Annotated in this window: 63 protein-coding genes and 1 pseudogene (1 of these 64 running past the window's edge); 44 read left to right on the top strand and 20 right to left on the bottom strand. The window is 53.3% G+C overall.

The genetic code is table 11. The features are described 5' to 3' along the window. The 20 genes and pseudogenes from rpsE to LBQ97_05395 all read right to left on the bottom strand — a co-directional run. On the bottom strand, positions 1 to 326 hold the 5' portion of the coding sequence (rpsE, locus tag LBQ97_05490) for a 30S ribosomal protein S5 (protein ID MDR1832172.1). The gene continues 169 nt to the left of window position 1, outside the view; only the first 326 of its 495 coding nucleotides appear in the window; it begins with the start codon at positions 324 to 326; the stop codon falls past the left edge of the window. A 39-nt stretch (positions 327 to 365) separates the two neighbouring features. After that, entirely contained in the window at positions 366 to 734 is a 369-nt protein-coding gene (gene rplR / locus LBQ97_05485) for a 50S ribosomal protein L18 (protein MDR1832171.1), read from the bottom strand. Between the two features lie 50 nt (positions 735 to 784). Next, on the bottom strand, positions 785 to 1,324 hold the full coding sequence (gene rplF / locus LBQ97_05480; GenBank protein ID MDR1832170.1) for a 50S ribosomal protein L6: 540 nt from the start codon (positions 1,322 to 1,324) through the stop codon (positions 785 to 787). A 21-nt stretch (positions 1,325 to 1,345) separates the two neighbouring features. Next, positions 1,346 to 1,741: a 30S ribosomal protein S8 gene (gene rpsH, locus LBQ97_05475; protein ID MDR1832169.1), complete on the bottom strand. Its 396-nt coding sequence runs from the start codon at positions 1,739 to 1,741 to the stop codon at positions 1,346 to 1,348. 24 nt (positions 1,742 to 1,765) lie between these two features. Then, complete coding sequence (gene rpsN / locus LBQ97_05470) at positions 1,766 to 2,053, bottom strand: 30S ribosomal protein S14 (protein ID MDR1832168.1); 288 nt, start codon at positions 2,051 to 2,053, stop codon at positions 1,766 to 1,768. 21 nt (positions 2,054 to 2,074) lie between these two features. After that, a complete protein-coding gene (rplE, locus tag LBQ97_05465; protein MDR1832167.1) occupies positions 2,075 to 2,626 on the bottom strand; it encodes a 50S ribosomal protein L5 in 552 nt (183 codons plus the stop codon). 16 nt (positions 2,627 to 2,642) lie between these two features. Then, on the bottom strand, positions 2,643 to 3,011 hold the full coding sequence (gene rplX / locus LBQ97_05460; GenBank protein ID MDR1832166.1) for a 50S ribosomal protein L24: 369 nt from the start codon (positions 3,009 to 3,011) through the stop codon (positions 2,643 to 2,645). A 13-nt stretch (positions 3,012 to 3,024) separates the two neighbouring features. Continuing rightward, positions 3,025 to 3,393 (bottom strand): 50S ribosomal protein L14, encoded by a 369-nt coding sequence (gene rplN, locus LBQ97_05455; protein ID MDR1832165.1) that lies wholly within the window; start codon positions 3,391 to 3,393, stop codon positions 3,025 to 3,027. A gap of 35 nt (positions 3,394 to 3,428) precedes the next feature. After that, complete coding sequence (gene rpsQ, locus LBQ97_05450; protein ID MDR1832164.1) at positions 3,429 to 3,680, bottom strand: 30S ribosomal protein S17; 252 nt, start codon at positions 3,678 to 3,680, stop codon at positions 3,429 to 3,431. Between the two features lie 16 nt (positions 3,681 to 3,696). Further along, positions 3,697 to 3,879, bottom strand: coding sequence for a 50S ribosomal protein L29 (gene rpmC / locus LBQ97_05445; GenBank protein MDR1832163.1), 183 nt, complete (start codon positions 3,877 to 3,879; stop codon positions 3,697 to 3,699). After that, a complete protein-coding gene (gene rplP / locus LBQ97_05440; GenBank protein ID MDR1832162.1) occupies positions 3,879 to 4,331 on the bottom strand; it encodes a 50S ribosomal protein L16 in 453 nt (150 codons plus the stop codon). Before rplP ends, rpmC begins: the two co-directional genes overlap by 1 nt. Before the next feature lies 1 nt (position 4,332). Beyond that, positions 4,333 to 5,022, bottom strand: coding sequence for a 30S ribosomal protein S3 (gene rpsC, locus LBQ97_05435; protein ID MDR1832161.1), 690 nt, complete (start codon positions 5,020 to 5,022; stop codon positions 4,333 to 4,335). A gap of 94 nt (positions 5,023 to 5,116) precedes the next feature. Beyond that, positions 5,117 to 5,464, bottom strand: a pseudogene (rplV, locus tag LBQ97_05430) (50S ribosomal protein L22). Between the two features lie 38 nt (positions 5,465 to 5,502). Further along, positions 5,503 to 5,805, bottom strand: coding sequence for a 30S ribosomal protein S19 (rpsS, locus tag LBQ97_05425; protein MDR1832160.1), 303 nt, complete (start codon positions 5,803 to 5,805; stop codon positions 5,503 to 5,505). Between the two features lie 21 nt (positions 5,806 to 5,826). Beyond that, positions 5,827 to 6,657: a 50S ribosomal protein L2 gene (gene rplB, locus LBQ97_05420; protein MDR1832159.1), complete on the bottom strand. Its 831-nt coding sequence runs from the start codon at positions 6,655 to 6,657 to the stop codon at positions 5,827 to 5,829. 56 nt (positions 6,658 to 6,713) lie between these two features. Further along, the gene (gene rplW / locus LBQ97_05415; GenBank protein MDR1832158.1) at positions 6,714 to 6,995 is read right to left on the bottom strand and encodes a 50S ribosomal protein L23; all 282 of its coding nucleotides are present in this window, start codon (positions 6,993 to 6,995) and stop codon (positions 6,714 to 6,716) included. 2 nt (positions 6,996 to 6,997) lie between these two features. Continuing rightward, on the bottom strand, positions 6,998 to 7,630 hold the full coding sequence (gene rplD / locus LBQ97_05410; GenBank protein MDR1832157.1) for a 50S ribosomal protein L4: 633 nt from the start codon (positions 7,628 to 7,630) through the stop codon (positions 6,998 to 7,000). 12 nt (positions 7,631 to 7,642) lie between these two features. Beyond that, complete coding sequence (gene rplC, locus LBQ97_05405) at positions 7,643 to 8,284, bottom strand: 50S ribosomal protein L3 (protein MDR1832156.1); 642 nt, start codon at positions 8,282 to 8,284, stop codon at positions 7,643 to 7,645. A 202-nt stretch (positions 8,285 to 8,486) separates the two neighbouring features. Beyond that, positions 8,487 to 8,798 carry a 30S ribosomal protein S10 gene (rpsJ, locus tag LBQ97_05400; protein MDR1832155.1) on the bottom strand — a complete coding sequence of 104 codons (312 nt, stop codon included), beginning with the start codon at positions 8,796 to 8,798 and terminating at the stop codon, positions 8,487 to 8,489. 186 nt (positions 8,799 to 8,984) lie between these two features. Continuing rightward, positions 8,985 to 11,087, bottom strand: coding sequence for a glutamine synthetase III (locus LBQ97_05395; GenBank protein MDR1832154.1), 2,103 nt, complete (start codon positions 11,085 to 11,087; stop codon positions 8,985 to 8,987). A 327-nt stretch (positions 11,088 to 11,414) separates the two neighbouring features. Between LBQ97_05395 and LBQ97_05390 the strand changes: the two genes are divergently transcribed. From LBQ97_05390 to disA, 44 genes are all read left to right on the top strand, one after another. Continuing rightward, positions 11,415 to 11,684, top strand: a complete 270-nt coding sequence (locus tag LBQ97_05390; GenBank protein ID MDR1832153.1) for an HPr family phosphocarrier protein — start codon at positions 11,415 to 11,417, stop codon at positions 11,682 to 11,684. 129 nt (positions 11,685 to 11,813) lie between these two features. Continuing rightward, positions 11,814 to 14,306, top strand: coding sequence for a 4-hydroxy-3-methylbut-2-enyl diphosphate reductase (gene ispH, locus LBQ97_05385; GenBank protein ID MDR1832152.1), 2,493 nt, complete (start codon positions 11,814 to 11,816; stop codon positions 14,304 to 14,306). A 118-nt stretch (positions 14,307 to 14,424) separates the two neighbouring features. Beyond that, positions 14,425 to 15,060 carry a DUF445 family protein gene (locus tag LBQ97_05380; GenBank protein ID MDR1832151.1) on the top strand — a complete coding sequence of 212 codons (636 nt, stop codon included), beginning with the start codon at positions 14,425 to 14,427 and terminating at the stop codon, positions 15,058 to 15,060. A gap of 64 nt (positions 15,061 to 15,124) precedes the next feature. Beyond that, positions 15,125 to 16,150 carry a Holliday junction branch migration DNA helicase RuvB gene (gene ruvB, locus LBQ97_05375; GenBank protein ID MDR1832150.1) on the top strand — a complete coding sequence of 342 codons (1,026 nt, stop codon included), beginning with the start codon at positions 15,125 to 15,127 and terminating at the stop codon, positions 16,148 to 16,150. Between the two features lie 31 nt (positions 16,151 to 16,181). Next, positions 16,182 to 16,601: an Rrf2 family transcriptional regulator gene (locus LBQ97_05370; protein MDR1832149.1), complete on the top strand. Its 420-nt coding sequence runs from the start codon at positions 16,182 to 16,184 to the stop codon at positions 16,599 to 16,601. Next, positions 16,602 to 17,342, top strand: a complete 741-nt coding sequence (locus LBQ97_05365) for a 16S rRNA (uracil(1498)-N(3))-methyltransferase (protein ID MDR1832148.1) — start codon at positions 16,602 to 16,604, stop codon at positions 17,340 to 17,342. After that, on the top strand, positions 17,329 to 18,654 hold the full coding sequence (gene mtaB / locus LBQ97_05360) for a tRNA (N(6)-L-threonylcarbamoyladenosine(37)-C(2))-methylthiotransferase MtaB (GenBank protein MDR1832147.1): 1,326 nt from the start codon (positions 17,329 to 17,331) through the stop codon (positions 18,652 to 18,654). Before LBQ97_05365 ends, mtaB begins: the two co-directional genes overlap by 14 nt. Beyond that, positions 18,647 to 19,672, top strand: coding sequence for a LytR family transcriptional regulator (locus LBQ97_05355; GenBank protein MDR1832146.1), 1,026 nt, complete (start codon positions 18,647 to 18,649; stop codon positions 19,670 to 19,672). The genes mtaB and LBQ97_05355 overlap by 8 nt, the downstream gene beginning before the upstream one ends. Before the next feature lie 39 nt (positions 19,673 to 19,711). Then, positions 19,712 to 20,116, top strand: coding sequence for a hypothetical protein (locus LBQ97_05350; GenBank protein MDR1832145.1), 405 nt, complete (start codon positions 19,712 to 19,714; stop codon positions 20,114 to 20,116). A 9-nt stretch (positions 20,117 to 20,125) separates the two neighbouring features. Beyond that, positions 20,126 to 22,021 carry a penicillin-binding protein 2 gene (gene mrdA / locus LBQ97_05345; GenBank protein ID MDR1832144.1) on the top strand — a complete coding sequence of 632 codons (1,896 nt, stop codon included), beginning with the start codon at positions 20,126 to 20,128 and terminating at the stop codon, positions 22,019 to 22,021. Between the two features lie 53 nt (positions 22,022 to 22,074). Next, a complete protein-coding gene (locus tag LBQ97_05340) occupies positions 22,075 to 23,955 on the top strand; it encodes a ribonuclease J (protein MDR1832143.1) in 1,881 nt (626 codons plus the stop codon). Positions 23,956 to 24,053: 98 nt separating this feature from the next. Further along, on the top strand, positions 24,054 to 25,943 hold the full coding sequence (gene dxs / locus LBQ97_05335) for a 1-deoxy-D-xylulose-5-phosphate synthase (protein MDR1832142.1): 1,890 nt from the start codon (positions 24,054 to 24,056) through the stop codon (positions 25,941 to 25,943). Continuing rightward, positions 25,882 to 26,784: an HD domain-containing protein gene (locus LBQ97_05330; protein ID MDR1832141.1), complete on the top strand. Its 903-nt coding sequence runs from the start codon at positions 25,882 to 25,884 to the stop codon at positions 26,782 to 26,784. The genes dxs and LBQ97_05330 overlap by 62 nt, the downstream gene beginning before the upstream one ends. A gap of 17 nt (positions 26,785 to 26,801) precedes the next feature. Beyond that, positions 26,802 to 27,611: a TlyA family RNA methyltransferase gene (locus LBQ97_05325; protein ID MDR1832140.1), complete on the top strand. Its 810-nt coding sequence runs from the start codon at positions 26,802 to 26,804 to the stop codon at positions 27,609 to 27,611. Further along, complete coding sequence (locus LBQ97_05320; protein MDR1832139.1) at positions 27,608 to 28,921, top strand: S41 family peptidase; 1,314 nt, start codon at positions 27,608 to 27,610, stop codon at positions 28,919 to 28,921. The genes LBQ97_05325 and LBQ97_05320 overlap by 4 nt, the downstream gene beginning before the upstream one ends. A 10-nt stretch (positions 28,922 to 28,931) precedes the next feature. Then, positions 28,932 to 30,260, top strand: a complete 1,329-nt coding sequence (locus tag LBQ97_05315; GenBank protein ID MDR1832138.1) for a S41 family peptidase — start codon at positions 28,932 to 28,934, stop codon at positions 30,258 to 30,260. Positions 30,261 to 30,271: 11 nt separating this feature from the next. Further along, complete coding sequence (gene rsmI, locus LBQ97_05310; GenBank protein ID MDR1832137.1) at positions 30,272 to 30,943, top strand: 16S rRNA (cytidine(1402)-2'-O)-methyltransferase; 672 nt, start codon at positions 30,272 to 30,274, stop codon at positions 30,941 to 30,943. Then, the gene (gene ylqF / locus LBQ97_05305; GenBank protein MDR1832136.1) at positions 30,934 to 31,800 is read left to right on the top strand and encodes a ribosome biogenesis GTPase YlqF; all 867 of its coding nucleotides are present in this window, start codon (positions 30,934 to 30,936) and stop codon (positions 31,798 to 31,800) included. The genes rsmI and ylqF overlap by 10 nt, the downstream gene beginning before the upstream one ends. Positions 31,801 to 31,842: 42 nt before the next feature. Continuing rightward, entirely contained in the window at positions 31,843 to 32,250 is a 408-nt protein-coding gene (locus LBQ97_05300) for a hypothetical protein (GenBank protein MDR1832135.1), read from the top strand. A 14-nt stretch (positions 32,251 to 32,264) separates the two neighbouring features. Beyond that, complete coding sequence (locus LBQ97_05295; protein ID MDR1832134.1) at positions 32,265 to 32,693, top strand: NfeD family protein; 429 nt, start codon at positions 32,265 to 32,267, stop codon at positions 32,691 to 32,693. Between the two features lie 196 nt (positions 32,694 to 32,889). Further along, on the top strand, positions 32,890 to 34,509 hold the full coding sequence (locus LBQ97_05290) for a CTP synthase (GenBank protein MDR1832133.1): 1,620 nt from the start codon (positions 32,890 to 32,892) through the stop codon (positions 34,507 to 34,509). 13 nt (positions 34,510 to 34,522) lie between these two features. Beyond that, positions 34,523 to 35,833 carry an amidohydrolase gene (locus LBQ97_05285; protein ID MDR1832132.1) on the top strand — a complete coding sequence of 437 codons (1,311 nt, stop codon included), beginning with the start codon at positions 34,523 to 34,525 and terminating at the stop codon, positions 35,831 to 35,833. A gap of 403 nt (positions 35,834 to 36,236) precedes the next feature. Next, entirely contained in the window at positions 36,237 to 37,325 is a 1,089-nt protein-coding gene (locus tag LBQ97_05280) for a toxin-antitoxin system YwqK family antitoxin (GenBank protein MDR1832131.1), read from the top strand. 130 nt (positions 37,326 to 37,455) lie between these two features. Next, complete coding sequence (locus tag LBQ97_05275) at positions 37,456 to 38,409, top strand: RluA family pseudouridine synthase (GenBank protein MDR1832130.1); 954 nt, start codon at positions 37,456 to 37,458, stop codon at positions 38,407 to 38,409. A 252-nt stretch (positions 38,410 to 38,661) separates the two neighbouring features. After that, on the top strand, positions 38,662 to 39,252 hold the full coding sequence (locus tag LBQ97_05270; protein ID MDR1832129.1) for a ribonuclease HII: 591 nt from the start codon (positions 38,662 to 38,664) through the stop codon (positions 39,250 to 39,252). A gap of 26 nt (positions 39,253 to 39,278) precedes the next feature. Further along, entirely contained in the window at positions 39,279 to 39,638 is a 360-nt protein-coding gene (locus LBQ97_05265) for a YraN family protein (protein ID MDR1832128.1), read from the top strand. Continuing rightward, positions 39,622 to 39,822: a hypothetical protein gene (locus LBQ97_05260; protein ID MDR1832127.1), complete on the top strand. Its 201-nt coding sequence runs from the start codon at positions 39,622 to 39,624 to the stop codon at positions 39,820 to 39,822. Before LBQ97_05265 ends, LBQ97_05260 begins: the two co-directional genes overlap by 17 nt. 175 nt (positions 39,823 to 39,997) lie before the next feature. Continuing rightward, positions 39,998 to 40,477, top strand: a complete 480-nt coding sequence (locus LBQ97_05255) for a ComF family protein (protein ID MDR1832126.1) — start codon at positions 39,998 to 40,000, stop codon at positions 40,475 to 40,477. 17 nt (positions 40,478 to 40,494) lie between these two features. Beyond that, a complete protein-coding gene (locus LBQ97_05250) occupies positions 40,495 to 41,109 on the top strand; it encodes a chemotaxis protein (protein ID MDR1832125.1) in 615 nt (204 codons plus the stop codon). Positions 41,110 to 41,147: 38 nt separating this feature from the next. Next, entirely contained in the window at positions 41,148 to 41,912 is a 765-nt protein-coding gene (tpiA, locus tag LBQ97_05245; protein MDR1832124.1) for a triose-phosphate isomerase, read from the top strand. 1 nt (position 41,913) lies between these two features. Beyond that, positions 41,914 to 43,431: a 2,3-bisphosphoglycerate-independent phosphoglycerate mutase gene (gpmI, locus tag LBQ97_05240; protein ID MDR1832123.1), complete on the top strand. Its 1,518-nt coding sequence runs from the start codon at positions 41,914 to 41,916 to the stop codon at positions 43,429 to 43,431. A 27-nt stretch (positions 43,432 to 43,458) separates the two neighbouring features. Then, a complete protein-coding gene (locus tag LBQ97_05235) occupies positions 43,459 to 45,057 on the top strand; it encodes a DUF853 domain-containing protein (protein ID MDR1832122.1) in 1,599 nt (532 codons plus the stop codon). Between the two features lie 18 nt (positions 45,058 to 45,075). After that, complete coding sequence (ychF, locus tag LBQ97_05230; protein MDR1832121.1) at positions 45,076 to 46,173, top strand: redox-regulated ATPase YchF; 1,098 nt, start codon at positions 45,076 to 45,078, stop codon at positions 46,171 to 46,173. 157 nt (positions 46,174 to 46,330) lie between these two features. Next, positions 46,331 to 46,513 carry a 50S ribosomal protein L32 gene (gene rpmF / locus LBQ97_05225; protein ID MDR1832120.1) on the top strand — a complete coding sequence of 61 codons (183 nt, stop codon included), beginning with the start codon at positions 46,331 to 46,333 and terminating at the stop codon, positions 46,511 to 46,513. Between the two features lie 81 nt (positions 46,514 to 46,594). Continuing rightward, a complete protein-coding gene (gene plsX / locus LBQ97_05220) occupies positions 46,595 to 47,623 on the top strand; it encodes a phosphate acyltransferase PlsX (protein ID MDR1832119.1) in 1,029 nt (342 codons plus the stop codon). Further along, positions 47,620 to 48,612: a ketoacyl-ACP synthase III gene (locus tag LBQ97_05215; protein MDR1832118.1), complete on the top strand. Its 993-nt coding sequence runs from the start codon at positions 47,620 to 47,622 to the stop codon at positions 48,610 to 48,612. Before plsX ends, LBQ97_05215 begins: the two co-directional genes overlap by 4 nt. An 11-nt stretch (positions 48,613 to 48,623) precedes the next feature. Next, positions 48,624 to 49,541, top strand: a complete 918-nt coding sequence (gene fabD / locus LBQ97_05210; protein MDR1832117.1) for an ACP S-malonyltransferase — start codon at positions 48,624 to 48,626, stop codon at positions 49,539 to 49,541. A 78-nt stretch (positions 49,542 to 49,619) separates the two neighbouring features. Next, positions 49,620 to 49,844 (top strand): acyl carrier protein, encoded by a 225-nt coding sequence (locus LBQ97_05205; GenBank protein MDR1832116.1) that lies wholly within the window; start codon positions 49,620 to 49,622, stop codon positions 49,842 to 49,844. A 110-nt stretch (positions 49,845 to 49,954) separates the two neighbouring features. After that, positions 49,955 to 51,190, top strand: coding sequence for a beta-ketoacyl-ACP synthase II (gene fabF / locus LBQ97_05200; protein MDR1832115.1), 1,236 nt, complete (start codon positions 49,955 to 49,957; stop codon positions 51,188 to 51,190). A 69-nt stretch (positions 51,191 to 51,259) separates the two neighbouring features. After that, the gene (rnc, locus tag LBQ97_05195; protein ID MDR1832114.1) at positions 51,260 to 52,015 is read left to right on the top strand and encodes a ribonuclease III; all 756 of its coding nucleotides are present in this window, start codon (positions 51,260 to 51,262) and stop codon (positions 52,013 to 52,015) included. Then, positions 52,012 to 53,043, top strand: a complete 1,032-nt coding sequence (locus tag LBQ97_05190) for a radical SAM protein (protein ID MDR1832113.1) — start codon at positions 52,012 to 52,014, stop codon at positions 53,041 to 53,043. Before rnc ends, LBQ97_05190 begins: the two co-directional genes overlap by 4 nt. Positions 53,044 to 53,054: 11 nt before the next feature. Then, a complete protein-coding gene (gene coaD, locus LBQ97_05185; GenBank protein MDR1832112.1) occupies positions 53,055 to 53,549 on the top strand; it encodes a pantetheine-phosphate adenylyltransferase in 495 nt (164 codons plus the stop codon). A 26-nt stretch (positions 53,550 to 53,575) separates the two neighbouring features. Beyond that, positions 53,576 to 54,955 (top strand): DNA repair protein RadA, encoded by a 1,380-nt coding sequence (gene radA / locus LBQ97_05180; GenBank protein MDR1832111.1) that lies wholly within the window; start codon positions 53,576 to 53,578, stop codon positions 54,953 to 54,955. Further along, on the top strand, positions 54,948 to 56,003 hold the full coding sequence (disA, locus tag LBQ97_05175; protein ID MDR1832110.1) for a DNA integrity scanning diadenylate cyclase DisA: 1,056 nt from the start codon (positions 54,948 to 54,950) through the stop codon (positions 56,001 to 56,003). Before radA ends, disA begins: the two co-directional genes overlap by 8 nt. Positions 56,004 to 56,504: the final 501 nt, after the last annotated feature.

The raw sequence follows: 56,504 nt of genomic DNA, 5'->3' as shown, positions 1-56,504 counted from the left end.
ACCGCGGAACCGGCGATAACGCCTGTTCCCTCATAGGCCGGGTGCATCCAGACCGAAGCCGCGCCCCATTTGCCAACGATTTCGTGAGGAATGGTCTTTCCTTTGAGGGAGACGTTGACGATATTCTTTTTCGCGGAAGCGAGCGCTTTCCGGATCGCGTCGGGAACGCCGTTGGCCTTGCCGAGGCCCAGGCCCACTTTCCCTTCGCCGTTTCCCACGGCCGCCAGTACGGAGAAGGAAATGGTCCGTCCGCCCTTGGTCGTCTTGGAAACTCTGGATATCTTCAACAGTTTCTCCTGATATTCTTTGTCTTCCTTATCTTTCATTGTTACTCTTGCCAAGTGAAATCCTCCTTTCCGAATGAATTAGAAGCTCAGTCCCGCTTCTCTGGCAGCCTGGGCAAGCGCCGCCACCCGTCCGGTATACTTGTACCCGGACCTGTCAAATACTACGTTTTTTATTCCTTTTTCACCGGCTCTCTCGGCGATGGCCTTTCCTACAGATTTGGCCGCGTCGATATTGTTTCCCTTGGCGATGTCCGCCTTCAACTTCTTGTCGATAGTCGAGGCGGAAGCCAGTGTCACGCCGCTGATGTCGTCTATCAGCTGGACAAATATATTGGTATTCGATCGATATACAGAAAGTCTCGGCCGTTCCGCGGTACCATAGATGGTACTTCTGATGGAAAGATGCTTTCTTTCCTTCACCGCTTTTCTGTCCGTTCTCTTAAACAACGTTCTTACCTCCTTGCGTTTTGTCGGGGAAATCCTTCCGGGCGGCTGCTTTAAGCCTTCTTCCCTTCTTTGATCCTTACGTGTTCGTTCTCATAGCGCACGCCTTTTCCTTTGTAGGGTTCGGGCGGTCTCTTGGAGCGGATATTGGCCGCCACCTGGCCCACAACGTCCTTCTCTATCCCTTCGATGTGGATCGTCGTATTCTTTTCAACGGAAAACGTGACGCCGTCTACGCCTTCGATGGCTACGGGATGGGAATAGCCCAGCGCGAGCTCCAGCCCCGTTCCTTTGACCGCGGCCCGGTAGCCGACGCCGACCAGGGTCAATGTGCGTTTGAACCCGTCGGTAACGCCTGTTACCATATTGCTCAAAAGCGCCCGGGTCGTCCCGTGCAAAGCCCGCGTATGGGGTTCGTCATTGGGACGCTCGATGGTCAAATGACCGTCTTCCAGTTTGATTTTCATGGCTTTGTTGAATGCTTTAACGAGGGTACCTTTTGCCCCTTTCACAGTCACTTGGTTGTTTGTTTCATCGATTGTGATCTGCACGTTGGAAGGTACCGTAATTGGCTTTTTTCCTATTCTTGACATGTTATGACACCTCCTGCGTGATTACCAAATGAATGCCAGTACTTCGCCGCCGATATTCTGAGACCGCGCCACTTTGTCGGTAACGATTCCCCGCGATGTGGAGATAATGGCGACGCCCAGTCCCGACAGCACTCTCGGCATTGTCTCAACCGAAGAATACACTCTGCGTCCGGGTTTGGAAATCCTTTTGATTCCCTTGATCACCCGTTCTTTTCCGTCATATTTCAAATAAATCCGGATCGTTTTTTTATTGCCCTCAGTTACAACTTTATAGCTTGCGATATAGCCCTGCTCCCGCAGGATTTCCGCGATTTTTTCCTTTAAAATTGAATGAGGGACATCCACTTTTTCATGCATAACCGCGTTTGCGTTTCTGATTCTTGTTAACATATCGGCAATTGGATCTGTTAAATACATCTGTGATATCCTCCTTCGTTCATTTTACCAAGACGATTTCTTCACGCCGGGGATGAGTCCGGCGCCGGCTAATTGCCGGAATTTCACTCTCGAAATCCCGAATTCGCGCATGAATCCTCTCGGCCTTCCATCGATCTGACATCTATTGCGCATTCTGACTGAAGATGAATCTTTCGGAAGTTTGTTCAGCTCGTCCACTGCCTTCATGTCGCCGGCGAGAATTCTTTTTTTGAGTTCCAGCCTTTTGGCAAGGTACTTGTTGACTAATTGTTCCCGTTTCAAATCTCTTTCAATCATCGACTTTTTTGCCATTAAAGATTATACCTCCTTCATTTACTTGCGAAACGGCATACCGAATGCCGTCAAGAGCGCTCTTCCCTCGTTGTCATCCTTTGCGGACGATACGACCGTGATGGACATGCCCAAAAGCTTGTCCACTTTGTCGAAATCGATCTCGGGAAATACCAGCTGGTCGCTCAGGCCCAGGGAATAGTTGCCGCGGCCGTCAAAGGCGTCTGCGGATACCCCTTCAAAGTCCCTTACCCGAGGCAGAACCACGTTGACCAGTCTGTCGAGGAAATCATACATCCGGTGCTTGCGCAAAGTCACTTTGCAACCGATGGGCATACCGGCCCGAAGCTTGAATCCCGCTTCGGATTTCCGCGCCTTTCTCAAGAGCGGCTTCTGTCCCGTGATGATCGTGAGATCGTTCATGGCGGCGTCGATGAGCTTCGCGTTCTGGGTCGCTTCCCCGACGCCCATATTCACAATGATCTTTTCGAGTTTCGGGACTTCCATGATATTCTTGATGTCCAGTTCCTTCATCAGATTGGGAACAATGGTTTCATTGTACAATTTTTGGTATCTCGGTGTGTATTTGGACACTTATGTTTCCTCCTTCCTATAAGATTTCTCCCGATTTTTTAGAGTATCTTACTCTCTTTCCCTCCACCGTTTTGTAGCCGACGCGGGTGGGTTTTCCCACGTGCTCGTCGTAGAGCATGACCTTGGAGGAAAATATAGGAGCCTCGCGTTCCACGATACCGCCCTTCTGATTTGCGGCCGTGGGCTTCATGTGCTTTTTGACCACATTGACGTTTTCCACTACGATCTTCCCTCTCTTGGGGAATACCTTCAATACTTTTCCGATTTTTCCTTTATCGCCGGGATTTTCGATCTCGTCTTTGGAGCGGCCGATGATGACCATGACGGTATCGCCCTTCTTCACATGCAGGGAATCCGGTACGAATTTTATCTTGGGCTTTGCCATGATTTTCCTCCTCTTAAATAACTTCCGGCGCGAGGGACAGGATCTTCGTAAAGTTCTTTCCTCTCAGTTCTCTCGCCACGGGCCCGAAGATTCTTGTCGCCCTCGGTTCGTTGTTGGGGTTGATGATTACCCCCGCGTTATCGTCAAATTTGATATACGATCCGTCGTCCCTTCTCAGTTCCTTCCGGGTCCGGACGATGACCGCCCTCACGATTTCTCCCTTTTTCACGTTTCCGCCGGGGATGGCTTCCTTCACGCTTGCGATGACGATGTCGCTGATCTTTCCAAAGCGCTTCTTCGATCCGCCCAGTACGCGGATGATCATCATCTTTTTTGCCCCGGAGTTGTCGGCAACATTGAGAATCGTCTGCTGTTGTACCATTTTTCCTCCTTCGTTTATCTACTCAACAATAAGATTTATTTCGCCTTTTCCAGAATCTCCACGAGCCGCCATCTTTTGTCCTTGCTCAGGGGGCGGGTTTCCATGATCCGGACCTTGTCGCCGGGTTTGGCCGTGTTGTTCTCGTCGTGGGCCTTGAATTTCGTTGTCTTTTTGACTCTTTTTTTGTAGATCGGGTGCAAAATCATGGTTTCGATGGAAACTACGATGGTCTTTTCCATTTTGTCCGAAACTACGACGCCTTCTCTGACTTTTCTATCGTTTCTCAAAATAGGGCCTCCTTGCTCATCTTTCCCCCAGAACCGTGTTGATTCTGGCGATTTCTCTGCGGATCTGTCTGATTTTCGCTGTATTTGTCAGTTGACCCAATGAAAGCTGGAACTTCAAGTTGAACAATTCCTCTTTCAATTCTTTGCTTTTTACGACCAAGTCTTCCGTTGTTTTTTCTCTGACTTCGCTGGCTCTCATCAGTTCTCACCACCATTTTCTGCGATTTGCGCCGCCTGCGGCTGCGCCTCCCGTTTGATCACTTTGCAGCTGATCGGGAGTTTCATGGAAGCTTTCCGGAACGCCTGCACGGCCACGGCCTCGCTGACGCCGGATACTTCAAACATCACTCTGCCGGGCCGTACTACGCATACCCAGCCTTCGACGTTTCCTTTTCCCTTTCCCATCCGGACCCCGGCGGGTCTCGCGGTAATGGGTTTGTCGGGGAATATCCGGATATAGACTTTTCCTTCTCTCTTGAATGTCCGGTTGATCACCACACGGCAGGCCTCGATCTGTTTGTTGGAGATCCAGGAGGGTTCCAACGCCTGCAGGCCGAATTCACCGAATGTGACCGTGTTGCCCCGCTGGGCCTTGCCGGTCATTCTGCCCCGGAACATTTTTCTGTGCTTTGTTCTTTTCGGCATCAACATGTCAATCCTTACCTCCTTCTTTCTGGGCCTTCGCGTCGTCCGCTTCATCGGAGACTTTGGCGGGAAGTACCTCGCCGTTGAACACCCAGACTTTGATCCCCAGGGCCCCGTAGGTTGTGTGGGCCGTGGTGACCGCGTAGTCAATATCGGCTCTCAAGGTATGGAGGGGCACGCTGCCTTCCACGGACCATTCCTCACGGGCGATTTCCGCGCCGTTGAGTCTTCCGCCGACCTTGACTTTGATTCCCTTGGCGCCCGCTTTCATGGCCCGCATAATGGCCTGGTTCACGGCTCTCTTGTAGGCGATGCGCTTCTCGATGGAGGCGGCGATGCCTTCGGCGACCAAAAGGGCGTCTTTACTGAAATCTTTGACTTCCTGGACCTTTACGGTCACTTTCTTTTTCGTCAGCTGTTCGAGCTTTACCCGGAGGCTGTCGATCTCCGCGCCCTTTCTGCCGATGATGATCCCGGCCTTGGCCGTGTAAATGATCACGACGACGCTCGAGGGGGATGTCCGCTCGGTCTTGATTTTGGAAATGCCCGCGTGATAATAATCTTTTTTCACGCATTCTCTGATTTTGATATCTTCATGAAAGAATTTCGCGTATTCTTTTTTATCCGCGTACCAGTTGGAGTCCCAGGTCCTTGTGATGCCCAGTCTCAGTACGCGAGGGTCTACTTTTTGTCCCACTTAGATTCTTACCTCCTTATGCCTTCACTTCGTCCGTCTTCGCTTCGGCTTTCTTTTTGTCCGCAGCTTTCACTTCGGTCCCGGGTTCCGCTTTCTTTTCCGCTTCTTTTTCGACTTCCGCCACCACTACGGTCACATGGGCCGTGGGTTTGCGCTGGATGTCCGCTCTGCCCTGGGCTCTGGGCATCAGGCGCTTCAGGACCGGACCCTGATTGATGAGGATTTCTGATACCACAAGCTTGTCCTCGTTCATTTTGAAGTTGTTTGTCGCGTTGTGCATGGCGGAGTTCAAGGTTTTCTTGATGATCTTTGCCGCCTTTTTATTGGTGAATTCCAGTATGTCCAGGGCCTTCAAAACTTCCTTGCCCCTGACCAGATCCGCGACAAGACGCGCTTTCTGGGGAGACATTCTGACATACTTGGTGATTGCTTTTGCTTCCACTCGCAAAACCTCCTTACATTCTGTCAATCATTTGCTTGTTACTGCGCCTGCTGCGGTTTCTTGTCGCTCTTGGCGTCTTTTGCCGCTCCGTGGCCTCTGTAGGTACGCGTCGGGGCGAATTCCCCCAGCTTATGTCCGACCATCTGCTCGGTCACATGCACCGGAATATGCTTCTTTCCGTTATATACCCCGAAGGTCAGCCCGATGAAATTGGGGAATATGGTCGAGCGTCTCGACCAGGTTTTGATCACTGCCTTGGTGTTCTGGGCCGCGACCGCGTCTTCCACTTTTTTCATGAGATGATGATCACAGAAGGGTCCTTTCTTTAATGATCTCGCCATTCTCTATACGTCCTCCTTGTCTTATTTCTCGTTCTTTCTTCTGACGATGAATTTGTCAGTTGTCTTCTTGCCTCTGGTCTTCACGCCATGGGCCGGTTTGCCCCAGGGGGTCAGCGGGGATTTTCTCCCGACGGGATTCTTGCCCTCGCCGCCGCCGTGCGGATGATCCACGGGATTCATGACCGCGCCTCTGACATGGGGACGTCTGCCCATATGTCTGTTCCGGCCGGCTTTTCCGATTTCCACGAGGCTGTGCTCCGAGTTTCCGACTTCGCCGATGGTGGCCATGCACTCGCCGTGAATGAGCCTGAGCTCTCCCGAAGGAAGCTCCACATGGCAGTAGGTCCCGTCTTTGGCCACAAGCCGGGCCGCGACGCCCGCCGATCTTACCAGCTGGCCGCCTTTGCCTTTCTGCAGCTCCAGATTGTGGATCTGTACGCCCACGGGCATATCTTTGATCTTGAGGGCGTTTCCGGGTTTGATTTCCGCTTTTGTGCCGGAGAGTACCGTGTCGCCCTGCTTCAGACCCTTGGGGGCCAGAATGTAGCGCTTTTCCCCGTCGGCGTAATGCAGGAGGGCGATATTCGCCGTTCTGTTGGGATCATATTCAATGGTCGCCACTTTGGCGGGGATATCGAACTTGTTTCTTTTGAAATCGATGATCCGGTATAATCTCTTGTGTCCTTTCTGTCTGTCTCTTGTGGTCCGGTGTCCGTAATTGTCTCTTCCCCAGGAAGATTTCAAGGGGACCGTCAGGGTTTTCTCAGGTCTTACGTCGTCTAATTCCCGGTTGACCAGCCTTGACATGCCTCTTGTCCCGTTGGTCATGGGTTTCATTTTTCTGATTGCCATTTTACTTTTTTACCTCCAATTTTGTCGACCTATATTCGGCCTTTGCGGGCCCCTGTCTATTTGAGCGCCTCGATGCTGTTGCCGTCGGCCAGCTTCACGATGGCCTTCTTGATCGGAGACGTCTTGTAGAGTTTCATGCCGTGCCGCTTGGTGACGGGCTTTTTCGTCGTCGTCGCCACGGATACGACTTTCACTTTGAAGATCTCCTCGACCGCTTTCTTGATCTCGATTTTGTTTGCCTTGGTGTTCACTTCAAATGTATACTTGTTGTATTCTCTTTTGAGCATGTCGCTCTTTTCCGTTACTACGGGTTTTTTGATGATATCATAAGCTGTCATGGTTATCCGAGCACCTCCTCTAACGTCGCGAGCGCCTCTTTCGTCATGATGACCTTGTCCTGTTTCAACAGCCAGTACACGCCCAGTTCGTTGGGTTGCAGCACGACGGCGTTTTCCAGGTTCCGGGCGGACATGTAGAGTTTGTAGTCCTTGTCCTCCGCCAGGTCGTCCACAACGAAAAGCTGCTTTGTGGGCGCGTCCAGTTTCTTCGTCAGATTGATGATGGTCTTGGTTTTCGGGGTCTCGACGGATCCGTCCAAAACCACGATCTGATTGTTGGCCGCCTTTTCCGACAGGGCCGAAACCAGCGCCAGGCGTCTTACTTTTTTGTTGACTTTCTTTTCATAGATCCGGCCGTTGGGTCCGAAGACAACGCCGCCGCCTACCATGTGCGGCGCCCTGATCGTTCCCTGCCGGGCGCGACCCGTGCCTTTCTGCTTGAAGGGCTTTCTGCCGCCGCCTCTAACTTCGCCTCTCGTCTTCGTAGAGGCCGTGGCGGATCTCGAGGCCGCCAGTTCCGCTACGAGCACCTCATGCAGCACCGACTTGTTGGGCGTAATCCCGAATACCGTGTCTTTCGCTTCCACCGTGCCGGTCTGTTCCCCGGCGATATTATATATCGTTAACACTGCCATTATTTTCCTCCTTTACCCCTGCTGACCGATTTTTTTCACTGCGGGTTTCAATACGATATATCCGTTTTTGGAGCCGGGTACCGCTCCCTTCAACAGGATCAGGTTGTTGTCCGCGTCGATCTTGACGATCTTGAGGTTCTGCACCGTCACCGTCGCGTTTCCGTGCCGGCCGGCCATGCGTTTTCCTTTGAGCACCTCGCTCGGCGTCGAAGACATACCGATGGATCCGCCCAGTCTGTGATTGAGGGATACGCCGTGGGACGCCCGGTTTCCGGAAAAGCCGTGGCGCTTCATGACGCCCGAGGTTCCCTTACCTTTGGAAGTCCCGACAACGTCAACATACTCGACGCCCGTAAAGACATCCGCCTTGATCTCCTGTCCCAGTTCGAAGCCGTCCACAGAATCCACCCGCATTTCTCTTACAAAGCGCTGGGGCTTGACCCCGGCCTTTTTAAAGATTCCCAGAATCGGTTTTGTCGTGTTTTTTTCCTTTTTTTCGTCAAAACCCAGCTGGATCGCCGTATAGCCGTCCGATTCCACGGTCTTTTTCTGCAGGATGTAGTTGGGTCCCGCCTCTACGACCGTAACCGGAACAAGCTTTCCGTTTTCGAATATCTGTGTCATACCGATTTTTTTCGCTAAAATTCCTGTCATATCTTTCATTTACCTCCATCAAATAATATATTGGTTGACAACGCCGCCTGGTGGTTCTCCCCACCGGCTTTAAAAAAAGCATCAACTTGTATTATTCTGTAAGAATCATCAGATCATTGTTTCCAATGATTTCTCATCGTGTCTCCAAAAATTCTCTTAAGAATTCCGTCCAAAAGATGTTTTCCTGAAAAATCAGGCAAAATCAGATTTGCTTGATTTCTATTCCAACACCGGCTGGTAAGTTAACTGCCATTAATGATGGTATTGTCTTCTGTGTGGAATTGTTGATCTCGATCATTCTTCTGTGAATACGCATTTCGAACTGCTCCCGGGAATCCTTGTTCACATGAACAGACCGCAACACCGTGTACTTTTTGATGTTTGTCGGCAAGGGCATGGGTCCCGCGATATCAGCCCCCGATTTTTTTGCCACTTCAGCAATCTTCTTTGCGGATTCGTCCAAGAGGAAATGATCGTAAGCCTTCAAGTAAATTCTTATTTTATCAGACGCCACGAACTTTCGCACCTCCTTCACTAATATATGCCATGCAAAGCAAAGCCCGCTTTGCTCAGCGAACTTTAATAGTATAGCACATTATTCATAAAAATGAAAGCATTTTTTCGATTTTTTCCACTTTTTTCAAAAAAAAGGCCGCCCCGCCGGACGGCCCCTTCTTTTCTCCCTTTTTTCCGGAATTTCTTACAGCTTGAACAACAGATCGTAGTAAGTGGGGATGGACCAGTCGCTCTTGTCCACCAGAAGCTCCAGCTGATCCACGATGCCGCGCATCTTGTCGTAAATGGGGAACAGCTCGTCCCGGTACACGAGGGCCCGTTTGTAGGTGTCCTCGGTGCCGTCGGCCTTTTCGAGTCCCTTGCTCAGGTCGCTGATCGTGTCCTTGAGCGCCGTCTTAAGCTTCAGGACTTTTTCGAGGTGCTCCTTGTCATATTTCAGGTATTTCGCGTCTCCCAGGGCCTGGGCTACCGTGACGATCATCTTGGAAATCTTCGTCACATATTTTACGACCGAGGGATAGATCTCGTTTTTCGCCATGCGGATCGCGATGGAAAGATCGATGTTGGACTGTTTGTCATAGCGTTCCACATAGACTTCGTAACGGGATTTGAGCTCAGCGCCGGTCAGGACCTTGTGCCGCTCGAAAAGCTCCACGGTGTCCTTTCTCGTGTATACGGGGAGGGCCTCCACGGTATTGGCCAGGTTGGACAGCTTGCGTTTCTTCGCTTCCTTGACCCAAGCCTCGTCGTAGCCGTTGCCGTTGAAGACGATTCTCTTGTGTTTCGCGTAATGTTCTTTGACGAGCTTGATGATGGCGGGTTTGATGGGTCCCTTTACCTTCTCGAGGATGTCGGCGTATTCTTTGAGGATGTCGGCCACGATGGTCGCGATGACAAACATCGGGGTCGATACGGCCGCGCTGGAACCGGGCATTCTGAACTCAAACTTGTTGCCGGTATAGGCGAAGGGGGACGTCCGGTTTCTGTCGGAGAAGTTCTTTTCGAATTTGGGAATCAGCGCGCCCACGGAGATCGTTTCCTCTCCGCCCTTGGCGCTTTCGAAATGCTCGACGTTTTCGAGAAGATTCGTCAGCGGATCCCCGAGGAAGATGGAAATGATGGCCGGCGGAGCTTCGTGTCCGCCCAGTCTGTGGTCGTTTCCGGGAGTGGCGGTCGTACTCCTAAGGATGTCCGCGTAGCGGTCCACGCCTTCGATGACGGCCGTGATGTACAGGAAGTACTGGAGATTGTCCTTGGTCAGCGTATCGGGATCGAGGAGGTTCACGCCTGTATCGGTGGCCAGCGACCAGTTGCAGTGCTTACCGGAGCCGTTGATCTCCTCAAAGGGTTTTTCATGCAAAAGGGCGGCCAGACCGTGTCTCGTGGCGACTTTCTTGATCGTATCCATCACGAGGTGGTTCTGGTCTACGGCGACATTTACCGTGGAAAACATCAGCGCCAGCTCAAACTGATTCGGCGCAACTTCGTTGTGTTCCGTCTTGGCGATAAGTCCGATCTTCCAGAGTTCTTGGTCCAGTTCGCCCATGAAGGTCTTGACTCTGTCCTTGATGGTCCCGTAATAGTGATCGCTCAGTTCCTGGCCCTTGGGCGGAAGGCTTCCGAATAAAGTCCGACCTGCCAGAGCGATGTCCTGCCGTCTGTCATAAAAGGCCTTGTCGATCAGGAAGTATTCCTGCTCGCAACCCAGCGTCACGTCAACCCGGCTCGTTTCCGTATCCCCAAGGAGTCTCTGCACCCGGAGCGCCTGCGTGTTCAGGGCCTGGGCGGCTCTCAACAGCGGCACTTTCTTGTCGAGGGCCTCGCCGTTGTAGCCGATAAAGGCCGTCGGGATATAAAGGGTCCTCGCGGTCCCCGCGCCCCGGATAAACATCGGGGAATTCGTATCCCAGATTGTGTTTCCTCTCGCTTCAAACGTCGCCCGCAGGCCTCCGCTCGGAAAAGAAGACGCGTCCGTTTCCCCTTTGATGATTTCTTTTCCGGAAAACTGGGACAATACGGTCCCGTCGGGATTGGCCGTCACAAAGGATTCATGCTTTTCCGCCGTCAGGTCCGTCAGCGGCTGAAACCAGTGGGTAAAATGGGTGGCGCCCCTCTCGGTGGCCCAGTTTTTTACCGCGTTGGCGATTACATCCGCTACTTCCAGGGACAATTCTTCCTTCCCGACCTGCACCGCTTTGAATTTCTTGAAAACAGGTCCGGGCACGCGGCTTTTCAGCTCCAGCTCGGAAAAATAGTCCACGCCAAACAAGTCCAACATCGTGTTCATCATATAACCCCCTTCTCATCATGATAAAATATTTTTGCGTGTATACTGCCTTATGGTTACAGGGATAAGTCCCTGAATTTTTACCTTTTGATTGTAGCACAACAAATTCTTTTATTCAATATTTTTCTTTCCCGGATTAAAAGAATTGAAAAAAAAAGGAAAATGATATATAATAAATAATATGCAAAATTTAATCGTTTCACAAACAAAGCAGTCGAAAAAGAATTTTTTCACAAAAAACGATATTTGTACAAAAAGTGTCGATTCAGAACATGTTTTTCACGAGCCCAACGCCAACGATTCTTTTTGGAGGAGTCGTGATTTCCGATGAAGACAAGAACCGTTGTGATCCAAAACAAGGCGGGTATGCACGCAAGGCCCGCGTCGCTCTTTGTCCAGCTCATCACGAACTACCAGTCGGAGATCAAGGTCCGCTGCAAGGACGAGGAAGTCAACGGCAGGAGCATCATGGGACTCATGTTGCTGGCGGCCGAGCAGGGGCGCGAGCTGGAACTCATCGCCGACGGGCCCGACGAGGAAAGCATGCTGGAGGCGTTGACCGATCTGATCGAAGTCAAAAAATTCAACGAGGAGTGAGATTCGACAAAGAGAAAAAGAAGCAAAACGCTTACTTCGTACATTTAATAAAGTAACCAAGAGAAAAAAAAGACGTACAGGGATTCGCGTAGGAATACCGTAGAAAAAAGCAAAAGACGAAGGTGATCCATGGAAATCGTAAGGTCGGAACATTTGGGGCTCTGCTTCGGGGTCGCGACGGCCATCAAAAAGTGCTATGGCGCGGTGACTCACGAGGGGAGCGGGAAAAATATCTATATCTTGGGCATGCTGGTCCATAACGAGCACGTCGTGAAAAAAATGGCGGATCTGGGCCTGAAGACCATAGAGGAAGAAGACGTCCTCTCGGGGGCCGTGACCCTCGCGCCTGACGATGTGGTCATTATCCGGGCCCACGGGACCACAAAAGAAATTTATAACATTTTGGAGCAAAACAGAGTCAAAATATATGACACTACGTGCGGTTTTGTCTCAAACGTACGCAATATCCTGATTGAGATGGAGTCACAGGGTTATGACACCCTGTTTATCGGCGACAAAAATCACCCCGAGGTATCGGGGATTGTCTCTTTCGGGGAACGGATCAACATTTTCAAGGATCTTGACGAGCTCAGAAACGCCGATCTCGATCCCGCGAAAAAATACGCGGTCCTGACCCAGACGACGCTCAACAAAAAGAATTTTCTGGAAATTGAAAAATTTTTAAAAAATCATTTCCCAAATGTCAAAATATTTGATAGAATATGTGGGGCAACACAAATAAGGCAGGTCGCAGCTGAGGAGCTCGCCGGAAAAGTCGATATTATGGTGGTTGTAGGCGGTAAAAACAGCTCAAACACGCGTAAATTGTACGATATCTGCAAGGCGATCAACCCGCGCAGCTACTTCGTGCAGGACGAAGGCGACATCCTGCCCTCCTGGTTCCGCCCGCCGGATGTGGTGGGCATTACCGCTGGAGCTTCAACACCGGAAGAAATTATTGTCAGCATAGAAAATAAAATCAAGGGGGACCTTAGAATGGCCACAAATGACAACTATGAAGAATTTGAAACATTACTGCAGGACTACTTACCGACCGACGAGACGCAAAAGATCAGGGTAACGGGAACCGTTTCACAAAAAGACAGAAACTTCGTTTACCTTGATGTTCCCGGTCAGCGCACGAGCGTCCGGATCAAAGCCGACGAGCTGGAAGGCTATGAGAAGGGCGACGAAGTGGAAGTCCTGCTGATAGGAGAAACCGAGGACGGAGATTTCCTGATCGGCTCCAGAAGAAGAATCCTGATGGAGGAGAGCAACCAGAGCATCGACAAGTCCTTTGAGACCAAAGATCCCATCGTGATAAAGATCCTCAAACGCGTAAAAGGCGGCTATATCGCCCAGCACGGCGAGATTCAGGGCTTTTTGCCCAATTCGCTCTCGGGCATCGGCAAGGACGAGGAAGCCGCGGCCGAAGGCAAAGAATTTGATGTGATCGTGAAAGACATCACGGCCCAGAAGGGGCCCAGAGGACGGAAAGTAACCTTTTCACGCAAGGATCTCCTGAACAAGGTCACCGACGAGGAATTTGCCAAACTGGCCGTCGGCGACATCGTAAGCTGTGTGATTACAAAAGTGCTTGATTTCGGCCTTTCAGTCGCGATCGGGGCGCTTCACGGCTTTATTCATATCTCGGAAGTTTCCTGGAAGAAGCTCGACAAGCTCTCGGACCGATACAAGGCGGGCGATGAGATCCAGGCGAAAATCCTTTCCCTCGATCCCGAGAAAAAGAACATCAAGCTCTCGATCCGGGAAACGGAAAAAAATCCCTGGGAGCTGTTCGCGGAGACCTACGAGGTCGGCCAGGACGTCGACGGGATCGTTACCCGCATCATGCACTACGGCGTCTTTGTGCAGGTTATTGAAGGCGTGGAGGGTCTTGTCCACATTTCGGACTTCACCTGGAACAAAAAGCGGATCAACCTTGAGGATTACGTCAAAGTCGGCGACGCGGTCAAAGTGCGGATCCTCGATTTTGACGGAACAGGCAGACGGCTGAAGCTGGGCATCAAGCAGCTCAGCGACGATCCCTGGTTGTCGGTGGAAGACAAATATAAAGTCGGAACCGTCCTCAAAGGGCGCGTGGCCGGCATTAAACCCTTCGGTCTCTTCGCGGAGATCGAGCCCGGCATAGACGTTTTCGTTCATCAGTCCGACTATCAGTGGCAGGACGAGAGCAAAAAGAAATTCGCCAAAGGAGACGAGGTGGAATTTGTCATCACGGAGCTCAACCTTGCCGACAAGAAAATCAAGGCCAGCATCAAGAACCTCACGAAGAGTCCCTGGGAAGAGGCCATGGATGTGCTGAAAGTAGGCCAGACCGTCGAGAAGGAAATCAAGACCGTCATGGACTTCGGGCTTTTCATCAACCTCGTGAAGGGCGTGGACGGCTTCATCCCCGTACAGCTCGTTTCCCGCGACTTCATCAAAGACATCCGGGAGAAATTCAAAGAAGGCCAGACCGTCAAGGCTCAGATCGTCGACATTGACAGAGAAAAGCAGCGCGTAAAACTCTCGATCAAGAAAATCGAAATCGAAGAGGAAAAAAGAGAAAATCAGGAATTGCTGGACAAATACGGAACATCAGGCGGCGAAGAAGAATAAGGCGAAAATCCCAGGAGGCGGTTTTACACCGCCTCCGCTTCATTCGCGCGGAAAAATTTGAATTTTATCGGAAAAATATTTGTGAAAAGCGAATATTTCGTGTATAATAAAATAAATCATGAAGCGTTTCGCCGGAGAAGGAAATATGTCCTGGGAAGTTTATATCAGACCCGTTTCCATCGTATTGATCGGAGCCGTCATCGGGTGGCTCACGAACTATGTGGCGGTTAAAATGCTCTTCCGCCCCCACCGACCCGTATTTTTCGGATTGATTCAGGGATTGATCCCCAAACGCCGGCGGGAACTGGCGGAAAATATCGGCGACGTCATCGCGAAAAACCTGATTTCCTCGCAGGATATCCGCGAAAAACTGGCGGACAAAGACCTCGAGCGGGAAATGGCCCGTCAGATCGACGAAATATTGGACAAGCGGATGAAGGACATCTTCGCGCGGCATTTTCGTATGCTGCAACCGCTGATGGTCCCCGAGGTCATGAAAAAAATCCGGATCAAAATCCGCGACGAGATCCTTTCGCACAAGGACAGCCTGATCGAAGCCATGCTGAGCCATGTGGACATCGCCGGCAACCTCAAGGACATTATCGCGAAAAATGTCGACAGTTTCTCTCTGGACGAGCTTGAAACCATGACCTGGACGCTGACCAGCAGGGAACTGAAATCCATAGAGCTTATCGGCGCCGTATTGGGGGCTGTGATCGGATTTTTCCAATACCTGATCAGCATATACTGGTAAGCCCCCGTATAAGGGAGTACACGTGAAAAAAGACGACAAGGACCTTCTGACGAAAGCGGCCCGGATCGAAAGTCTCGTATCCGACGAGGAGGAGGACGAAGCGCTGGAGGTCGAGATCAGATCGACGCTCAGACCCAAGACCTTCGACGAATACATCGGGCAGGAAACGCTGAAGGAAAAAATGCTGATCACCATAGAGGCCGCCAAAAAAAGAGGGAGCACGCTGGACCACATCCTGCTCTACGGCTCCCCGGGACTGGGAAAGACGACGCTCGCGGGCGTCATCGCAAACGAGATGGGCGTTCACATCAAGATCACCTCGGGACCCGTTCTCGAGCGGGCGGGCGATCTTGCCGCCATCCTGACCTCCCTTGAGGAAAACGACATTTTATTTATCGATGAAATCCACCGCCTTAACAATACCGTGGAGGAAATCCTCTACCCGGCCATGGAAGACAAGGAACTCGATATCATCATCGGCAAGGGGCCTTCCGCGCGATCAGTCCGGATTGAACTCCCCAATTTTACATTGATCGGGGCGACGACCCGGGCGGGCCTTTTGAGCTCCCCTTTGCGGGACAGATTCGGCGTCACGCACCGCATGGAATTTTACACGACGGCGGAAATCCGGACAATCCTCATGAACGGCGCCCGGATCCTGGGCGTCCACATGGAGACCGAGGGCGCCGACGTCTTGGCCAGCCGAAGCCGAGGCACGCCCCGTATCGCCAACAAACTTCTGAAGCGGGTCCGGGATTACTGCGAAACCCGGGGAAACGGCGTCATCGACAGAGACTGCGCCATGCAGGCCCTGGAGCTTTTGGGAATCGACGAAAAGGGCCTCGACGACCTCGACCGGGATATCATCATTTCCATTATCGACAACTACGGCGGCGGGCCCGTGGGGATAACGACGCTGTCGCTGCTTCTGGGCGAGGACCGCAGGACCCTCGAGGAGGTCTACGAGCCTTACCTCGTCAAGATCGGTTACCTCAAGCGGACGAACCGGGGCCGGGTCGTGACCGAAAAAGCCTACAGGCATTTCAAAAGAGGATATTACGGCAATCTGCTCGGAGATTCCGACAGTTGATCCATGAATACAGGACAGAGAGGAGAACAGCATGAGAATCAGTACGAAAGTCAGATACGGATTGCGGGCCGTCGCCTACATCGCCGAAAACTCCAAAGACGGCAGACTCGTTCGGATCAGGGAAATTTCGGAAGTTCAGGACACATCATCCCAGTATCTGGAACAGATTCTTTTCAAATTGAAAAATGACGGGATCGTGGAGGGCAAACGGGGCCCCTACGGCGGCTACAAGCTGATCAAGGACCCCGCCGCCGTGACGCTCTACGAGATTTATCAAATCCTCGACGAAGAGGGGCGGGTCATCGACTGCAACGAAGACAGCGACAAGAAGACCGCCTGCGAGGAAAATTGCAACACAAACTGCATCTGGGACAAGATGGACAAAGCCATGAAAAAGATTCTGCAGGAGACGACGTTGTACGATTTTATGCAGAACGAAGAGATCATATAGGTGAGCGCTTTGATCAGCGTCGTCATCACGGAAGAGAACATCGGGGAAAATGAAATAGCGATTACCGATAAGAGAGATATCCACCACCTGCGGGACGTGTTCCGGATCGTACCGGGCGATAAGATCCGGGCCGTGGACGGGGAAAAAGAATATTACACCGCCGTTTCCGCCGTGGCGCCGGAAAAGATTTTGCTTACCGTGGAGAAAACAGGCCCCGACGTCTATGCCCAGGGAATCCGGGTCCATATGGCCCTGGGCGTGTTGAAACACGACAAGATGGGTTTTGCGGTACAAAAGCTGGCGGAATTGGGCGTTGAGGCAGTGATTCCCCTTTTGACCAGGCGCGTCGTCGTCCGGCTCGAGGGGGAGGACGCCCGGACGAAAAAAATCTCCAAATGGCAGAAGATCGCCGACGAGACGCTGAAGCAATGCCGGGGCGTCCGCAGAGTGCGAATCACGGCCCTCGAAACGCCGGAAGCCCTTGATTACGAGGCTTATGATCTCATTTTGGTTCCTTATGAAAGCGAAGAGGACCTGAGCCTCAAAGAAGCCCTCGCGAATTTTCCGGGAACGCCCGGTTCCATTCTGGTCGTCATCGGTCCCGAGGGGGGCTTCGACCCGGGAGAGATCGCGCTTTTCAAAGAAAAGGGCGCGCGGATCGTGACGCTTGGGAAAAGGATCCTGCGGGCTGAAACCGCGGCCGTTGTGACAGGAGGAATTTTGTTTCATGTATACAGCTAAACGGGCCGCTTTCTATACGCTGGGCTGCAAAGTCAACCAGTATGAAACCGAAAGCGTCAAAAACCAGCTTCTGAGACACGGCTTTGAGATTGTGGACTTCAGCCGGGAAGCGGATTACTACATTGTCAACACCTGCACGGTCACCAGTATTGCCGACAAGAAAAGCCGCAATATGCTGCGCCGGGCAAAGAAAACCAACCAAAACAGCAAACTCATCGTGACGGGATGCTATGCCCAGACCAACGGCAAAGACCTGCTCCCCATGACGGAAATCGACTATATCGTCGGAAACAGCGGAAAGGAAAATCTCCTTTCGCTGATCCTCGCCCTCGAGGAAAATCCTGAAACCGCGACGCAACCGAGATTTCTTTCGGATCCGGTCTTTTCCGGGGGGCGGTACCGGGAATCGGAACCCGCGCTCTACCGCGAAATGTCCCGGGCTTACATCAAGATCCAGGACGGCTGCGACAATTTCTGCGCCTACTGCAAAATTCCCTTCGCCAGAGGGAGAAGCCGCTCCCGCGACCTGCGACACGTCCTTGAGGAAATCAAGACCGTCGCGGCCGAAGGCTACAAGGAAGCCATCGTGATCGGAATCAATCTCGGGGCCTACGGCCTTGATCTTCCGGAAAAACTGAATTTTACGGCAGCCATGGAAAAAATTCTCGAAGAAAACCTCATCGAGCGGATCCGGATCGGCTCCGTCTACCCCGACCAGATCGACGACGACTTTATCCGCCTGTTCCGGCACAAGACGCTTATGCCGCATTTGCACGTCTCGCTCCAGTCCTGCGACGATACGGTCTTACGCAATATGAAGCGGCATTATGACGCAAAGACCATCGAACGGGGTCTGACAGCCTTGAAATCGGCGGTTCCGCTGATGGAATTTACCGGAGACGTCATCGTGGGCTTTCCGGGAGAGACGGACCGTATGTTCCAAAACACCTGTGAGCTCATCGAAAGAATCGGTTTCGCGGGTCTTCACGTGTTTCCCTATTCCGACAGGGAACATACGGCGGCCGCCGCCCTTCCCGACAAGGCGCCGGGCGAGATCAAGCGGGAACGGGCAAGAATACTGGGCGAACGAAAAAAACGCCTGGCCGCCGCGGCCAGGGAAAAATATGTCGGCAGAACGCTTTCCGTGCTGATCGAAGCGGAAAAAGGCGGCTTTCTTTACGGCTACAGCGAAAATTATCTGAAGACAAGGATCCGGATCGGAGAGGGCTGCTCCGCTCCCGCACAGATCAACACGATCCGGCGGGTCATGATCCATTCAATTGAAAAGGAGATGTTGACGTCAAATGGCTAAAACAGGAGAAAACAAAAATACGATGGTAAGAACGAAGAGCGGCGCCAGAAGGGATTCCAAACTCTTTCAGATTTTGATTACCATGGCGATTATCGCCGTTTTGGCGTTTATTCTCTTTCGCAAACTGACAAACGCGAAGCCCGTGATCCTGGACACCACAAAAAAGCAGCTCGTGATCGGCAATCAGAACCTGATCGTGGTCTATGAAAACAAGCTGGCCCTCGTAATCCCCTTCGCGGTCAACGCCAACAAAGACGAAACTTTCGGAGAAATCGCCGAAAAGCAGAGCGACGCCCAGGTCCTGGACGCCGTCAATAAAGTCCTCCCCGAGCGGGTCGACGAAGTCAAGCGCATCAAAAAAGGCGAGGTCCGGCTCGACGTGAAAAACCAGAAAATGGCGCCGGAGGCGACCATAGACGACAAGCGCGTCATTTTGACCTCAAGCCTCGCCCACCTCTTTGAGGAGCTCTATTACGAGCACACGACCGTGGCCGCCAGCAACGAAAACATCATTGTCGATATTTTGAACGCCAACGGCAAGGTGGGCTACGCCAAAAAGACCGGGGAAAAAATCGCCGCGGACCTCAAGATGAAATATAACGCGGCCAATAACGACACGCCCTCGGACACAAGCTATGTCGTCCTGCGGGATATCTCGAAAGAAAAGGCCCAGGAAGTCGTTATGGAGCTCGCGGAAAAATACATCAAAATCAAAAACGACGTCAGCATCCCGACGCTGGCCAATATCGTCGTGATCCTGGGCAAAGAGGAAAAGATTTCCTTTGAGATCGCGGTCTACGGCAAAGGGGACGCCGCCAAAAAAGCCGCCGAAGAGCTCAAAAGCCGGGGATACAAAAATGTCCGGAATTCATCAGATGCAAAATCAGTCGATGAAAGTCTGCTGGAATACAATCCCGAGGATTATTACATCGCCTGGAAGATCGGTCAATACCTCAACATCAAGAATATGATCGAAAAAGACGATTTGAACAACCGGATCAACGTCATTACAAAATAAAACAGTTTCACGTTTCATTAAACCGGCATTGGAGAAAGAATGTTCGTCATATTGTTTTTTATCCTCGTCCTGATCGAGGCCAGTCTGCCATTGAACAACAGCCTGATGGTGATATCGCTGCCGTTCTTTTCCTATCTGGTCAATATGAAAAAGCGCTATGCCGTGGTGGGCCTGATCGCGCTGGGCATTCTGCTCTCCCTGCAAACGGACAATTTTATCCGGATTTTTATCACCCTTTCCATCGGGTTTTTTGCGTTTGACTTTATTTATGTCAATGTGGGCTACAACCGGAAAAGCATGCTGGCTGTGACCCTCGTGCAACTGGCCCTCTACTGCGCCCTCAATTACCGGGCGCTCTCCCTCCGGTGGATCGCGGGCAATCTCCTGGGCTTTCTTGTCATGAATTATCTGCTCACCAGAGGGATCATCACGAGGACCCAGTAAGGAAACGCTATGAAAAACATCAACAAAAGAAAAAGCGACGTCAAATTGAGCGAAGACGAAAGCAGGCGGGAAGAGATCTTCAAAGGCCTGATCGCCGTGGTTTTTGTGTTGCTCGCGCTGAGAATGATCCAGCTGCAGGTCTTCAACGAAGACAAATACGCGAGTCTCGCCGAGCGCAACCGGGTCAAGGAAAAGACCATCCCCGCCCCCAGAGGCAAGATCTACGACCGTTACGGACGGCTCGTCGTCACAAACGGCGCGGGTTACCGCCTCGTCTACATGAACGAGCGGGAACGGGACCCGGAAAAGATCGCGGCCATCGCCGCCGTCACCGGCTACCCCGAGGAATATATCGAAAAGCGGATCCGCTACGGGGACATTTTCCCCTTCACGCGGGAAAACGTGATTTTGGAGAATCTCGACGAAGAGAAGGCCCACAAGTTGATGGAAAAAATCATCGACTATCCCTACCTTCAGGTACAGACCTATTTCCGCAGGCGCTATCTCTACGATTCCGTCGCTTCCCACAGCATAGGCTACGTGAAAAAGATCTCCCGGGAAGAATACGAGCGGCTCAAGGACAAGGGCTATTCCCAGCGGGACACGATCGGCAAGGAAGGGCTCGAGCGCTCCTATGACGAAAAACTCAAGGGCCGCGACGGCAGGGAATACATCGAAGTCAACGCCCTGAGCAAGATCCAGAACATCAGCAATATCCGGAAGGAGCCAATTCCCGGAAACGACCTCTATATGACGCTCGACATGGAACTCCAGATCTATATGGAGGAACAGTTCAAAAAAGACGGGCTTTCGGGGGCCTTCATCGCCCTTGATCCGCAAAACGGAGAGGTTCTGACGATCGTCAGCTACCCGACCTATTCCCTCAATATGTTCAGCGCCCAGATTTCCGACGAAGACTGGGAAAAAATCATCACGGACCCGCAAAAGCCCCTGTCCAACAAATCCATCGCCGGGGAATACCCGCCGGGTTCCATTTTCAAAGTCATCTCGGCCATGACCTTTTTGAAGCAGGGCGTCAACCCCAAGGAAAAATTCCTTGACAAAAACGGCGTCTACACGATCGGCAAATGGAAATACCGGGCCTGGAAGGCAGGCGGCCACGGCTACGTGGACATGCGCAAATCGCTGATCGAATCGGCCAATCCCTATTATTACAAGCTTTCGCATCAATTGGGCTACAAACCGCTCCTGGAGACGGCCAAAGACTTCGGCCTTGACGCCCGCACCGATATCGACGTGCCCGGAGAGCGGAAGGGACTCATGCCCACGGAGGAATGGAAGAAAAAAAGGACAAAAATGATCTGGCTTCCGGGAGATACGGTCATTTCCTCAATCGGACAGGGTTACGTGACCGTGACGCCCATCCAGATGGCCATGGTCTACACGCGCCTCGCCAACAAAGGCTGGTACTATCCGCCCCATGTGGGCATGAAACTCGTCCCCTTCGGAAGCGACGCCGGACAGCTGATCCGGGGACCCGAGGAATTCGTGGACAAAACCCGCTACAAGCCCGAATATTACACGACCGTCGATGACGCCATCACCGGCGCCGTGGAGGAAAACAACGGCACCACAAAGGTTCTGCGCACGCCCCATCTCAGGATCGCCGCCAAAAGCGGATCCGCGCAAAATCCGCATTCCAAGCTGACCCATGCCTGGGTGGCGGGCTTTTTCCCCGTGGAAAAACCCGAAATCGTATTCGTCTGCATCCTCGAGGGCGCGGGCTCCGGCGGCCAGATGGCGGGCGGCATGACAAAACTCTTTATCGACAAATACCTCGACGTCAAGGACCGGCGGGAACATCCCGAGGCTTATCAGGAACTTGAACAGAGCGAGGCGGGGAATCTGCCCGAGCCGAAAAAAGAAAACAGAAAGAAGACATAAACGCAACGCGAACCATCATCACACCAACCAAAGGAGGTAGGTACAACAACATTATGAACAAAAACGCAAAACATGTGCAAAAGAAGGCGAACGGGACCAAGAACGCCAAAAAAGGCGGTCCCCAAGCCACCGGCGCCCCCGCGGACAGGAGAAAGAACCTGCAGAATATCCACGGCGGAGCCAAGTCCCTGAAGAAGACGGGACCCGCGCCGGCGCCTGAGAAAGAGGCGAAAAAGCAGCAGGACGCCGCAACCATCAACAGCAAAGAGGAAAAGATGTTTGTGATCCCCCTTGGCGGCCTCGAAGAGGTGGGGAAAAACATCACGGTGGTTCAATACCGCGATGAGATCATCATCATCGACGCGGGGGTGATCTTTCCCGATGAAAATCTTCTCGGGATCGATCTGGTGATCCCCGACTACACCTTCCTCGAAAACAACAAAGACAAGATCAAGGGACTCTTTGTCACCCACGGTCACGAGGACCATATCGGCGGCATCCCTTATCTCTACCAGAAAATCGACAGCTCCGTGCCCATCTACGGCGGCAAACTCTCGCTGGCCCTCGCCAAATCAAAATTTGAGGGACCCGGGTTCCTGAAAAATCTTCCCAAGATGAAGGAGGTCAAAGGAAGAAGCAAAATCAAGGTGGGAAAATATTTCACGGTGGAATTCATCAAGGTGACCCATTCCATCGCCGACAGCTACAGCGTCTTTGTCTCAACCCCCGCGGGGAATATGTTCCATACGGGAGATTTCAAGGTGGATCTGACGCCCATTGACAATGAGAGTCTCGATTTCGCCAGATTGTCCCAGATCGGAGAAGCGGGCGTGGACCTTATGCTGTCGGATTCCACCAACGCGGAAGTCGAAGGCTTCACCCCCTCGGAGCGGACCGTCGGGGAAGCGTTCCGACAGGAATTCGCCAAGGCCCAGGGCCGGATCATCGTGGCGGCCTTCGCCTCCCATGTGCACCGGCTCCAGCAGGTCATCACGACTGCCGAGGAATACGGACGGAAAGTCGCCATAGACGGGCGCTCTCTCGTCAAGGTCTTCGAAATCGCCTCGGATTTCGGTTATCTCAAAATGAAAAAAGACACGCTGATCAGCCTTTCGGACGTGGAGCGCTACCGCGACGACAAAGTCGTCATCATCTGCACGGGCACCCAGGGAGAGCCCATGTCGGCCCTTTCCCGGATCGCCAAGGGCATGCACAAGCAGATCAAAGTCCGCCAGGGCGATACCGTCATTATTTCGGCGACCCCCATCCCCGGCAACGAAAAGGCCGTTTCCAACAATATCAATAATCTCATGAAATTCGACGCCGACGTCGTGTTTAAAAAGATCGCGGGCATCCACGTCTCCGGACACGGCAGCAAAGAAGAGCAAAAGCTCATGCTGGACCTTATCAAGCCCCGGTATTTCATGCCGGTTCACGGCGAACAGAAAATGCTCATGGCCCACAAAAAATCGGCCATGGAAACGGGCATTCCCGCCGAAAACATCCTGATCACCCAGAACGGCTGCAAGGTCGAGGTGACCAAGCGCCAGGTCGAAGTCAAGGGCAAGGTCAACGCGGGCTTCGTCCTCGTGGACGGCCTGGGCGTGGGCGATATCGGCAACATTGTTCTCAAGGACCGGCAGCAGCTCTCCCAGGACGGGGTCGTCACCATTGTGCTGATTTTGAACAAAAACAACAACAAGATCATGGAAGGCCCGGAGATCGTGACGAGAGGCTTTATCTACGCCAAAGAGGCCGACGACATGATCAGAGAAGCCATCGATACGCTGAAGGCAAAGCTCGAAGGTTCGGACATGCTGGAAGAACGGGATTGGGGCGCGCTCAAGACCACGATCCGCGACACGGCTTCCAAGTATTTTTACAACAAAACCAAGAGAAACCCGATGATCCTGCCGGTCATCATGGAGGTATAAACAAAAAAAACTGAAAATTTGTACAAAATTTTGAAAAAATTCCGGAAATTGGTGTATAATATAGAGGACGCACAACAAAGCCGGAATGAGGAAAGAAAATGGACAAGAACTTCACTGAGGATTACAGCAAATTAAACGACGAAGCGGCCAGGATCCGCGCGCTTTTGGTGGAAACGGTCAGCAAAAACGGCGGCCACCTCGCCTCCAATCTGGGCGTCGTGGAATTGACGCTGGCCCTCCACGCGGCCTTTGATTTTTCCAGAGACCGTCTGCTTTTTGACGTCGGTCATCAGTCCTACGTACACAAGATCCTGACCGGACGGGAGGAGCGCTTTCAGACGCTCCGGCAGCGCCACGGCATAGGCCCCTTTATGGACCCCGCCGAAAGCGATTGGGATCCCTTTATTTCGGGACACGCGGGGACCGCCTTGGCGGCGGCTTCGGGGATCGCGCTGGCCTGTCCCGACCGCAAGATCGTCGTCGTCATCGGAGATGCCGCCGTCGCAAACGGCCATTCCCTAGAGGCTTTGAACAATATCGGGGGCAAATACAAAAACCTGATCGTGATTTTGAACGACAATGAAATGTCCATCGGGCAAAACGTGGGTTCCCTGTCCAAATTTTTCGGACGGATCATGGGCAGCGAACAATATCTGAGCTTACGGAAAGAAGCCCGTCTGCTGATGAAAAAGATCAAAATGGAGGGCCTTTTGCTCCCCACCCTCGACAGGCTTGAGCTCTCGGTCAAGAACTTTTTCGCGCCCCTGAGCACCCTCGAGAGCCTAGGATTTCAGTTTTTCGGGCCCGTAGACGGGCACAACATCAAGGAGATGGTCGAGACCTTCAAAAAAATCAAGCGCATGGAAGGGCCTATTTTCATCCATCTGCGTACCCAGAAAGGGAAAGGCTACGCCTTCGCCGAGGAAGACCGGGAAAAATTCCACGGCATTTCCCCCTTTGATCCCGATACGGGGGAACCGCTCTCACGGACGAAAACCTACTCGGGCGTCTTCGGAGAGGCTCTGGCCCGGATCGCCGCCCAGGACGAGACTGTCTACGCCATTTCGGCGGGCATGGTCAAAGGGACGGGCCTTGAGCGCCTTTTCCGGGAATTTCCGGAACGGGGCCTTGACGTCGGCATTTCCGAAGGCTACGCGGTGACTTTCGCGGCGGGGCTGGCCAAGGCGGGCAAAAAACCCTGGGTCTGCATTTACTCGACATTTTTGCAGCGGGGGTTCAGCCAGCTGATCCACGACGTTTCCCTGCAGAATCTGCCGGTCCGTTTTGTCGTGGACAGGGCGGGCGTCGTCGGCGAAGACGGCAAGACCCACAACGGGCTCTACGACATCGGCATGTTCCTCATGATCCCCGGCTTTACGGTGATCTCCCCGGCCTCCACCGACGAACTCCGGGAGGTCCTTGACCTGGCGGCGGCGTGGGACAGGGGGCCCGTGGTCATCCGGATTCCCCGGGAAGTGGCCTTTACCTTGGAAAACCGGAAGCCTTTTGAGCTTGGAAAATGGACTGTAATTGAACAGTTTGCCCCGAAACAGGGCGGTGAGCGGGAAAATCTCTTCCTTGCCGTAGGCAGCATGCTCCGGGAATGTCTCGCCGTCAAAGACAGTCTCCTGTCCAGGGGCATCGGCGGGACCATTGTCAACGCCTCCTCGCTAAGTCCAGTGGACGAAGCCTTTCTTTTGGAGGAAGCGCCGAAATACAAGAGGATTTTCGTCCTCGAAGAAACTTATGAACACAATGCATTCGCGTCTTACGTACTCAATTTCCTGAACGACCGCAACATCAGAAGGATTATCCATAAAATTGGGATTCCCTCGGGCAAAGTCCCCCACGGCGACCGCAAGGGGCTCCTGGCCGAGCTGGGATTAACGGGAGAAAAACTAACAGAAAGGATTGCGGACTACATTGATGCAGATCAGAAAGACCGTCAACACGACAAAAGAGCGGAAACCCAACCCGATACCGAATGAAAGGAACAGAAAGGCCGTCCGCTTTATCCGGCGTCTGCTGGATATGGACCAGGTCCGGGAGCTCGAACGCTTTACGGACCAAGGCGTCAAAGTCTCCACCCACACCTACGACGTACTGAAACTCTCCATTGACGAGCTCAAGCGGGATTTTCCGAGCTTTCCCGAAGCCAGAAAAAAAGTGGAGTTTTTCACGCTTATTGTGGGGATCATCATCCACGACCTCAGCAAAGGGACGCTCCGGAAACTGGACGAAAATCTCTCCCATTCCCAGGTCATGCTGAAAAATCCCGACTATGTGATCGCGGAGACGAAAAAAGTCCTCGCTTCCGTGGAAAACGCGCTGAAGCTGACGGTAAAACCGAAGCTCAAGGACGCCATCATCCACATCGTGCTCTCCCACCACGGCAGGTGGGGAAAAATACAGCCCAACACGCGGGAAGCCAATATCGTCCACCGGGCCGACGTCTATTCCGCCAAATACCACCGGATCAACCCCGTCGGCGCCGACCAGATCCTGAAAATGCTCCTGGCCGGACAAAAGATCAGCGAGATCGCCGCAAAACTGGGCTGTACGGAAGGCATCATCAGAAACCGGCTGCTGCGGGCCAAGGAACAGCTCAATTTTCGCAATACCCGGCAGTTGATCGCCTATTACAAAGAAAACAGCAGCATCCCCATCGGCGACCGCTTCTTTATCCAGCGGGTCAAAGAGACGGAAAAGCTGAAAAATATCGTCGACAAAAAAGGCTTTCGAAACATCGTCATGGAGATCCCTTTGATTCACTATCTGAATGACGAGGAAATCTTTGAGGACGTCTATTTGCCGGCGGATCCCCAATAGAAAGCGGAGGAATCCCCTTGAAAGAAAGACTCGACAGGCTCCTCGTGGCCGCAGGTCTTTATGAAAACGCCGCTCAGGCGCAAAAAGCGATTATGGCGGGCGAAGTCATCATCAACGATCACAGGGTCGATAAAGCGGGCGCGCTAATCGCGACGGACCCCGCGCCCCGGATCCGGATCCGGGAAAAAAAGCGCCCTTATGTGAGCAGAGGCGGGCTCAAGCTCGAAAAAGCCCTGCGGGAATTCAAGCTCGACTGCAAGGGAAAAATCGTGCTTGATATCGGCGCCAGTACCGGCGGTTTCACCGATTGCGCGCTGAAAGCGGGGGCGGCCTTTGTCTACGCCGTAGACGTCGGGACAAACCAGCTCGACTACCGGCTCCGGACGGATCCCCGCGTCAAATCCATGGAAAACACCCATATCGCGAGGCTCGATCCCACGGAACTGACCCGGGGAGCGCCCGATCTCATCACCATCGACGTTTCCTTTATTTCCCTGAGGCAGATCGTCGATCCGGTGATCGCGCTGACGAAGCCCGAAACCCGCGTCGTCGCCCTGATCAAGCCGCAATTTGAGGCGAAACCGGAGCAATTGGAAAAAGGCGGGATTCTTGCGAAAATTGATACACACAGGACAATTTTACATGATATAATAGGAATATTCCGGGAAAAGGGGCTTTACGCCGCCGGCCTCACACAATCGCCGATTTTAGGGGCGCGGGGCAACAGAGAATATCTGGCGCTTTTCACGGGAGCAAAGGAACAGGAAATAGAAGTGGAACTCGACCGGGCGCTCCGGCCGACGCCTGAATCAGGAGGAAAAAAATGATGCTCTGCTTCAAAAAAGCGAATCTCCTCAAAACCCTCGCCGCCTTTGCGCTGCTGGCCTCCGTCACACAGGCCAAAGCGCAAAATGAGAGTCAGGCGGGATTCTTATCCAATTTGCGCGAACTCAAAGAAATCTCCGACATCATGGATATCGTCAACGGCAATTACGTGGGGGAGAAGACCCCCGACCGGAAAAAAATGATGCAAGGGGCCATCCGCGGCATGATGGAAGCCCTTGACGACCCCCACTCCAACTATTTTACGGCCGAGGAACTGAAGTCCTTCCAAGAGGACATCAAGGGAAATTATATCGGCGTCGGCATGGTCGTCCAAAAGAAGAAAAACGAAGCCCTTCTGGTGGTTTCCCCCATCGAGGACGCTCCGGCCTACAAGGCGGGTATCCGGCCAAGGGATCAGATCGTCGCCATAGACGGCGAATCAACCTACAACATGACCAGTGAGGAAAGCGCCAAAAAACTCAAAGGGGCCCCCAAGACCAGCGTCAAGGTCACGGTTTTCCGCGAAGGCGCCAAGGAAACCAAGGACGTCGTCATCGAAAGAGCGGAAGTTCAGCTGAAATACGTCAAAGACCGGATCGCCGACGAAGACGGCAAAATAGGCTATCTGCGACTGACCCAGTTCGGCGACAACGTCTATCCCGACGTGAAAAAGGCCGTGGAAGACCTGCAGAAACAAGGAATGCGGGCCCTGGTCTTCGATCTCAGGAGCAATCCCGGCGGATCCTTCGAACAGGCCGTCAAGATCGCCTCGATGTTTATCAAAGACGGCAAGATCGTCAGCACCAAAACCTTGAGCGGACAAGAGGAAGTCCGGCAGCGGGAGGGAAAATTCTACGGGGATTTTCCGCTGGCAATCCTCATCAACGGCGGCAGCGCCTCGGCTTCGGAAATCGTCGCGGGCGCCGTCAAAGATCATAAACGGGGGATGCTCATCGGGGAAAAGAGCTTCGGCAAAGGCAGCGTACAGACGCTGATCCCGCTCCCCGACGGAGACGGCATCAAACTCACGATCGCGAAATATTTTACGCCCAACGGCGTATCGATCCACGGCGCCGGCATAGACCCCGACGTCGTCGTCGAGGAAAAAGACAGCTACATGCTCTTTGACGGCGTCGGCAGCGTCACCAACGTCGATGAGAACACGGCCAAAGAGAGCCGGAAGGAATTGATCAAAGAAGTCAAAGGCGAGGAAGCGGCCAAGGAATTTGAAACCCACAAAGACGTCCAGCTTGAGACGGCCGTTCAAAAATTAAAAGAGCTGCTCAAGGAAAAAGGAAATCAAGCGGCTTAGGGGGAGTGACATGAAAAAAGAAAGAATTTCACAAGCGAAAACGCTTGCAAAACGTTTGCTGTTTATCGTGGTCTGCGTGTTCGTTGCGGCGGGCGCAAAAGCCCCGGGCGCCCAGACCGGAAACGACGGTTTTTTGTCGAATTTGCGGGAGCTCAAGGAGATCTCAGACATCATGGATCTCGTCAAGGGAAACTACGTCGGGGAATTGACCCCCGAGCGCAAGCTCCTTATGCAGGGGGCCATCAGAGGTCTCGTGGAATCCCTCGACGACCCCCACTCCAGCTATTTTACGGCAGAGGAGCTGAAGTCCTTCCAGGAGGATATCCGCGGCAAATACGCCGGCGTCGGCATGGTCATCCAGAAAAAGAAAAACGAACCCTGCACGGTGGTTTCTCCCATCAGCGATACGCCCGCCGACAAGGCGGGGCTGCGTCCCAAGGACCAGATCCTCACCATAGACGGCGAATCCACCTACAACATGACGACCGAAGAATGCTCCAAACGCCTCAAGGGCGCGCCAAACACGAAAGTCAAGGTCACGGTGTACCGGGAAGCGACGAAGGAAACCCGGGAAGTGGAAATCACGCGGGCCGAAGTCACGCTCAAATACGTCAAGGAAAATATGCTCGACGAATCGAACAAGATCGGCTATCTCCGACTGACCCAGTTCGGCGACAACGTCTATCCCGACGTGCGCCGGGCGCTGGACGCCCTCCAGTCAAAAGGCATGAAGGCACTGGTTCTCGATCTCCGGAGCAATCCCGGCGGCTCACTGGAACAGGCCATCAAGATCGCTTCGATGTTCATCAAGGACGGGACCGTCGTCAGCACCCGGACCAAAAGCGGCCGGGAAGAGATCCGGCAGCGGGAAGGGAAATACTACGGGGATTTTCCCCTGGCCGTATTGATCAACGGCGGCAGCGCCTCGGCCTCGGAAATCGTCTCCGGCGCCGTCAAGGACCATAAACGCGGTATTCTGGTCGGCGAAAAGAGTTTCGGCAAAGGCAGTGTACAGACGCTGATCACGCTTCCCGACGGCGACGGCATCAAGCTCACGATCGCCAATTATTTCACGCCCAGCGGGATCTCCATCCACGGCAAGGGCATCGAGCCCGATATTGTCGTCGAGGAAAAAGAGGGCTACATGCTCTTTGACGGCCTTGGCGTCGTCACAAACGTCGACGAGGAGACGGCCCGGGAAAATCGGAAAGAGCTCATCAAGGAAGTCAAAGGCGAAGAGGCGGCCAAAGAATTCGAAAGCCATAAAGACGTGCAGCTGGATATGGCCGTCCAGAAGCTTCTGGAAATGCTCTCGGTCAAAGAAAAAGAAGTGGCCTGAGGGGAGGGCACATGCTCTATGTGGTGGCAACGCCGATCGGAAATCTTGAAGACATGACCTTCAGGGGCGTGAGGACCCTCCGGGAGTCGGAGATCATCTACGCCGAAGATACCCGGGTCACCAAAAAACTGCTGACCCACTATGACATCGCGACGCCTCTGGCCCGTTACGACGAATTTTCCAAGGCGAGACAGATCCCCGTGATCCTCGCCCGGCTGCGAGAAGGAAAACAGGTCTCCCTCGTTACGGACGCGGGTACGCCTTGCATCTCGGATCCCGGCTATGAGCTGGTGGACGCGGCCCTTAAAGAGGGGATAAAAGTCGTCCCCGTTCCCGGCCCTTCGGCGCTGACCGCGGCTGCGTCGGCCGCGGGCATATCGCTTCGGCGCTTTGCCTTTGAGGGCTTTCTCCCGAAAAAGAAAGGCCGCCAGACGCTGTTTAAGGCTCTCGCCGCGGAATCACGGCCCGTAGTACTCTACGAATCCCCCTACCGGGTGGAGCGGACGCTCGGGGATATTCTCCAATGGCTGGGAGACAGAAACGTCGTTCTCGCCAGGGAAATCACGAAAATCTATGAGGAATTTTTCCGGGGCAGCGTCAGCGAAGCCCTGGCCCATGTGGCGGCCCATCCGCCCAAAGGGGAGTTCGTGATCCTCATCGGGGAGGAAGCCCCATGTCCATGACAAAAATCAACTGGTACCCGGGGCATATGAAAAAATCCGTGGACCTGATCAAGGAAAACCTCCCTTTGGTGGATATTCTCCTTGAGGTCCTGGACGCGAGAATTCCCCTTTCGAGTAAAAATCCCGATATCGGCCGACTGACGGCCCAAAAGAAACGAATCATCGTCCTGAACAAGATCGATCTCGTCGAAAAAAAAGATCTCGTCCGCTGGACGGACTATTTTCAAAGCGAATCCCCCGGTTGCGACGTCATCGGCTTAAGCGCGACCAAGGGGGCCAATTTTCAAGAACTGTACCGGGCCATCGGAGACATCGCCCGGGTGAAACGGGCAAAAGCCGCCGAAAAAGGCCTGCGTACCGTTCCGGTCAGGCTCATGGCCGCGGGGATCCCCAATGTGGGAAAATCCCAGCTCATCAACAAAATCGCCGGCAAGGCCAGCGCCGGGGTCCGCAATATTCCGGGATTTACCCGGGGCAAGCAGTGGATCAAAATCAAAGACGGGGCGGAACTCCTCGACACGCCGGGCGTGCTCTGGCCGAGATTCGAAAGCGAGCAGACGGGCTATCATCTGGCGATTACGGGCGCCATCCGGGACGATATTCTGCCGGTGGAGGACGTGGCCGCCTGGTATCTGAACCGCCTCATTGCCTTCGGACTGTGGCCGCGCCTCTGCGAAGTCTACGGTCTCGACCCCGCCGACGAAACCTGCCATCCCGCGGAACTCATGGAAAAAATCGCCCTCCGGAATCATGTCCTCAAAAAAGGCGGGCTTCCCAATACGCCGCAGGCGGCCCTGTCGATCCTGCGGGATTACCGGAACCTCCGGCTGGGCAAAATCGTACTGGACACATTCTGAGCGTTTTCCGCGCTTACCGAAATTATCGACCAAGGGGGAACCATGAAAGAAATCGACGAACAACTGGAAGAACAACTGGAGGAAGAACTGCATGAATTCCAGAAAGAGCAGGAAAAAGTCCGCGGCATTGTGGGCCAATTGGGAGGGAGCGTCAAACGGCAGAACCGCATTGTCAGCATCATCTTCCTTCTTTTGATTTTCGGCCTTCTGGTGGTCGGCCTCGGCATGCGGAAAACCAATATCACGCTGACGCTACTGATCGTCTTGCTCTTAGCCATCTTCAAAGTCATCTGGATGATCTACGGCATGCAAAAGGCCTATCATTTTCAGTTTTGGATTCTGAGCACGCTGGAATTCCGGATCAACGAAGTCGACAAAAAAATCCGGAAGCTGGAAAAACTGATCAAGGTCAAGGATGAGGCCGGGAGCGGCAACAAATTTACCGTATAAAGGAGTTGATCCCTATGTATGTTTCCCTGTACTGGCTTCTGGCCATGGTGGTCTTTCTCGTGATCGAAGCGGCCATTCCGGGGCTCGTCTCGATCTGGTGCGCCATCGCGGCGGCGTTGACGGCCATTTTTGCCTTTTACGTCAAGGATTTCCTGTACCAGCTCTACTTTTTTCTGATCTGGTCGGTGATTCTTTTTTTCACGATCCGGAAGTTCGCCAAAAATTCGCTCTACAGGAAGAACAAAAGCGGCGTGGACCGGATCACGGGAGCCATTGTCGAAATCCGCGGCATCAATGAAAACGGCCAGTATCAGGTCTACCTCGACGGAAAGCACTGGAACGCCATCAGCGACGAGGAATTCTTTGTGGGCAACCAGGCGAAAGTCACGGGCTTTGCCGGTACAAAGCTCGTATTGAAGGGGATTTCAAGACCGGAGTCCTGAATTCGAGGGAATTTTTTCAAATGTGGGCTTGCTATTTTTTCCGTTTTATGCTATCCTATTATAAAGAAAGCTAACATTGACAATACCATACGCAAACAAAAAATCAGGTTTTTTTTTTCACCTGATTTTCTTTTTGGAAAAATCCGGTGGACGCGGGCTCTCAACAGGGCCTCAATTCTTAAATGGAGGGTGTTTTATGGAACGCAGTGTAAAGTATATCTTTGTTACCGGCGGCGTCGTTTCTTCTCTGGGTAAGGGGATTACGGCCGCGTCTTTGGGAAGGCTCCTCCGGGAGCGGGGGTATCGGGTTGTCCTGCAAAAATTCGATCCCTATATCAATATCGATCCCGGAACAATGAACCCCTATGAGCACGGGGAGGTCTTCGTGACCGAGGACGGCGCCGAGACCGACCTCGATCTGGGGCACTACGAGCGCTTTATCGACCGGAACCTCACGAAGAACAGCAACGTGACCACCGGCAAAATCTACCAGTCCGTCATCAACAAGGAACGGAAGGGGGAATATCTGGGAAAAACCATCCAGGTCATTCCCCACATCACCAACGAGATCAAGGACAGGATCCGCTTTTATTCCCGGGAAAAGGACGTCGACATCATCATTACCGAAATCGGCGGGACCGTGGGCGACATTGAGTCCACGCCCTTCCTGGAGGCCATCCGTCAGTTCCGCTACGACGTCGGCGTGGAAAACGTGCTCTATATCCACGTGACGCTGCTGCCCTATCTGCGGGCCGCCAACGAAGTCAAGACAAAGCCCTCCCAGCATTCGGTCAAGGCCCTGATGAGCCTCGGGATCCAGCCCGACATCCTGGTCTGCCGCACGGAGCACCCGATCACGCCCGGTATGCTGGAAAAACTGGCCATGTTCTGCAACATGGCCCCCGACGCCGTCATCGAAAACCCCGACTGCGACACGATCTACGAAGTGCCGCTCCTCATGGAGAAAAACGGCCTCGCCCGGGTCGCCTGCCGCAAGCTGGGCATAGAGGACAGGCCCTTTGACCTCGCCAAATGGGAAGAAGTCGTCTACAAAATCAAGCATCCCAAGTGCGAGATCAAAATCGCCGTCGTCGGCAAATACGTGGAGCTCAAGGACGCCTACATGAGCGTCAACGAAGCGATCGAAAACGCGGCCTACGCCCAGGGCTTCCGGGCGAAGATCGACTATATCCAGTCGAAGAATCTTGACGTCGAAAGGCTCAAGGACTATAACGGCATTTTGGTTCCCGGCGGCTTCGGTAACCGCGGCATAGACGGCAAGGTGGCCGCCATCCGCTTCGCAAGGGAAAACAAAATTCCCTTCCTCGGGCTCTGCCTCGGGATGCAGCTGGCCGTGATCGAGTTCGCAAGAAACGTCCTGGGCTACACCAACGCCAATTCCACGGAATTTGACGAGCATACGGACTGCCCCATTATCGATATCATGCCCGACCAGAAGCATATCGAAAACAAGGGGGGCACCATGCGACTGGGGGCCTACCCCTGCAAGCTCCTCGAAGGCTCCCTGGCCCGGACGCTCTACGGCAAAGACGAAATCGTCGAGCGACACCGCCACCGCTACGAATTCAACAACGTTTACAAAGAAGAAGTGCAGAAAGCGGGCATGAAGCTCTCGGGCATTTCCCCCACGGGAATCCTCGTGGAAATGATCGAGCTGCCGCCCTCCATGCACCCCTTCTTTATCGCGGGGCAATTCCACCCGGAATTCAAGACCCGCCCCAACAATCCCCATCCGCTCTTTATGGGCTTTGTCAAAGCCGTCTATGACAGAACGGAAAAATTGAAAATCAACTGACGAGGAGGACATCATGAGAACGAGAGAACAACTGAAAGCGGCCGCCTTCGCGGCAATCGACGCCAACCGCGACAAAATCACGGCCTTCGGCGATTCCATTTACCACGAGCCCGAGCTGGGCTACAAGGAAGTCAAAACCGCCGGGAAATTCAAGACGCTCCTTGAGGAACTGGGCTATGACTACAAGGACAAGGTCGCCCGGACCGGCGTCATCGCCAACCTCAAGGGCAAAAAAAGCAAGTACCGGGTCGCGGTCATGGCGGAACTGGACGCCATCGTCGTCCCCGGGCACAAGGACGCCTGTCAGGAAACGGGCGCGGCCCACGCCTGCGGCCACCACTGCATGATGGCATCCCTGGCCGGGGTCGCCATTGCTCTGAAAGGTACGGGCATTATGGAAGAACTGGCGGGGGATATTGTGCTGATGGCGGTACCCGCCGAAGAGGGCGTCGAAATCGAGTTCCGGAACGGCCTGCGGCAGAAAGGAGAAATCAGTTTCCTCGGGGGCAAGCAGGAATTCATCAAGCTGGGCGTCTTTGACGACGTGGATTTTATGATTATGCAGCATATCAAGAAAAAGACAAGCGACAAAGAAGCCGAAGTTTCTTCCAACTGCAACGGCTTCGTCAGCAAGCTCGTCCAATATATCGGAAAAGAAGCCCACGCCGGGGGGGCGCCCCACGAGGGCATAAACGCCCTGAACGCCGCCATCCTGGGCTTATCGGCCATTCACGCCCAGAGGGAGACCTTCCGCAGCGAGGACTACATCCGCGTGCACCCGATCATCACCAAGGGCGGGACCCTCGTCAATGTGGTCCCCGACGACGTGAGGATCGAGACCTATGTGCGGGGGGCCAACGCCCCTGCCATCCTGGACGCCGCGAAAAAAGTGGACCGGGCCCTCAAATCGGGCGGAGACGCCGTAGGGGCCGAGACAAAAATCATTGATATCCCGGGCTACATGCCGTTTAATTTCAGCGAGGAGTTGATCGACGTCGTCTACGAAAACCTCTGCGCCCTCTACGGGACCGAAAAGGTGGACAGAATGGGCCCGGGCTTCGGCGGAGGCTCCACAGACGCCGGCGACGTTTCCCAACTGATTCCCACGGTTCATATGTATATCGCGGGCGCTTCGGGCAACCTCCATACGGAGGAATTCGCGGTGGCGGACAAGGAAAGCGCCTATCTGACGGCGGCAAAGGCTCTCACGGCCACGGCCATCGATCTCCTGTATGACGAGGGCCAGACCGGCGAATTCGTCAAGAAAAACTTCAAGGCGCAACTCACAAAGGAGACCTACCTCAAGGAGTGGGGAAAACTTTGAGAAGCTAACTATTCAATCCGAACGGATTCCGGAAAAAATTCCGGGGTCCGTTCTTTTTTATTACACAACAAAACCCTCTTATTTTCAGCGTTCCAGCGATCAAAAAAATTTTTCAAAAAAAGCTTGACTTTTTTTCCAAAAAGATGTATAACGTGTACCGGATAGAAGAAAATAACAATTTAAAATGACACAAAAGAAAATTTGTACTAATTTTACGGACACTATGCGCAAATATTAAAAATACAGAATTGTTTGACACAAAAACTATTGAAAAACAAAAGTCCTGTCGGTCGGTTTCATTTTCCCAGCGCCATATCTGAAGTGGCCGGAAGCCACTAAATAAAGAGGAGCAGCGACGAATCAAATGTTAAATAAAGCCAGAAAAACAATCAAAATCGGGTTTTTGGAAGGGACGGAAGAGCCGGAGGAAGAACCGGAGCTCGGTCTCGGCGGCGTCAACACGGAACACCCCCGCTACGTGGCCAATTACGTCAACGGGAAGGAAGAAGGCGTCGTCAGCGCGTATTATGAAAGCGGAAACTTAAAATGGACAGGCCTGTATGGGAACGGACTCAAAAAGGGAATTCATAAAGGATATTACGAAGACGGGCGTCTCAAGTGGACCGCGAAGTTCGTGAAAGGACTGGCCCAGGGACCCTACCGGGAATACTATCCCGACGGCGTCCTGAAACACGAGGGTTGGTACAAACAGGGCGTCGAGGAAGGCCCCCACAGATGGTATTATGAAAACGGCGATTTGCAGTGGGTCGACACCTATGAAAAGGGCTTTGAGGAAGGCATTTCCCGGGAATACTACCGGAACGGCGTCCTGAAAGAAGAACGGCATTACGTGCACGGGATCCTCTCGGGAGAGCATACGGGCTACTACGAGACCGGGGAAATCGAATGGCGGGTATATCGAGACCAGCGGAAGAAATCGGGAACCGAGATCGAATACTACGAAAACGGCAACCGCAAGGCGGAAATCCCCTATGTCAACGATGTCAAAAGCGGAATCGAGAAGCATTACTACGAGTCGGGGGAACTCCTCCGGGAAGACACCATGGTAAACGGCCAGAAATGCGGGATTTCCAGGGAATACTACCGGAACGGCAACCTGAAACGGGAAGTCGCTTACGCGGACAGCTTCTGCCGGCAGGGGATTTACCGGGAATACTACCCCAACGGCATGACGGAACTGGAGGGAAACTGCGTCAACGACAAATTTGACGGAAACTTCAAGAGCTACTACGAAACGGGAGAGCTCAAGGAAATCGCTCCTTTCCGGGACGGAATCCTAGAAGGGGATCTGGTCCGCTACTACGCGACCGGCGGTCTCTTTGAAGAAATCACCTATCATGGGGGACTCATGGACGGCCTGTACACCAAGTACGGCGAGTACGGGGAAATCGAATACAAAGCCCTTTACCGGGAGGACATGGAAGCCGAAGTTATGGAAGACTCTGTCAGGTGGCTGAACATGCCCGTATAGAGGGAAAAAAGCGGCGTCGCAAGCGAAAGGCGGCGTCGCTTTATTTTTTGGCGCCGCCGGGAATTTCTTGTTTACTCCCAGGTCATAAAATGCTATAATGAAGAAAAAATTCTTTCGAACGGGGGGAAAAATGGACTCTGTCAAGGAAGAAACGCAGCTTACGGCCCGTGAGGGCGACAAAGGGAAACGCCTGGACCGCTTCCTGCAGGAACGGCTTGAAGGCCATACGCGCTCGGCGGCGGAAAAACTCATTGAGCGCGGCGCCGTTATGGTGGACGGAATCCCCGCCGCGAAAAACGGTCTCAAACTCAGAGGAACGGAAAGCGTCACGGTGTATCTCCCCGAGGCGACGCCCCTTTCGGCGGAGGCTGAAGACATTCCCCTCGATATCGTCTATGAAGACGGGGATCTGGCCGTCATCAACAAAAGCGCCGGCGTCGTGGTGCATCCCGCCGTGGGGAATACCGCGGGCACCCTCGTCAACGGAGTTCTCTACCACATCAAAGATCTCTCGGGCATAAACGGCGTCCTGCGTCCGGGCATCGTCCACCGGCTGGACAAGGACACCAGCGGCCTCATCATTGTGGCCAAGACCGACCGCTGCCATGTGGCCCTCGCCCGCATGTTTTCGGAAAAAAAGATCAAAAAAACCTACATTGCCATAGCGAAAGGCATTTTCAAAGAAAAAAGCGGGACCGTCACGACCTTGATCGGGCGGGACCCCAGAAACAGAAAGCGCATGGCCGTCGTGGAAAAAAACGGCAAGCCCGCCGTCACCCATTACCGGGTCCTTGACGAATCCCGGAACCGGACGCTCCTGGCTCTGGGTCTCGAGACGGGCCGCACGCATCAGATCAGGGTACATATGAAGTATCTCAATCATCCCCTTGTAGGCGATCCCCTGTACGGAAACGGGGAAGACGAAATCAAAAGGCAGATGCTCCACGCCTACGGGCTGGCCTTTAGCCACCCGGTGACGGCGCGGCCCTTGCGCTTCACGGGAGCGCCGCCGGCGGATTTTTTGGATTGCGTCGGCCGCTCGGGGCTTTCGGCCGAAAAAATTCCTGCCCCAGAGGGGATATGAGTCAAGTAAAACTGCCCCTGCGACAAACGGCAGAACCCCGTCACAAATGAAAAGACTTTTACGATTCCGTCGAGCGCCGGATAACCAAGACTTTATACGAGTTTGCCCCTCGCCGATTTTTTTATTTACTCTTGGATCATAAAATGCTATAATGATAAAAAGGAAAATCCGAAAAAATCCCTGCCCTTGGCGAAACAGGTGACTCTCTTGACGAATAAAGAAAACCCGCTCTATCTCTATGACCTTTCGAAAATGCGCCCGGTCATCGGCGTCGACGAAGCGGGCAGAGGCCCCCTGGCGGGTCCCGTGGTCGCGGCCTGCGCCCTTTTGCGGGAATACGCCGACGAGCTCGGGGCCGTGGATGACTCAAAAAAACTGACGGAAAAGAAAAGAGAATCGCTCTATGACAGCATACTCAAGCATTTTGCGGTCGGCATCGGCATGGCGACCGTCGCCGAAATCGACGCCCTCAATATCCTGAACGCCACATTTTTAGCCATGCGACGGGCCATAGCGGAACTGGGGAAAACCGTTGATCCGGCAAAAGCCCTTGTCCTGGTGGACGGCAATTTCACAATCAAGGACTGCCCTCTCCAGCAGGAAGCCCTCGTCAAGGGCGACGGCGCAAGTCTCGCCATCGCGGCGGCCTCCATTGTGGCCAAAGTCACCAGGGACAGGATCATGACGGCGGAAGAGGCCCGCTTTCCGGGCTACGGCTTCGCAAAACACAAAGGTTACGGCACAAAGGAGCACGTCCGCGCCATACACGCGCTGGGCGCCTGCGAAATACACCGGGAAACATTTCTCAAAAGCATCCTCACGGAAAATCTTCGTTTGTTTTAGTTCCGCAGAGGAAAAGGAGGGGTACCATGAACAAACGTGAAAAAGGCGGCGTATTCGAAGAAAAGGCGGCGGAATACCTGCGCGGGCAGGGGCTCGTTGTCCTTGAAAAAAACTATCAGACAAAACTTGGTGAAATTGATCTCATCTGCAAAGACGGCGACACCATCGTCTTTGTGGAAGTCAAATACCGGAAGACCAACGATTACGGCGAAGGCATGGAAGCCGTGGACGTCAAGAAAATCCGGAAAATGTATAAAACAGCCGAAATCTACATCGCGTTGAAGAGATTCAAAAACTGCAATTTTCGTTTTGACTGCGTCAGCTTTCTGGGCAGCGAAACGAAATGGCTCAAACACGTAATTTGGGGTGATGAATATGGATTTTAGGTGCTTGAGATGCGGATCGGACAAATATCAGGTGAAAACCTGCATTTTACCCGAAAAAGACCCGGGCCTCAAACTGGAGCTCGGCAAATATTATATCAAAACCTGCCTTCTTTGCGGCTATACGGAAATGTATAACGCCAAGATCCTTGACAAAAATGAAGAAGTTCACCTCGCAAACAATTAAGGATTTCTTTTTTTCGAGAAAATGCGCCGTCTGCGGGCGGATTGTCGAAGCCCGGGGGGAATACGTCTGCCCCCAATGCCTTTCTGTTTTACGGAAAAAAGCGGCGCTCAAACAAAGCGGAAACTATTTTTATTTATTTTATTATGAGAGCGATATCAAGCAAATCATTGCGGAGATGAAACTGGAAAACAGGCGATATCTTTCCGGTACCCTGGCGGATCTCTGCAAGGCGCCTTTACGGGCGCTCATCGAAGAAAAGGCGGTAGATGTGGCGATTCCTGTCCCCGTGAGCCGCAAACGCTACCGGGAACGGGGATTCAACCAGGTGGAGGAACTGCTCCGGGACATGCGGATCACCTACGCGACCATCGAAAAAATCAGGGACACGAAGCACATGTACGAGCTCCTGGACGAGGAGGACCGGCGCAAAAATATCCGGGACGCCTTCGAAAGCCGGCTCACGCTTACCGGCAAGACCGTGCTCCTCGTCGATGACATCGTGACGACCGGACACACGACGGAAGAAATCATCAAGGAACTGCAAAAGGATCAGCGGCCGAAGGCGGTCTACGTCTTTTCGGTCGCGCTTTCCAAGGTTTTTGACAAAATGCGGCAAAGGGAAAAAACGGGGGATCATGAAGCAAAATTACTTTAAAAAGGCAGGTTGATGCAATGGACGTTTATATCGACAATGTGAAAGTTGACCTGGGAAAAGAAACATTTGCCACCTTCGGCCGGACGATCTCAGCGATCACCAAAAAGCTCCACAACGAGAACAAGATTCTTGACGAAATCTTTGTCAACGGGGAAATGCTCAAGGAAAACTCCCATGTGAATCTCGAGAGTCTGATGACGCTTGAAATCACCACAAAATCCTTCCGCGAGATCATCCTTGAGTCCATGTGCAACACGAGGGAATACATCGACAACTATTTTTACCTGATCGACAGCTTTTTTGAGGGAAACGAGGAGGAAGACGTCATTGAAGTGGATGAGGACGACCTCTTTGAGCTGCTTTCTTTTCTGCACTGGTTTTACAACCTCATTGTGATCATCAACGACAACTTCGCTTTTCAATTTGCCGGGGAGCCCTTCGCAAAATTCGTGGAGGCCTTTACGGAAGGCCTTGACGTCGTCGAAGGCCTGTATCGCGAAGAGGACTGCTTCGACCTGATCGAAGCCCTTGAAAACAGCATGGGACAGATGCTCCTGTGCTTCTATGACAATTTTGACCAATGTTTCAACGAAGTGATCTTTGAAGAAGGAAAGAAAAATCTACTTATTTAGTGTACATATATATTTTGAAAAAACAAAGGTGAGTGACAATGCGTAAAAAAGTAATCGCGGGAAACTGGAAAATGAATATGACCAATACCGAGGCCGTCGCCATGCTGTCGGCGTTGAAAACCGCCGTCGCTTCCGTCCGGGACGTGATGGTCATCATCGGCGGCCCCTATACCTGCCTGGCTGAGGCCGTCAAGACCGTGGCCGGATCGCCGATCAAAATCGCGGCGGAAAACGTCTATCCCAAAGACAGCGGCGCCTTTACCGGCGAGGTTTCCTGTCCCATGCTGAAGGATATCGGCGTCTCCTACGTCATCCTCGGCCATTCGGAACGCAGGGAATATTTCAAGGAAACAAACGCCTTTATCAATGAAAAACTCAAGGCCGTCCTGGCCCACGGACTCAAGCCTATCCTCTGTATCGGGGAAAAGCTGGCCGAGCGGGAAGCCGGGAAAACGGACGAAATCAACCGGACACAGCTCCTTGAGGGGCTTGCCGGCATAACAAAACAAGAGGCCGAAAAAATCATTATCGCCTATGAGCCGGTCTGGGCCATCGGCACGGGGAAAACCGCGACCCCCGAGATCGCGGAAGAGACCCACAAGGCCATCCGCGGGGTCCTGGCGGAACTTTTCGGGGCGGATACGGCCGAAGGGATGATCATCCAGTACGGCGGCTCCATGAACGCCGAAAACGCGACCGATCTCCTGGCCCAAGCGAACATCGACGGCGGACTGATCGGCGGGGCCTCCCTCAAGGCCGATACCTTTGCCAAAATCGTCTTTGCCGGGGAAGGGGGAAAATAACTTGAACAAACCGCTTATGCTGATGATCCTCGACGGTTTCGGGATCAATCACGCAAAAGATGAAAAAAACGCCATTGAGGGCGCGAATCCCGTTAATTTCCGGGAACTCTGGAACGCTTACCCCCACGCCGAGCTCGAAGCCTCGGGCGAAGCGGTGGGCCTCCCCGAAGGACAGATGGGCAACTCCGAAGTCGGGCATCTCAATATCGGCGCGGGACGCGTCGTCTACCAGCCCCTGACCGAGATCACCAAGGACATCCGGGACGGGGCCTTTTTTGAAATCCCCGTCCTGAAAGAGGCCTTTGCCCTCGCCAAGGAAAAAAACCGCAAGCTCCATCTGGCGGGCCTGGTCTCCGACGGCGGCGTACACTCCTCTCTCGATCATCTCTACGGGCTTTTGGAAATGGCCCGGCGTTACGGCTTGAAAAACGTCTGGCTCCACGCCTTTATGGACGGCCGCGACACGCCGCCCGAATCGGGGGCGGGCTACCTGGCCGAAGTCGCCGGGAAAATGAGCGCTCTCGGCGTGGGGGCCGTCGCCACCATCTCGGGCCGCTATTACGCCATGGACCGGGACAAAAACTGGGACAGGGTCAAAATCGCCTACGACTGCCTCGTCCTGGGGCTCGGACACAAAGCCCCGAGCGCCGCCCAATGTATGGCCGAAAGCTACGCGGCCCATGTGACCGACGAATTTGTACTCCCCACGGTCATCGACCCGGCGGGTCTTGTGGAAAAGGACGACGTCTTTATCAACTTCAATTTCCGCCCCGACCGGGCCCGGGAAATCACAAGAGCGCTTAACGACAGGGATTTTGAGGGATTTCCCCGGACATACCTGGGTCTTCACTACTACTGTATGCGACAATATGACGCGACCATTGAGGCGCCGGTGATTTACCACGACCGCGAAATCAAAAATACGCTGGGGGAAGTCCTCTCCAAGGCCGGACTCCGGCAACTCCGGACCGCGGAAACCGAAAAATACGCCCATGTGACATTTTTCTTCAACGGCGGCGTCGAAGTCCCCAATCCCGGCGAAGACCGAAAGCTCGTGGCGAGCCCCAAGGTCGCGACCTATGACCTGAAGCCGGAAATGTCGGCCTATGAAGTGACCGCCGGCGTCCTGGAGGCCATCCGATCGGACGTCTATGACGTGATCATCCTCAATTTTGCCAATCCCGATATGGTGGGCCATACGGGGATATATGAGGCGGCCGTCGCGGCAATCAAAGCCGTGGACGCCTGTATCGGAAAGATTGCCGACGCCATTTTAAGTAAAGGCGCGGGGCTTCTGATCATCGCCGATCACGGCAATTCGGAAAAAATGTATGATCCCGCCGCAAAAGAACCCTGGACGGCCCATACGACCAACAAAGTCCCCTGCATCCTCGTGGCCGGCGAATACCGGGGAGCGAGCTTGAAAGACGGCAAGCTGTCCGACGTGGCGCCGACGATGCTGAAGCTGTTGGGAATCGCGATCCCGCCGGAAATGACGGGAACTGTGCTGATCAAATAAAAAATCACTTAATCTGGAGGGTATTCTATGGTATATGAGAACAAAATCTGGATGGCTTATGACAACGGCGAAAAACTCTGTCTGCTTCCTTCCATGGGAAACCGGCACGGACTCATCGCGGGCGCGACCGGTACCGGCAAGACCATAACGCTCAAAGTTATGGCCGAGGCCTTCAGCGATCTGGGTGTCCCGGTATTTCTCGCCGACGTCAAGGGGGACCTGGCGGGGATGTGTCTTCCCGGGGAAGACAACGAGGGAATGCAAAAAAGGATCGCAAAATACGAAATTGAAAACTTTAAATTTGAAAAGAAACCGACCTGCTTCTGGGATCTGTACGCCAAGAACGGACATCCGATCCGGACGACGGTCAGTGAAATGGGACCGACGCTCCTGGCCCGTATTCTGGACCTGAACGATATCCAGGAGGCCATCCTCTACATCATTTTCCGGATCGCCGACGACAACGGCTGGATGCTCCTTGACTTGAAGGACCTTCGGGCCATGCTCAATTACGTCAACGACAACAGCTCCAAATTCACGGTGGACTACGGAACCATCAACAAACAGAGCGTCGGAATCATCTCCAGAGCCCTTCTGACGCTGGAGGACAACGGCGGCACAAAATTTTTCGGAGAACCGGCCCTCAATATCAACGACTGGATGCGCGTTGACGAAAACGGCAAGGGGATGATCAACATCCTCGATTCCCAAAAGCTCGTCAACAGCCCGCGCCTCTACGCCATTTTCCTTTTGTGGATGCTGACGGAGCTCTTTGAGCGCCTGCCGGAAATGGGCGACGTCCATAAACCGAAACTCGTCTTTTTCTTTGACGAGGCCCATTTGCTTTTCAGCAACTGCCCGAAAGCCCTTTTGGACAAAATCGACCAGGTCGTAAAACTGATCCGCTCCAAGGGCGTCGGCGTATATTTTATCACGCAGAATCCCGCGGACATTCCCGACAGCGTGTTGGCCCAGCTGGGCAACAAGATCCAGCACGCGCTCCGGGCCTATACGCCCAATGAAATGAAGGCCGTCAGGGTGGCGGCGGATTCCTTCCGGCCCAACCCCGCCTTCGCCACGGACAAGGTCATCTCGGAAATGGGAATCGGCGAAGCCCTCGTCTCCTTTCTCGACGAAAAGGGCGTGCCCGGCGTTGTACGACGCGCCTTTATCCTGCCCCCCCAGAGCAAAATGGGAACCATAGACGACTTCGAGCGCAAGGAAGTCATTTTCCGCAGCCCCATGGGCTCCAAATACGACGAAATGATCGACAGGGAATCGGCCTATGAGATCCTGACAAAGCGCTACAGCGAGGCGGCCAGCGCCAAGGAAGACGAAAAACAGCGGAAAGAAGAAGAAAAAAAGCGGGTCGAAGACGAAAAAGCCGCCAAAATCGCCGAGACTGAGCGCCTGAAGCGGGAAAAAGAAGAGACAAAAGAGCGGCTCCGGCTCGAAAAAGAAGAAGAAAAGGAGCGCATCCGGCGGGAAAAGGAAGCGGCGAAGCCGGGGACCTTCGAAAAGATCCTGACCAGCGCCGGGAGAACCGCCACGTCCACGGCCACAAGGGCCGTCACGACAAAGATCCTGCGGGGTGTTCTGGGAACGCTCCTGGGCGGCAAAAAATAAAGGAGGATACGCAAGTACATGATCGGAATCGGCATTGTGGGACTTCCCAATGTGGGAAAATCCACGCTTTTCAACGCCATCACGAAGGCGGGGGCCGCGGAAGCGGCCAATTACCCCTTTTGCACCATAGAACCCAACATCGGCATGACCACGGTCCCGGACCCGCGTCTCGAAGAAATCGCGAAGCTGGTCAAGCCGCAAAAGATGATTTATTCCACGGTGGAATTTGTCGATATCGCGGGTCTCGTCAAAGGCGCCTCCAAGGGGGAGGGCCTCGGCAACAAATTTCTCTCCCACATCCGGGCGGCCTCGGCCCTTTGCCAGGTTGTGCGCTGCTTTGAGGACGAAAACGTCGTCCATGTAGCGGGATCCGTGGATCCCCTGCGGGATATCGAGACCATCAACGCGGAGCTGATTCTGGCCGATATGGAGACGCTGGAAAAGGCCAGGGACAAGCATAAAAAGCTTTTGCAGAGCAAAAATAAAGAATCCCTTGCCCTGTATCCGGTTCTGGAAAAATGCGCGGCCCACCTCGATCAAATGAAACTCCTGAAGACCCTTTCGCTGACGGAAGAAGAAGCGGACTTGATCAAGCCTTATCAGTTCCTGACGCAAAAACCCATGATCTTCGCGGCCAATGTGGGCGAGGAGGATCTGGCCGAAGGAAACGCCCTTTCCAGAAAAATCACGGCCTACGCCGCCCAACTCGGGGCGGAGGTCATTCTCGTCTCGGCCAGGGTCGAAGAGGAACTGCAGGAAATGGACGACGAGGCCGAAAAAAAAGAATATCTTGAAAGCCTCGGGGTCAAAGAAGCCGGTCTCGACCGGTTGATTCGCGCGGGCTTTCATCTTTTGGGCCTCCAGAGCTTTTTTACCGCGGGCCCCAAGGAAGCCCGGGCCTGGACGATCCGGATCGGGGATCCGGCCCCCAAAGCCGCCGGCGAGATCCATACGGATTTTGAAAAAGGCTTTATCCGGGCAAAAGTCGTGGACTACGACGACTTTATCCGGACGGGAGGCTGGAAAGGCGCTCAGGAAGCCGGCCTTCTACGTCTCGAGGGCAAAGAATACATCGTCAAAGACGGCGACCTGATGGAATTTTTGTTCAATGTCTGAACCTTTGGCTGAAAAACTTCCCGAAAACAAGAAATAATCCTTGACAAGATCTCAAAAAATAGGTAAAATATTGAATGTGGCGTCTGTAAAGGATACTTGGCCTTTACATGTTCGGATATTGAAAATCACATCAGGAAAGATAGATAGGAGGCAAAAAATGGCAGTACCCAAGAAGAAGACTTCCAAAGCGAAAAAGAATATGCGCCGGTCACATGACGCGATCACGGTAACAGGCATTTCCGTTTGCGAAAAATGCGGCGCGCCGAAGCGTTCCCACAGAGTGTGCCTGTCCTGTGGCGACTACAACGGCCGGGAAGTATTAAAAGGACAGTCGGAATAGCAAGGACAACAGAAGGAGACAAGACGGCTGTCTTGCCTCTTTTCGCATATCACAGCAAGGCCCTGACGCCAGGAGGATACAATGAAAATAGCGCTCGACGCAATGGGTGGCGATAAGGCTCCTTTCGAACCGGTTAAAGGCGCGGTAGCGTCTCTCGAGACGAGCCCGGGCCTCCGTGTTGCGCTTGTGGGAAAAAAGGAATTGCTCGAAGCGGAACTCGCCAAATACCGCTTTGACAAAGACAGAATGGAAATCATCGACAGCCGGGAAGTGATCCTGATGGATGACGAACCGATCTCGGCGGTCAAAAATAAAAAAGACTCGTCCATGAAACGGACGCTGGAACTGGTCAAGGAAGGTTACGCCGACGCCGCCGTTTCCGCGGGGAATACAGGCGCCCTCATCGCGGCCAGTCAACTGACGCTAAAGCGCATCCGGGGAGTCCTGCGACCCGCCATCGCGGCCACCTTTCCCCAGAAAAAAGGCGGCCATATGGTCGTGCTCGACGTGGGCGCGACAGCCGACTGCAAGGCGGAATTTCTCAATCAGTTCGCGGTCATGGGCTCTTTTTACATGGAAATTCTCTTCGGGATCAAAAACCCCAAAGTGGGGCTTTTGAATATCGGCGCCGAAGAAGGAAAGGGCAACGAGCTGACCCGGGACGCCTACGGGCTCCTGAGCCAAAACAAGAAAATCAATTTTCTGGGCAATATCGAAAGTACGGTCTTTCTTGACGGCGTCGTAGACGTCGTCGTGACCGACGGATTTACGGGCAATATGGTCTTGAAGACCTCCGAGGGCATTGCCAAATTCATCCACGCAACGTTGAAGAAGGAAATGAAGTGGAACCCGCTGACCATCCTCGGAACGATTCTGATGATCCCGTTTTTCAAGATTCTCAAAAAGAAACTGGACTCGTCGGAATACGGCGGCGCCATGTTTCTGGGGCTGAACGGACTCTCCATCAAGGCCCACGGAAACTCCGACCATGTCGGAATCAAAAATGCCATCAAAGTCGCAAATAAATTCGCGGAAATGCGATTTGTTGAAGAGTTGCGGAAGGTCATCGGGATTCAGATGGAAGACCGTCCCGCCGAGGAGGAAGAATGAAAGCAAAAAGCGTCGGAATCAAGGGACTCGGTTACTATGTCCCCGAAAGAATCATGACAAACGCGGATTTCGAAAAAATCGTGGAGACTTCGGACGAATGGATCACGACCATGACCGGCATCAAGGAACGGCATCGGATCGCGCCCGAGCAGGCCACGTCCGATATGTGTTTTGAGGCCGCGAAAAAAGCCCTCGCGGCGGCGAAAGTCAAGCCGGAGGACCTGGACCTCATCATTGTGGCCACCGTTACCCCCGATCACCACGCTCAGGGGGCCGCCTGCATTTTGCAGAAAAAGCTGGGTCTCCACACGATTCCGGCCTTTGATATTTCCGCCGGCTGTTCGGGCTTCACCTACGGCCTGACCTTGGGCGACAGTCTGATCAAAAGCGGCCGTTTCAAGAGAATTTTGATGATCGCGGCCGAAAGTCTCACCAAGATCACCAATTACGAAGACCGCAGCACCTGCGTCCTCTTCGGGGACGGAGCGGCGGCGACGGTCCTGGAGGAAGTGGAGGAAGGCTACGGCATCCTCTCGTCCTATATCGGCGCGGAAGGGGAAGACGACGGGATTCTGAGTATTCCCGCAGGCGGCTCCCGCAAGCCCCACACGGTCGAGAGCATCCAAAACAACGAACAGTATATTGTGATGAAGGGCCCCGACGTCTACAAATTCGCGGTCAACATCTGCCCCGCGGCCACAAAAAAAGCCATGGAACTGGCGGGTCTCAAAATGTCGGATCTCGACCTCTTTGTCCCCCATCAGGCCAATATCCGGATCATCGAGGCGGCCGTCAAGCGCCTCAAGATCCCCCAGGAAAAAGTCTTCATCAACATCCAGAAATACGGCAACACTTCGGCCGCCACAACCGGCATCGCCATGGGCGAAGCCATGGAGCAGGGCATCCTCAAAAAAGGAAAAATCGTCGCCATCACGGCTTTCGGCTCGGGGCTGACTTTCGGCTCCGTCGTCATGAAGTGGGCCTACTGAGATAAGGAGGAATCATGTCCACAGCTTTTGTTTTCCCGGGGCAGGGCGCCCAGTACGCGGGAATGGGAAAGGACCTTTACGAATCGAGTCCTCTCGCGAAAAAAGAATTCGACCGGATGTTTGACTGCCTGTCCTTTGACCTCAAAACCGTCATGTTTGAAGGGCCCGAGGAAACGCTCAAACTGACGAAATATACCCAGCCGGCCATCGTCTCCTTAAGCCTTGTGCTGGCAAAACTCCTCATGGAAAAAGGCGTTTCCGCCGCCTACGCGGCTGGTCATTCCGTTGGGGAATACGCCGCGTACGGCGCGGCGGGCGTGTTGTCGCCGGAAGACTGTATCCGCCTCACGGCGGCCAGAGGCCAATTCATGCACGAAGTCTCGGAAAAAGTCCGGGGCGGCATGGCGGCGGTCCTGGGCATGGAGGCCGACAGGATCAAAGAGATCCTCAAGGAAGTCAAATCGGGCCTTGTGGAAGCCGTCAACTTCAACGAACCGAACCAGACCGTCATCGCCGGGGAAAATGAGGCCGTCGCCGAAGCCTGCGCGCTCCTCAAGGAAAAAGGCGCCAAGCGGGCCATGCCCCTTGCGGTTTCAGGCCCCTTTCATTCTTCCCTCATGAAAGAAGCCGGGGAAAAACTGAAAGCGGAGGCGGAAAAATACAATTTTACCATAACGGATACGCTCATCATCGCCAACACCACGGCGGAACCGCTCAAAGACGCGGCCGCCATCAAGGAAGAAATCTACCGCCAGAGCTTCGGGCCCGTCCTCTGGGTCTATACCGTAAGGAAGCTCAAAGCCCTGGGCGTCACGGAAATATGGGAAATCGGCCCCGGAAAAGTGCTTTCGGGCCTGATCCGGAAGATCGACAAAGAAATTTCCGTAAAAAATGCAGAAAAACTTGCTGATTTTTCAAATATAGGGTAAAATATATGCGTACAAAGCACCGTGCAAATCTATAAACTCACATAGATCAAACGTTATACACTATATGAAGGAGGAAACATGTTAGATAAGATCAAAGAAATAGTCGTTGAACAATTGGGCGTAGAAGCGGATCAGGTCACCCCCGAAGCGAATTTTGTGGAAGACCTCGGCGCGGATTCGCTGGATACGGTGGAACTTGTCATGGCTTTTGAGGAAGAATTCGGCGTTGAAATCCCCGATACCGAAGCGGAAAAAATCAAGACCGTACAAGATGTCCTGAATTACATCGAAGCGCACAAATAGGGAAAAATGACGGGGTATCGAGCATACCCCGTTAATTGTACTTCTCATCGGCAAAAAGAAAAGACCCCGCCTCTTCGCGGGGTCGGAATCGGATAAATGAGGTGATTTTTTTGAAAAGAGTCGTCGTGACCGGAGTCGGTCTTATCACCGCATTGGGCATCGGCGTCAAGGAAAGCTGGGAACGGCTGATCGCGGGCGAAACCGGGGTCGGTCTCATTACCCGCTACGACACGACCGATATGACTGTGAAAATCGCGGCGGAGGTCAGAAATTTTGAACCTACCGACTACGGCATCGAAAAAAAAGAAGTGAAAAAAATGGCGCGCTACGCGCAATTTTCCATTGCTACGGCCAAAATGGCCCTCGAGGACGCCAATTTCGTCATTGACGAAACGAACGCCGATACCACCGGCGTCATCGTCTCCTCAGGGATCGGTGGCATGGAAATCTTTGAAGAGGAATACGGAACCATGCTGGAAAAGGGCGTGCGCAGGATCTCTCCCTTTACGATCCCCGGCATGATCGCCAATATGGGTTCGGGTCACATCGCCATCTACTACGGCGCCAAGGGCCCCAACAAATGTATCGTCACCGCCTGCGCGGCAGGGACGCACTCCATCGGAGACGCCTACGAGCTGATCAAGTACGGCAAAGCCAAGGCCATGATCGCGGGCGGCGCCGAAGGGGCCATCACCAAATTCGCGATCAACGCCTTTACAAACATGAAAGCGCTCTCCACACGAAACGATGAGCCGGCGCGGGCTTCCCGCCCCTTTTCCCTGGACCGGGACGGCTTTGTCATGGGCGAGGGCAGCGGCGTCATGATCCTTGAGGAACTCGAAGCCGCCAAGGCCAGAGGCGCCAAGATCTACGCGGAAATCATCGGCTACGGAGAGACCTCCGACGCCTTCCACATTACGCAACCCTCCATCGACGGCCCGGTACGGGCCATGAAAATGGCCATCGAAAGCGCGGGGATCGCCCCCTCGGACGTGGACTACATCAACGCCCACGGGACCTCCACCGCCATCAACGACAAAAATGAGACCCAGGCCATCAAGGAAGTCTTCGGGGAGCACGCGCAAAAGCTCCTGATTTCGTCGACGAAAGGGGCGACGGGTCACGGGCTCGGCGCCGCGGGCGGTATCGAGGGCGTTATCGTCGCAAAAGCCCTGGCGGAAGGCATTGTTCCGCCCACGGTGAACTACGATAATCCCGATCCCGAATGCGATCTGAATTATGTGCCAAATCAGGCGGTCAAAAAGGAGATTTCCGTCGCCATGTCCAATTCCTTCGGCTTCGGCGGACACAACGCCGTTATCGTCATGAGGAAATACAAAGACTGAGGAGTCAAAAAAGGGCTGCTGCAAGACCTGCAACGGCCCTTTTATCAAATTATACGCGAGGTCCTGTCCATGAATAAAAACTACCTGGATCTGGAAAAGCATCTGAACTATACGTTCAAGGACAAAGGAACGCTGAAACTGGCGCTGATCCACAAATCCTACGGCAATGAAAACGCCAGGTACAAAAATATCAACAATGAGAAGCTGGAGCTCCTCGGAGACGCGGTCCTCGATCTCATTGTGGCCGAATATCTCTATCAGCGCTACAAAAACGCGAAGGAGGGAGAGCTTTCCAAGCTGAAGTCCATGATCGTCAGCGAGCCCTCTTTGGCCAAACTCGCAAGATCGATAAAAATAGGCGAATATTTGATCCTCGGGCGCGGCGAGGAAAAAACCGGCGGCAGAGACCGGAATTCCTTACTCTGCGACGGCTTTGAATCCGTGTTGGGCGCAATTTTCGTAGACGGCGACTACAATACAGCCAAGCAGTATGTCATGCCCCACATCAAAAAAGTCATCGACAACATCAGCAATAACGAAGACATCACCGATTACAAGAGTATTTTGCAGGAATATTGTCAGCATAAATTCAAAGAAATCCCCACCTACGAGGTCCTTTCTGACGAAGGGCCTTCCCACCGGAAGAATTTCCGGATCATCGTGGGGATCCTGCCCGGCGTTGAGACCAAACATTGCAGCAAGGCGCAACTGATCGCCCTTCTGGAAAAAGCCGAATACAATGCCTCGGCCGAGGGCGCCAACAAGAAAATCGCGACGCAGCTGGCCGCCAAACTCCTGTGCAAGAAGCTTGAGGTCATCCTGTGAGGCATTACAACATCCCGATTTTCATCAATCACAGCGGTTGCCCGCATACCTGCGTCTTCTGCGATCAGCGAAAAATCAACGGCGTGGAAACCGACGCGTCTCCGGAATCGATCAAAGCCGCCGTAGACGCCTGGCTCAAGGCCTTTCGCGGCGAGGGAACCGTAGAGGCCGCCTTTTTCGGCGGCACCTTCACGGGGCTATCTCTTTCGACCCAGGAACGTTTCCTCAAGACCCTCGCTCCCTACCTCGAGGGCGGGCAAATCAGCGGCATCCGCCTTTCCACAAGACCCGACGCGATTACGCCCGAAAATCTTGATCTCTTGCAGGCTTATGGCGTAAAGACCGTTGAATTGGGCGTCCAGAGCCTTGACCCCGCGGTGTTACACGCCTGTGGCCGCCGCTACGACAAAGACTGCGTCGCCGCCGCCGCTTCTCTCATCGTAAAAGCGGGCTTCCGCCTGGGCGTACAAGTCATGCCCGGCCTTCCTCGCGCAACCGCGGCGAGCGACTTCGATACCTGCCGGATCCTCGCGTCCTTTCACCCCCATGAAGCAAGAATCTATCCCACTTTGGTCATTAAAAATACGAAACTGGACGAGCTCTGGCAAAACGGGGAATACACGCCCCTCTCCCTTCAAAAAAGTTTGGAAATTTCAAAAAAAATCTATTCTTTTTTTCAAATCCATGATATAACTGTAATAAGAACAGGGCTTTGCCCCGACGAACATCTTCGCGCCTCCCTTGTCGCGGGGCCGTGGCATCCCGCGTACCTGGACCTCTTAAAAGGCGAGCTCTGCTTTGATTTTTTTCATGCGCTTCATGAAAAAGAAAAAACGCTTGACATCATTACCCATGAAAAAAATCTCTCTTCGGCGGCGGGGCACGGCGGGAAAAATAAATCCCTTTTTTCTCCGCATTTTACGCTCAAACCCGATCGGGCGCTTTCCACCGACGCCTGGATCATCAACGGAAGGCCCTATACGACATCTGATTTTCTGCGTTTTCAGCTTGACCATCTTTCTCTCTGAGGTGAACCCCCGTGTCCACAGCGATCTACAGCGGCAGCTTTGACCCCATATCCAAGGGCCATCAGGAAGTGATCCGAACCGCCCTGACCTTTATCGACAGACTCATTATTCTTATCACCGGAAATACCAACAAAAAAACTTGGTTTTCCCTTGAGGAGCGAAAGTCCATGCTGCGCCTCGTGACGGCGGATTTTCCCAATGTGGAAATAGACGCCTGGGACGGGCTTTTGGTGGACTATATGAAAAAAAGAGATGTCTCCCTCATTATCCGAGGCCTTCGGGCCGTGGCCGACTTTGAGTACGAGCTCGTCTATTCGCTGACGAATCACCAGCTCTCGGAGGGCGCCGTCAATACAATCTTTGTTCCGGCGACCCGGGAATATCTCTATTTGAGCTCAACGGGGGTCCGGGAAGCGGCCGCCGCGGGAGCGGAGCTTTCTTATTTCGTGGACGACAGGATCGCCGATCTTGTGCGGGCCAGAGCCCGCGATCTTAGCGGAAAATAAACCGGCAGCAAAAGGAATAAATTACCGTGGGAAAGAAAACTACCGTCTATGTCTGCGCCAATTGCGGATACGCGTCCGCCAAATGGCTCGGCAAATGCCCCCAATGCAACGAGTGGGGGACATTTGAGGAAGAAACGGCCGCCGTCCGGAAGAGCGACGGGGGCGCGGCCAAACGAAACGCGGCTGCCGTGGAGACAGCGGTTTTTGACTACGCCGATGTTTCAGAAGACACAAACGACCGCTATCGAACATCCATCGGGGAATTTGACCGGCTTTTGGGCGGCGGGCTCCTCAAAGGGGAGGTCATCCTGCTGACGGGAAACCCCGGTATCGGAAAATCCACGCTTTTGCTCCAGGCTGCCCAGGAATATGGAAAAATCGGGCCTGTGCTGTACATCTCGGGCGAGGAATCCCCGGCCCAAATCAAAAATCGCGGCGCGCGTCTCGGCGTTACGGGAAAAAACCTCAAACTGATGAACGAAACCGATATGGGGCTTATCTCCGACTATATCAGCCGCCACAAGCCCGTCGTCGTTGTGGTCGATTCCATCCAGACTGTATATGACCCCGAGCTTGAAGCAAGTCCAGGTTCGCCGACCCAGATCAGGGAATGCGCCCTCCGGATCATCGACCTCGCGAAAAAGCAGGGCGTCTCGTTTTTTATCGTCGGGCATATCACCAAAGACGGCAAAGTTGCGGGTCCCAAGATGCTTGAGCACATGGTTGACGCCGTGTTCAATTTTGAAGGGGAAGAGGGACTCTTTTACCGGATCCTCCGGAGCACAAAAAACCGCTTCGGCTCCACGAACGAAATTGCCGTATTCAGCATGGAAGAAAAGGGCATGCGGGAAGTCAAAAACGCCGCCGAGTATTTCCTGAGCGAGCGCGAGGAAAAAAATATCGGAAGCATGGTCGTTCCGGTCCTTGAAGGGAGCCGCACGTTTCTTTTGGAGGTCCAGTCCCTTGTGACGGACGCCGTAACGGGCTTTCCGCGAAGGATCGTCAACGGTTTTGACCGCAACCGGATCCAAATCCTCGTTGCCGTAGCCGACAAGATGCTGGAATTGGGCCTTGTCATGAGCGACCTCTTTCTCAATATCCCGGGCGGCATTGAAATCCGGGACCCCGCCGCCGATCTGGGCGTCGTAATCTCGCTTTTGTCCCGCTGTCGGGGGGTCGCCATCAGCCAAAAAATCGCGGCCGTGGGGGAACTGGGCCTGCGCGGCGAAGTCCGGAAGGCGTTCTTTTTGGATAAACGTCTGCGGGAACTGGAAAAATTGGGCTTTACGGGGGTATATGTCCCCGAGGCCAACAGGAAGGAAATCGAAAAAAATACCTATAAGCTGCGGCTGATCTACTTGAAAAACATTGAAGCATTGTTGGAGGGGATCAAGAAAGATGACTGAGAAGAAAGAATTGGTGGACATGCTGCTGCAAGTGGCGCCGGGGACGCCGCTCCGTGAAGGGATCGACAACATTCTGGACGGGCAGCTGGGGGCCCTCATTGTGGTGGGCTACGATGAAGACGCGGAAAAAATGGTGGACGGCGGATTTTCCATCGACTGCGACTATACGCCGGAGCGCCTCTATGAGCTCGCCAAAATGGACGGCGCCATCATTGTGGACGAGTCCTGCAAGAAAATCGTATACGCTAACGTCCATTTGCAGATCAACCGCAAATACCTGTCCGAAGAAAGCGGGACAAGACACAGGACGGCCCAGCGGGCGGGAAAGCAGACCGGCAGGCTCGTTATTGCCATTTCCGCCAGAAAAAAAGTCGTGAGCCTCTACAAGGGCGATCTGAAATACAAGCTCAAAGACATGTCGCGGATCACCGAAGACGCCAATCAGGCCGTAAAGACCCTCGAACGCTACAAGTCCGTCCTCGACAAACACCTGTCCAACCTGACGATCTTGGAACTGGACGACCTCGTGACGCTCCACGACGTGGCGTTGACCCTGCAGCGTTTCGAAATGCTCCGGCGCATAGAGACCGAACTCAGGACCTATATTCTCGAATTGGGCGCGGACGGCAGACTGACGGACCTCCAGTACCGGGAACTGCTCCTTGGCGTCGCCGACGAGGAACGGGAATTCTTGAACGACTATATGATCGAAAAACGCACCTACGAAGAGGTCTACGCCGTTCTGAAAGCCCTTTCGGACGCGGAACTGCTGAAAGAGGAAAATTTTGCCAACGCACTGGGCTACGGCAAAAGTTATACGCTCCTCGACCGGGAAATCAAGGCCAAGGGATTCCGGGTTTTGGGGAAAATCACGAAGCTCTCGGGCAAGGATATCGAGAAGCTGACCACGGAATACGAGACTCTTTCCGACATCCAGGAAGCCTCGGACGAGGAACTCCTTGACATCAAGATGAGCAAATTCAAGATCAAGGCTTTGAAAAACGGCTTGCAGCGGTTGAAATCCGTCATTGAGCTTGAGCGGGATTGAGGGATAAAATTTTTTTAAACTTTTTGGCTATGCCTTTAGTCTAAATAATGAAAGAAAGAAAAAACACCAAAAAGGAAATAATTTTCTCTCCCCAAGAGATAATATGGCGACCGGCAACCCCGGTCGCCAAAATAAAACCTCAATCTTTCCAAAAACAGTAAACAAGCGGCATTACAACATAAATCTGAATACTAATGTTTGTTTTTTCATAGGTTATTCCGCAAGAATAACAAAATCTCCCCACCCCCCAATAAAATAGTAAAAATCCTTTCCAGCCGAAAGGATTTTTTCTTTATTGCCGCGCTTTTTTTACCACAGCCCACCTATAGGCCACAGTGCCTTTTTAGACTCAGCCATTTCAGCCCCTTTTCAGTCTCCAACAATTATGGTGTATAATTGTTACACCTGGATATGGCTCCGGAAGGCGCTGTAATCCAAATATTCTCAAAAGGGGAGATAAAATTATGAAGAAACTAGCGATTTTGTTAGGAACATTAGTAG

Source organism: Fusobacteriaceae bacterium, from assembly GCA_031272775.1.
Lineage (GTDB): Bacteria > Fusobacteriota > Fusobacteriia > Fusobacteriales > Fusobacteriaceae > JAISST01.
The sequence above is the reverse complement of the archived record's forward strand: the minus strand, read 5'-3'. Positions and strand labels throughout refer to the sequence as shown.

What these genes read in the sequence shown, in the direction of transcription:
- rplF (MDR1832170.1), bottom strand. Translation starts at nt 1,324, where the DNA reads ATGTCAAGAATAGGAAAAAAGCCAATTACGGTACCTTCCAACGTGCAG.
- rpsH (MDR1832169.1), bottom strand. Translation starts at nt 1,741, where the DNA reads ATGTATTTAACAGATCCAATTGCCGATATGTTAACAAGAATCAGAAAC.
- rpsN (MDR1832168.1), bottom strand. Translation starts at nt 2,053, where the DNA reads ATGGCAAAAAAGTCGATGATTGAAAGAGATTTGAAACGGGAACAATTA.
- rplX (MDR1832166.1), bottom strand. Translation starts at nt 3,011, where the DNA reads ATGGCAAAGCCCAAGATAAAATTCGTACCGGATTCCCTGCATGTGAAG.
- rplN (MDR1832165.1), bottom strand. Translation starts at nt 3,393, where the DNA reads ATGGTACAACAGCAGACGATTCTCAATGTTGCCGACAACTCCGGGGCA.
- rpmC (MDR1832163.1), bottom strand. Translation starts at nt 3,879, where the DNA reads ATGAGAGCCAGCGAAGTCAGAGAAAAAACAACGGAAGACTTGGTCGTA.
- rplP (MDR1832162.1), bottom strand. Translation starts at nt 4,331, where the DNA reads ATGTTGATGCCGAAAAGAACAAAGCACAGAAAAATGTTCCGGGGCAGA.
- rpsS (MDR1832160.1), bottom strand. Translation starts at nt 5,805, where the DNA reads ATGGCGAGATCATTAAAGAAAGGACCCTTCTGTGATCATCATCTCATG.
- rplB (MDR1832159.1), bottom strand. Translation starts at nt 6,657, where the DNA reads ATGGCAATCAGAAAAATGAAACCCATGACCAACGGGACAAGAGGCATG.
- rplW (MDR1832158.1), bottom strand. Translation starts at nt 6,995, where the DNA reads ATGACAGCTTATGATATCATCAAAAAACCCGTAGTAACGGAAAAGAGC.
- rplD (MDR1832157.1), bottom strand. Translation starts at nt 7,630, where the DNA reads ATGGCAGTGTTAACGATATATAATATCGCCGGGGAACAGACCGGCACG.
- rplC (MDR1832156.1), bottom strand. Translation starts at nt 8,284, where the DNA reads ATGACAGGAATTTTAGCGAAAAAAATCGGTATGACACAGATATTCGAA.
- LBQ97_05395 (MDR1832154.1), bottom strand. Translation starts at nt 11,087, where the DNA reads ATGAACACGATGTTGGACTTGTTTGGCGTGGACTATTTTTCCGAGCTG.
- LBQ97_05390 (MDR1832153.1), top strand. Translation starts at nt 11,415, where the DNA reads ATGAAGACAAGAACCGTTGTGATCCAAAACAAGGCGGGTATGCACGCA.
- ispH (MDR1832152.1), top strand. Translation starts at nt 11,814, where the DNA reads ATGGAAATCGTAAGGTCGGAACATTTGGGGCTCTGCTTCGGGGTCGCG.
- LBQ97_05380 (MDR1832151.1), top strand. Translation starts at nt 14,425, where the DNA reads ATGAAGCGTTTCGCCGGAGAAGGAAATATGTCCTGGGAAGTTTATATC.
- LBQ97_05370 (MDR1832149.1), top strand. Translation starts at nt 16,182, where the DNA reads ATGAGAATCAGTACGAAAGTCAGATACGGATTGCGGGCCGTCGCCTAC.
- mtaB (MDR1832147.1), top strand. Translation starts at nt 17,329, where the DNA reads ATGTATACAGCTAAACGGGCCGCTTTCTATACGCTGGGCTGCAAAGTC.
- LBQ97_05355 (MDR1832146.1), top strand. Translation starts at nt 18,647, where the DNA reads ATGGCTAAAACAGGAGAAAACAAAAATACGATGGTAAGAACGAAGAGC.
- LBQ97_05350 (MDR1832145.1), top strand. Translation starts at nt 19,712, where the DNA reads ATGTTCGTCATATTGTTTTTTATCCTCGTCCTGATCGAGGCCAGTCTG.
- mrdA (MDR1832144.1), top strand. Translation starts at nt 20,126, where the DNA reads ATGAAAAACATCAACAAAAGAAAAAGCGACGTCAAATTGAGCGAAGAC.
- LBQ97_05340 (MDR1832143.1), top strand. Translation starts at nt 22,075, where the DNA reads ATGAACAAAAACGCAAAACATGTGCAAAAGAAGGCGAACGGGACCAAG.
- dxs (MDR1832142.1), top strand. Translation starts at nt 24,054, where the DNA reads ATGGACAAGAACTTCACTGAGGATTACAGCAAATTAAACGACGAAGCG.
- LBQ97_05330 (MDR1832141.1), top strand. Translation starts at nt 25,882, where the DNA reads ATGCAGATCAGAAAGACCGTCAACACGACAAAAGAGCGGAAACCCAAC.
- LBQ97_05320 (MDR1832139.1), top strand. Translation starts at nt 27,608, where the DNA reads ATGATGCTCTGCTTCAAAAAAGCGAATCTCCTCAAAACCCTCGCCGCC.
- LBQ97_05315 (MDR1832138.1), top strand. Translation starts at nt 28,932, where the DNA reads ATGAAAAAAGAAAGAATTTCACAAGCGAAAACGCTTGCAAAACGTTTG.
- rsmI (MDR1832137.1), top strand. Translation starts at nt 30,272, where the DNA reads ATGCTCTATGTGGTGGCAACGCCGATCGGAAATCTTGAAGACATGACC.
- ylqF (MDR1832136.1), top strand. Translation starts at nt 30,934, where the DNA reads ATGTCCATGACAAAAATCAACTGGTACCCGGGGCATATGAAAAAATCC.
- LBQ97_05300 (MDR1832135.1), top strand. Translation starts at nt 31,843, where the DNA reads ATGAAAGAAATCGACGAACAACTGGAAGAACAACTGGAGGAAGAACTG.
- LBQ97_05295 (MDR1832134.1), top strand. Translation starts at nt 32,265, where the DNA reads ATGTATGTTTCCCTGTACTGGCTTCTGGCCATGGTGGTCTTTCTCGTG.
- LBQ97_05290 (MDR1832133.1), top strand. Translation starts at nt 32,890, where the DNA reads ATGGAACGCAGTGTAAAGTATATCTTTGTTACCGGCGGCGTCGTTTCT.
- LBQ97_05285 (MDR1832132.1), top strand. Translation starts at nt 34,523, where the DNA reads ATGAGAACGAGAGAACAACTGAAAGCGGCCGCCTTCGCGGCAATCGAC.
- LBQ97_05275 (MDR1832130.1), top strand. Translation starts at nt 37,456, where the DNA reads ATGGACTCTGTCAAGGAAGAAACGCAGCTTACGGCCCGTGAGGGCGAC.
- LBQ97_05270 (MDR1832129.1), top strand. Translation starts at nt 38,662, where the DNA reads ATGCGCCCGGTCATCGGCGTCGACGAAGCGGGCAGAGGCCCCCTGGCG.
- LBQ97_05265 (MDR1832128.1), top strand. Translation starts at nt 39,279, where the DNA reads ATGAACAAACGTGAAAAAGGCGGCGTATTCGAAGAAAAGGCGGCGGAA.
- LBQ97_05260 (MDR1832127.1), top strand. Translation starts at nt 39,622, where the DNA reads ATGAATATGGATTTTAGGTGCTTGAGATGCGGATCGGACAAATATCAG.
- LBQ97_05255 (MDR1832126.1), top strand. Translation starts at nt 39,998, where the DNA reads ATGAAACTGGAAAACAGGCGATATCTTTCCGGTACCCTGGCGGATCTC.
- LBQ97_05250 (MDR1832125.1), top strand. Translation starts at nt 40,495, where the DNA reads ATGGACGTTTATATCGACAATGTGAAAGTTGACCTGGGAAAAGAAACA.
- tpiA (MDR1832124.1), top strand. Translation starts at nt 41,148, where the DNA reads ATGCGTAAAAAAGTAATCGCGGGAAACTGGAAAATGAATATGACCAAT.
- LBQ97_05235 (MDR1832122.1), top strand. Translation starts at nt 43,459, where the DNA reads ATGGTATATGAGAACAAAATCTGGATGGCTTATGACAACGGCGAAAAA.
- ychF (MDR1832121.1), top strand. Translation starts at nt 45,076, where the DNA reads ATGATCGGAATCGGCATTGTGGGACTTCCCAATGTGGGAAAATCCACG.
- rpmF (MDR1832120.1), top strand. Translation starts at nt 46,331, where the DNA reads ATGGCAGTACCCAAGAAGAAGACTTCCAAAGCGAAAAAGAATATGCGC.
- plsX (MDR1832119.1), top strand. Translation starts at nt 46,595, where the DNA reads ATGAAAATAGCGCTCGACGCAATGGGTGGCGATAAGGCTCCTTTCGAA.
- LBQ97_05215 (MDR1832118.1), top strand. Translation starts at nt 47,620, where the DNA reads ATGAAAGCAAAAAGCGTCGGAATCAAGGGACTCGGTTACTATGTCCCC.
- LBQ97_05205 (MDR1832116.1), top strand. Translation starts at nt 49,620, where the DNA reads ATGTTAGATAAGATCAAAGAAATAGTCGTTGAACAATTGGGCGTAGAA.
- rnc (MDR1832114.1), top strand. Translation starts at nt 51,260, where the DNA reads ATGAATAAAAACTACCTGGATCTGGAAAAGCATCTGAACTATACGTTC.
- disA (MDR1832110.1), top strand. Translation starts at nt 54,948, where the DNA reads ATGACTGAGAAGAAAGAATTGGTGGACATGCTGCTGCAAGTGGCGCCG.